Origin of the sequence: Pseudomonas sp. UBA5666, assembly GCF_002420785.1 — a bacterium.
GTDB lineage: Bacteria > Pseudomonadota > Gammaproteobacteria > Pseudomonadales > Pseudomonadaceae > Aquipseudomonas > Aquipseudomonas fulva.
The window spans coordinates 56718-113812 of record NZ_DIIQ01000041.1; the positions used below are offsets into that span (position 1 = coordinate 56718).

53 protein-coding genes and 2 tRNA genes (2 of these 55 cut by a window edge) are annotated in these 57095 nt (G+C 60.9%); 40 read left to right on the forward strand and 15 right to left on the reverse strand.

The genetic code is table 11. From position 1 onward, the window contains the following. The 6 genes from ybgF to B2Y33_RS17275 all read left to right on the forward strand — a co-directional run. Window positions 1-637 carry the 3' portion of a tol-pal system protein YbgF gene (ybgF, locus tag B2Y33_RS17250; protein ID WP_028687384.1) on the forward strand. 170 nt of this gene lie to the left of the window's left edge, so only the last 637 of its 807 coding nucleotides appear in the window; the start codon falls outside the window, past its left edge; it ends in the stop codon at window positions 635-637. A 174-nt stretch (window positions 638-811) separates the two neighbouring features. Further along, window positions 812-1459 carry a 7-carboxy-7-deazaguanine synthase QueE gene (gene queE / locus B2Y33_RS17255; RefSeq protein ID WP_206405711.1) on the forward strand — a complete coding sequence of 216 codons (648 nt, stop codon included), beginning with the start codon at window positions 812-814 and terminating at the stop codon, window positions 1457-1459. Between the two features lie 15 nt (window positions 1460-1474). Further along, window positions 1475-2149 carry a 7-cyano-7-deazaguanine synthase QueC gene (gene queC, locus B2Y33_RS17260; protein ID WP_181073803.1) on the forward strand — a complete coding sequence of 225 codons (675 nt, stop codon included), beginning with the start codon at window positions 1475-1477 and terminating at the stop codon, window positions 2147-2149. A 61-nt stretch (window positions 2150-2210) separates the two neighbouring features. Further along, window positions 2211-2286: transfer RNA gene (locus B2Y33_RS17265), tRNA-Lys, on the forward strand. A gap of 345 nt (window positions 2287-2631) precedes the next feature. Then, window positions 2632-3183 carry a hypothetical protein gene (locus tag B2Y33_RS17270; protein WP_225806674.1) on the forward strand — a complete coding sequence of 184 codons (552 nt, stop codon included), beginning with the start codon at window positions 2632-2634 and terminating at the stop codon, window positions 3181-3183. 22 nt (window positions 3184-3205) lie between these two features. Further along, window positions 3206-3583, forward strand: a complete 378-nt coding sequence (locus B2Y33_RS17275) for a hypothetical protein (RefSeq protein ID WP_027914223.1) — start codon at window positions 3206-3208, stop codon at window positions 3581-3583. 44 nt (window positions 3584-3627) lie between these two features. Here B2Y33_RS17275 and B2Y33_RS17280 read toward each other — a convergent pair whose 3' ends face one another. Then, window positions 3628-4422: an alpha/beta fold hydrolase gene (locus tag B2Y33_RS17280; protein WP_241194936.1), complete on the reverse strand. Its 795-nt coding sequence runs from the start codon at window positions 4420-4422 to the stop codon at window positions 3628-3630. Window positions 4423-4648: 226 nt separating this feature from the next. Between B2Y33_RS17280 and B2Y33_RS17285 the strand changes: the two genes are divergently transcribed. After that, on the forward strand, window positions 4649-5434 hold the full coding sequence (locus B2Y33_RS17285) for an EAL domain-containing protein (protein ID WP_049696433.1): 786 nt from the start codon (window positions 4649-4651) through the stop codon (window positions 5432-5434). Window positions 5435-5444: 10 nt separating this feature from the next. On the opposite strand, the gene B2Y33_RS17290 is transcribed toward B2Y33_RS17285, so the two are convergent. Together B2Y33_RS17290 and B2Y33_RS17295 are read right to left on the reverse strand one after the other, a co-directional pair. Beyond that, the gene (locus B2Y33_RS17290) at window positions 5445-6404 is read right to left on the reverse strand and encodes a cation diffusion facilitator family transporter (protein WP_027914226.1); all 960 of its coding nucleotides are present in this window, start codon (window positions 6402-6404) and stop codon (window positions 5445-5447) included. A 12-nt stretch (window positions 6405-6416) separates the two neighbouring features. Further along, the gene (locus B2Y33_RS17295) at window positions 6417-7772 is read right to left on the reverse strand and encodes an APC family permease (protein ID WP_027914227.1); all 1356 of its coding nucleotides are present in this window, start codon (window positions 7770-7772) and stop codon (window positions 6417-6419) included. 431 nt (window positions 7773-8203) lie between these two features. Here B2Y33_RS17295 and B2Y33_RS17300 point away from each other — a divergent pair, with 431 nt between their 5' ends. Beyond that, window positions 8204-9715 carry a YdgA family protein gene (locus tag B2Y33_RS17300; protein ID WP_028687392.1) on the forward strand — a complete coding sequence of 504 codons (1512 nt, stop codon included), beginning with the start codon at window positions 8204-8206 and terminating at the stop codon, window positions 9713-9715. 225 nt (window positions 9716-9940) lie between these two features. Next, window positions 9941-10999, forward strand: coding sequence for a quinolinate synthase NadA (gene nadA, locus B2Y33_RS17305; RefSeq protein ID WP_206405709.1), 1059 nt, complete (start codon window positions 9941-9943; stop codon window positions 10997-10999). A 146-nt stretch (window positions 11000-11145) separates the two neighbouring features. Here nadA and B2Y33_RS17310 read toward each other — a convergent pair whose 3' ends face one another. After that, window positions 11146-12582: a M48 family metalloprotease gene (locus B2Y33_RS17310; protein WP_027914231.1), complete on the reverse strand. Its 1437-nt coding sequence runs from the start codon at window positions 12580-12582 to the stop codon at window positions 11146-11148. 121 nt (window positions 12583-12703) lie between these two features. On the opposite strand from B2Y33_RS17310, the gene B2Y33_RS17315 reads away from it, so the two are divergent. Beyond that, a complete protein-coding gene (locus B2Y33_RS17315; RefSeq protein WP_023536286.1) occupies window positions 12704-12943 on the forward strand; it encodes a sulfurtransferase TusA family protein in 240 nt (79 codons plus the stop codon). A gap of 18 nt (window positions 12944-12961) precedes the next feature. Beyond that, complete coding sequence (locus tag B2Y33_RS17320; protein ID WP_027914232.1) at window positions 12962-14032, forward strand: AI-2E family transporter; 1071 nt, start codon at window positions 12962-12964, stop codon at window positions 14030-14032. Between the two features lie 42 nt (window positions 14033-14074). Here B2Y33_RS17320 and B2Y33_RS17325 read toward each other — a convergent pair whose 3' ends face one another. Together B2Y33_RS17325 and B2Y33_RS17330 are read right to left on the reverse strand one after the other, a co-directional pair. Continuing rightward, the gene (locus tag B2Y33_RS17325; RefSeq protein ID WP_023536252.1) at window positions 14075-14548 is read right to left on the reverse strand and encodes a peroxiredoxin; all 474 of its coding nucleotides are present in this window, start codon (window positions 14546-14548) and stop codon (window positions 14075-14077) included. 10 nt (window positions 14549-14558) lie between these two features. Continuing rightward, window positions 14559-15119 carry a glycine cleavage system protein R gene (locus B2Y33_RS17330; protein WP_023536329.1) on the reverse strand — a complete coding sequence of 187 codons (561 nt, stop codon included), beginning with the start codon at window positions 15117-15119 and terminating at the stop codon, window positions 14559-14561. Window positions 15120-15377: 258 nt separating this feature from the next. On the opposite strand from B2Y33_RS17330, the gene dapA reads away from it, so the two are divergent. The 7 genes from dapA (at window position 15378) to darG (ending at window position 21088) form a co-directional block, all read left to right on the forward strand. After that, window positions 15378-16265, forward strand: coding sequence for a 4-hydroxy-tetrahydrodipicolinate synthase (gene dapA, locus B2Y33_RS17335; RefSeq protein WP_206405708.1), 888 nt, complete (start codon window positions 15378-15380; stop codon window positions 16263-16265). Window positions 16266-16280: 15 nt separating this feature from the next. Continuing rightward, window positions 16281-17402 (forward strand): outer membrane protein assembly factor BamC, encoded by a 1122-nt coding sequence (gene bamC / locus B2Y33_RS17340; RefSeq protein WP_058638490.1) that lies wholly within the window; start codon window positions 16281-16283, stop codon window positions 17400-17402. Continuing rightward, window positions 17403-18161 (forward strand): MBL fold metallo-hydrolase, encoded by a 759-nt coding sequence (locus B2Y33_RS17345; RefSeq protein ID WP_027914235.1) that lies wholly within the window; start codon window positions 17403-17405, stop codon window positions 18159-18161. Between the two features lie 29 nt (window positions 18162-18190). Beyond that, complete coding sequence (purC, locus tag B2Y33_RS17350) at window positions 18191-18901, forward strand: phosphoribosylaminoimidazolesuccinocarboxamide synthase (protein ID WP_023536328.1); 711 nt, start codon at window positions 18191-18193, stop codon at window positions 18899-18901. A 92-nt stretch (window positions 18902-18993) separates the two neighbouring features. Beyond that, window positions 18994-19083, forward strand: a tRNA-Ser gene (locus B2Y33_RS17355). Between the two features lie 312 nt (window positions 19084-19395). Next, the gene (darT, locus tag B2Y33_RS17360; RefSeq protein WP_206405707.1) at window positions 19396-20016 is read left to right on the forward strand and encodes a type II toxin-antitoxin system toxin DNA ADP-ribosyl transferase DarT; all 621 of its coding nucleotides are present in this window, start codon (window positions 19396-19398) and stop codon (window positions 20014-20016) included. Window position 20017: 1 nt separating this feature from the next. Further along, window positions 20018-21088 carry a type II toxin-antitoxin system antitoxin DNA ADP-ribosyl glycohydrolase DarG gene (gene darG / locus B2Y33_RS17365; protein ID WP_206405706.1) on the forward strand — a complete coding sequence of 357 codons (1071 nt, stop codon included), beginning with the start codon at window positions 20018-20020 and terminating at the stop codon, window positions 21086-21088. 405 nt (window positions 21089-21493) lie between these two features. Here the strand turns inward: darG and B2Y33_RS17370 are convergent, their stop codons facing one another. Further along, the gene (locus B2Y33_RS17370; protein ID WP_206405705.1) at window positions 21494-21772 is read right to left on the reverse strand and encodes a DUF3077 domain-containing protein; all 279 of its coding nucleotides are present in this window, start codon (window positions 21770-21772) and stop codon (window positions 21494-21496) included. Between the two features lie 960 nt (window positions 21773-22732). On the opposite strand from B2Y33_RS17370, the gene B2Y33_RS17375 reads away from it, so the two are divergent. The 3 genes from B2Y33_RS17375 to B2Y33_RS17385 are packed head-to-tail and all read left to right on the forward strand — an operon-like array spanning window position 22733 to window position 26683. Then, entirely contained in the window at window positions 22733-23593 is an 861-nt protein-coding gene (locus B2Y33_RS17375) for an SH3 domain-containing protein (RefSeq protein WP_206405704.1), read from the forward strand. Window positions 23594-23601: 8 nt separating this feature from the next. Then, window positions 23602-25458, forward strand: a complete 1857-nt coding sequence (locus B2Y33_RS17380) for a hypothetical protein (protein WP_206405703.1) — start codon at window positions 23602-23604, stop codon at window positions 25456-25458. Between the two features lie 10 nt (window positions 25459-25468). After that, on the forward strand, window positions 25469-26683 hold the full coding sequence (locus B2Y33_RS17385) for a hypothetical protein (protein WP_027914241.1): 1215 nt from the start codon (window positions 25469-25471) through the stop codon (window positions 26681-26683). A 162-nt stretch (window positions 26684-26845) separates the two neighbouring features. Here the strand turns inward: B2Y33_RS17385 and B2Y33_RS17390 are convergent, their stop codons facing one another. The 5 genes from B2Y33_RS17390 to B2Y33_RS17410 are packed head-to-tail and all read right to left on the reverse strand — an operon-like array spanning window position 26846 to window position 29545. Beyond that, on the reverse strand, window positions 26846-27280 hold the full coding sequence (locus B2Y33_RS17390; RefSeq protein ID WP_206405702.1) for a hypothetical protein: 435 nt from the start codon (window positions 27278-27280) through the stop codon (window positions 26846-26848). A 55-nt stretch (window positions 27281-27335) separates the two neighbouring features. Further along, the gene (locus B2Y33_RS17395) at window positions 27336-27656 is read right to left on the reverse strand and encodes an AzlD domain-containing protein (RefSeq protein WP_028687398.1); all 321 of its coding nucleotides are present in this window, start codon (window positions 27654-27656) and stop codon (window positions 27336-27338) included. Beyond that, a complete protein-coding gene (locus tag B2Y33_RS17400) occupies window positions 27635-28336 on the reverse strand; it encodes an AzlC family ABC transporter permease (RefSeq protein WP_088523124.1) in 702 nt (233 codons plus the stop codon). The genes B2Y33_RS17395 and B2Y33_RS17400 overlap by 22 nt, the downstream gene beginning before the upstream one ends. Then, window positions 28333-28815 carry a GNAT family N-acetyltransferase gene (locus B2Y33_RS17405; RefSeq protein ID WP_028687400.1) on the reverse strand — a complete coding sequence of 161 codons (483 nt, stop codon included), beginning with the start codon at window positions 28813-28815 and terminating at the stop codon, window positions 28333-28335. Before B2Y33_RS17405 ends, B2Y33_RS17400 begins: the two co-directional genes overlap by 4 nt. Further along, window positions 28799-29545, reverse strand: coding sequence for a 2OG-Fe dioxygenase family protein (locus B2Y33_RS17410; protein WP_206405701.1), 747 nt, complete (start codon window positions 29543-29545; stop codon window positions 28799-28801). The genes B2Y33_RS17405 and B2Y33_RS17410 overlap by 17 nt, the downstream gene beginning before the upstream one ends. A gap of 195 nt (window positions 29546-29740) precedes the next feature. On the opposite strand from B2Y33_RS17410, the gene B2Y33_RS17415 reads away from it, so the two are divergent. Continuing rightward, window positions 29741-30601 carry a LysR family transcriptional regulator gene (locus B2Y33_RS17415; RefSeq protein WP_042139635.1) on the forward strand — a complete coding sequence of 287 codons (861 nt, stop codon included), beginning with the start codon at window positions 29741-29743 and terminating at the stop codon, window positions 30599-30601. Between the two features lie 239 nt (window positions 30602-30840). Then, a complete protein-coding gene (gene mqo, locus B2Y33_RS17420) occupies window positions 30841-32481 on the forward strand; it encodes a malate dehydrogenase (quinone) (protein ID WP_027914246.1) in 1641 nt (546 codons plus the stop codon). Window positions 32482-32649: 168 nt separating this feature from the next. Here the strand turns inward: mqo and B2Y33_RS17425 are convergent, their stop codons facing one another. After that, window positions 32650-32985, reverse strand: a complete 336-nt coding sequence (locus B2Y33_RS17425; RefSeq protein ID WP_049696427.1) for an ArsR/SmtB family transcription factor — start codon at window positions 32983-32985, stop codon at window positions 32650-32652. A gap of 48 nt (window positions 32986-33033) precedes the next feature. Between B2Y33_RS17425 and xenA the strand changes: the two genes are divergently transcribed. Then, entirely contained in the window at window positions 33034-34125 is a 1092-nt protein-coding gene (xenA, locus tag B2Y33_RS17430; protein ID WP_027914248.1) for a xenobiotic reductase XenA, read from the forward strand. 9 nt (window positions 34126-34134) lie between these two features. On the opposite strand, the gene B2Y33_RS17435 is transcribed toward xenA, so the two are convergent. After that, window positions 34135-35022, reverse strand: coding sequence for a LysR family transcriptional regulator (locus B2Y33_RS17435; RefSeq protein WP_049696425.1), 888 nt, complete (start codon window positions 35020-35022; stop codon window positions 34135-34137). 141 nt (window positions 35023-35163) lie between these two features. On the opposite strand from B2Y33_RS17435, the gene moaB reads away from it, so the two are divergent. Next, the gene (gene moaB / locus B2Y33_RS17440; protein WP_181073808.1) at window positions 35164-35679 is read left to right on the forward strand and encodes a molybdenum cofactor biosynthesis protein B; all 516 of its coding nucleotides are present in this window, start codon (window positions 35164-35166) and stop codon (window positions 35677-35679) included. Between the two features lie 132 nt (window positions 35680-35811). On the opposite strand, the gene B2Y33_RS17445 is transcribed toward moaB, so the two are convergent. Next, the gene (locus B2Y33_RS17445; RefSeq protein ID WP_206405699.1) at window positions 35812-40497 is read right to left on the reverse strand and encodes a dermonecrotic toxin domain-containing protein; all 4686 of its coding nucleotides are present in this window, start codon (window positions 40495-40497) and stop codon (window positions 35812-35814) included. A 249-nt stretch (window positions 40498-40746) separates the two neighbouring features. On the opposite strand from B2Y33_RS17445, the gene ihfB reads away from it, so the two are divergent. The 15 genes from ihfB to B2Y33_RS17520 form a co-directional block, all read left to right on the forward strand. After that, the gene (ihfB, locus tag B2Y33_RS17450) at window positions 40747-41046 is read left to right on the forward strand and encodes an integration host factor subunit beta (RefSeq protein ID WP_023536263.1); all 300 of its coding nucleotides are present in this window, start codon (window positions 40747-40749) and stop codon (window positions 41044-41046) included. Window positions 41047-41064: 18 nt separating this feature from the next. Beyond that, window positions 41065-41328, forward strand: coding sequence for a lipopolysaccharide assembly protein LapA domain-containing protein (locus tag B2Y33_RS17455; RefSeq protein ID WP_023536255.1), 264 nt, complete (start codon window positions 41065-41067; stop codon window positions 41326-41328). A 102-nt stretch (window positions 41329-41430) separates the two neighbouring features. Continuing rightward, entirely contained in the window at window positions 41431-42864 is a 1434-nt protein-coding gene (locus tag B2Y33_RS17460) for an MBL fold metallo-hydrolase RNA specificity domain-containing protein (protein ID WP_206405698.1), read from the forward strand. A 314-nt stretch (window positions 42865-43178) separates the two neighbouring features. Then, window positions 43179-44621 (forward strand): mannose-1-phosphate guanylyltransferase/mannose-6-phosphate isomerase, encoded by a 1443-nt coding sequence (locus B2Y33_RS17465; protein WP_027914253.1) that lies wholly within the window; start codon window positions 43179-43181, stop codon window positions 44619-44621. Window positions 44622-44748: 127 nt separating this feature from the next. Next, a complete protein-coding gene (locus B2Y33_RS17470; protein WP_206405697.1) occupies window positions 44749-46110 on the forward strand; it encodes a phosphomannomutase in 1362 nt (453 codons plus the stop codon). Between the two features lie 2 nt (window positions 46111-46112). Then, complete coding sequence (locus B2Y33_RS17475) at window positions 46113-46907, forward strand: ABC transporter permease (protein WP_027914255.1); 795 nt, start codon at window positions 46113-46115, stop codon at window positions 46905-46907. Further along, window positions 46904-48124: an ABC transporter ATP-binding protein gene (locus B2Y33_RS17480; protein WP_023536279.1), complete on the forward strand. Its 1221-nt coding sequence runs from the start codon at window positions 46904-46906 to the stop codon at window positions 48122-48124. Before B2Y33_RS17475 ends, B2Y33_RS17480 begins: the two co-directional genes overlap by 4 nt. Further along, window positions 48117-49505, forward strand: a complete 1389-nt coding sequence (locus B2Y33_RS17485) for a methyltransferase domain-containing protein (RefSeq protein ID WP_027914256.1) — start codon at window positions 48117-48119, stop codon at window positions 49503-49505. The genes B2Y33_RS17480 and B2Y33_RS17485 overlap by 8 nt, the downstream gene beginning before the upstream one ends. Then, window positions 49505-52030: a glycosyltransferase family 4 protein gene (locus B2Y33_RS17490; protein ID WP_206405696.1), complete on the forward strand. Its 2526-nt coding sequence runs from the start codon at window positions 49505-49507 to the stop codon at window positions 52028-52030. The genes B2Y33_RS17485 and B2Y33_RS17490 overlap by 1 nt, the downstream gene beginning before the upstream one ends. An 81-nt stretch (window positions 52031-52111) precedes the next feature. After that, on the forward strand, window positions 52112-53701 hold the full coding sequence (locus tag B2Y33_RS17495) for a DUF6311 domain-containing protein (protein WP_241194935.1): 1590 nt from the start codon (window positions 52112-52114) through the stop codon (window positions 53699-53701). Next, complete coding sequence (locus B2Y33_RS17500; protein WP_033736971.1) at window positions 53701-54651, forward strand: glycosyltransferase family 2 protein; 951 nt, start codon at window positions 53701-53703, stop codon at window positions 54649-54651. Before B2Y33_RS17495 ends, B2Y33_RS17500 begins: the two co-directional genes overlap by 1 nt. Beyond that, a complete protein-coding gene (locus tag B2Y33_RS17505; RefSeq protein ID WP_023536239.1) occupies window positions 54648-55037 on the forward strand; it encodes a GtrA family protein in 390 nt (129 codons plus the stop codon). Before B2Y33_RS17500 ends, B2Y33_RS17505 begins: the two co-directional genes overlap by 4 nt. Before the next feature lie 67 nt (window positions 55038-55104). Then, window positions 55105-56148 carry a glycosyltransferase family 2 protein gene (locus B2Y33_RS17510; RefSeq protein ID WP_080992900.1) on the forward strand — a complete coding sequence of 348 codons (1044 nt, stop codon included), beginning with the start codon at window positions 55105-55107 and terminating at the stop codon, window positions 56146-56148. Next, window positions 56145-56483 (forward strand): EamA family transporter, encoded by a 339-nt coding sequence (locus tag B2Y33_RS17515; RefSeq protein WP_023536240.1) that lies wholly within the window; start codon window positions 56145-56147, stop codon window positions 56481-56483. Before B2Y33_RS17510 ends, B2Y33_RS17515 begins: the two co-directional genes overlap by 4 nt. A 57-nt stretch (window positions 56484-56540) precedes the next feature. After that, window positions 56541-57095: the 5' portion of an ArnT family glycosyltransferase gene (locus B2Y33_RS17520; RefSeq protein ID WP_206405694.1), read on the forward strand. 1512 nt of this gene lie beyond the right edge of the window; the window shows 555 of its 2067 coding nt (coding positions 1-555); its start codon is at window positions 56541-56543; its stop codon lies beyond the right edge, outside the window.

Consider the following 57095-nt stretch of genomic DNA (forward strand, 5'->3'; position numbering starts at 1 on the left):
CCAGCTGTTCATGCAGCTGCAACAGATGCAGGATCAGCTTTCCCGCCAGCAAGGCATCATCGAAGAGTTGCAAAACGATGTGTCTCGCATGAAGCAGGAAAACCTGGAGCGATACCAGGACCTGGACCGTCGCATCAACAGTGGCGCCGCGCCTGCCGCGACCCCTGACAATTCTTCCGCCGGTGGTGCCTCTGGCGCCGCCGCGGGGGCTGCAGCCGGTGCTGCTGCCCAACAACCGGCCGCCAGTAGCGAGCCCGGTGATCCGGCCAAGGAAAAGCTCTACTACGATGCCGCCTTCGACCTGATCAAGCAAAAAGACTTCGACAAGGCCAGCCAGGCGTTCAACGCCTTCCTGCGCAAGTACCCCAACAGCCAATATGCCGGTAATGCACAGTATTGGCTGGGCGAAGTGAACTTGGCCAAAGGTGACCTGCAGGGTGCAAGCCAGGCGTTCGCTCAGGTAAGCCAGAAGTACCCCAAGCACAGCAAGGTGCCAGACTCCTTGTACAAGCTGGCCGATGTCGAGCGTCGTCTCGGTCACACGGACAAGGTGAAGGGTATTCTCCAGCAGGTGGTGACCCAATATCCGGGCACATCGGCTGCGCAATTGGCGCAACGAGACCTGCAAAAGCTGTGAAGTGATGCGGCGCTTGCCTGCCGTTCGAAAGAAACCCGCGCCTGGCGCGGGTTTTTTCGTTAGAATCACCGCCCTTTTTTCGTAAACACGCTGTCACGGATAACGCTATGTCGAGTCCGTGCCAGTGCCTGACGGAGGCGGGCAGCCTGTTTTGCTGTCACGCCCGTGGCGATCATGCAAGATACATTACGCATCACCGAAGTCTTTTACTCATTGCAGGGTGAAACACGAACGGCTGGGCTGCCCACGGTATTCGTGCGGCTCACCGGTTGCCCCCTGCGCTGCCAATACTGCGACAGCGCCTATGCCTTCAGTGGCGGCACACTGCGCAGCCTCGATTCGATCCTTGAACAGGTGGCTGGCTTCAAGCCGCGCTATGTCTGCGTGACGGGCGGTGAGCCCCTTGCCCAGCCTAACGCCTTGCCCCTGTTGCAGCGCTTGTGCGATGCCGGTTACGAGGTTTCGCTGGAAACCAGCGGCGCGCTCGATATCGCCGGCACCGACACCCGTGTCAGCCGCGTCGTCGACCTGAAAACCCCGGGTTCGGAAGAATCGCACCGCAACCGCTATGAGAACATTGAGCAGCTGACGCCCAACGACCAGGTCAAGTTCGTCATCTGCTCTCGCGAAGATTACGACTGGGCGGTGTCCAAGCTGATCCAGTACAACCTGGCCGAGCGCGCCGGCGAAGTATTGTTCTCGCCGAGCCACCACCAGGTGAGCGCCACTGACCTGGCTGACTGGATCGTTGCCGACAACTTGCCTGTCCGTTTCCAACTTCAGCTGCACAAGCTGTTGTGGAACGACGAACCTGGGCGCTGAGCAAGAGAGTGAGACATGACTGATAAACGCGCAGTAATTCTTCTGTCCGGTGGCCTGGACTCGGCCACGGTAGTGGCCATGGCCAAGGCCCAGGGCTATGCCTGCTATACCATGAGCTTCGATTACGGCCAGCGTCACCGCGCCGAGCTTAACGCCGCTGCACGGGTCGCCCAGGACCTGGGCGTGGTAGAGCACAAGGTGATTGGGCTGAACCTGGATGGCATCGGTGGCTCGGCCCTGACTGACAGCAGCATCGATGTGCCGGAAACGCCGGGCGAGGGTATCCCGGTGACCTACGTGCCAGCGCGCAACACGGTGTTTCTGTCGCTGGCGCTGGGCTGGGCTGAAGTGCTGCAAGCCCGTGACATTTTCATCGGGGTCAACGCCGTGGATTATTCCGGCTACCCGGACTGCCGCCCCGAGTTCGTCGAAGCTTTCGAGCGCATGGCCAACCTGGCCACCAAGGCAGGCGTCGAAGGGCAGGGTTTCCGCATTCAGGCACCCTTGCAGAACATGAGCAAAGCCCAGATCGTCCAGGCCGGCGTGGCGCACGGGGTCGACTATGGCCTGACCGTATCGTGCTACCAGGCTGATGACGACGGGCGTGCTTGTGGCAAGTGCGACAGCTGCCGCCTGCGGGCTGAGGGCTTCAAGGCAGCCGCCGTGGCGGACCCGACGCGCTATTTTTAAGAAAGTTTACCGAGGGGTGTTGATTTCTCTATAGAAATCAGTATTATACGCGCCATCCAACGGGTCGTTAGCTCAGTTGGTAGAGCAGTTGGCTTTTAACCAATTGGTCGTAGGTTCGAATCCTACACGACCCACCATCTTCGCAGCGGTTGCGAATACTTCAGCTAGACCACAGGGTCAGCGCCAAGTCTAGCAACCGTATGAATCGAGCAGTCAGCTCGCTTCTGTGTGAAATCTGTACGAAAAGCCCGCCCTTATCGGCGGGCTTTTTCGTTTCTGGTCAAAGCGCTTGGCCTATGGCCTGCCTGGCAGAGACTCTGCCTTTTTCACAGGCAGTGTTCTACATGCAAGTGCCCTCTGATGAAGTCTCAACGGGCGACTCCCTAGTGCAGGTGTACTAGATAGCCCTTTGCCCAATACTGCGGATGGGAAAATTCTCTGTCTAAGTAATGGCAGAGAGATGGCCAGTCATGCGCTCCCCAGTGAAACACCTGCTGTCGCTTGCACTCCTGTTAGGCGCCTTACCCGTCCACGCGGACAATGCCCCGAAGGGCGACTACTGGGTCGTTCATCATCAAGCCAGCCTGGGCAAGAGCAAGGCATACCTTGTAGACGGCGACCCCGGAAACATCTACGAGCGCCCCGGCGGCGTCAAATCCGTCGGCGTCTATCTGTTTGACCAGCAGCCCGGCAAGCCCGATTTCACGGTCTACGACGTCGAAGTCGACTGCAAGAACAAGCGGGCTCGTGTCACAGGAGCGCTCGACTTCAGCAGCGTGGCCAATACCTTGCGCAAGGCCAAGTTCTCCAACCAATGGCAGGGCGATCAACAACCGTGGTTGGCGCAAAGCCGTGATTTCATCTGTAAGCCAGCTGAGCGCCAAGCCCTCAAGATGGAGCACTTGGGCGTAATGTCAGCTTCGGAGTTGAGCCGCTCTGGCCCGAAGCTATTCGAGATACTGACACGCGAGGCGCTCAGGGCCGAGATCATCAGGCAGATCGATGACGCCTTCACTCAGATGCCTGCCAAGTAACTGTCCACCAAGGAGAGAAGCCATGATCCGTCTGCTTGTGTTATGCCTGGGCGCTGTCCTGCTTGGCGGATGCTCGTCGCTGGAGGCAACCAGTGCATGGAAAGGCCGCCCGGTCGGCGAGCTGATCGATTACTTTGGCGTGCCCAGGGTCATCATGGTGGCGCCTGATCAGGACATGGTGGTGCTCAGGTACGTGCGCGACAGCACGTATATTTCCCGGGAGGCTGCGGGCACCTATACCGGCCCTGAAAATGGCCAATTGGTGCACCGCGAGTATTGGCAGGATGTCGAGCACTCAGGCAGTTGCGAGATCAACGTTTTTGTCGACAGGGCGCACGTGGTGCAGAAAGTCAGGGCCAATGGTCGCTGTGCGGTCATTGACATGGCGCCCAAGGCGTAGCCCGGCAGTGGGAGGCAGGCACCGGGCGAATGCTCGTTGAGCGATTACCGATTTCGCCCCCCTTCATCATTGATTAAAAAAGCTTCCATCACAGGCAATAGCCATTGCGGATGCGTTTCATGAGGTGAATGATCAGCCAGTGCCAAGTTCAACAGCTGCGCCCCAGGCACTTGCTCTACCAACTCCAGTGCATTGGCTCGTGAAACCAGGCGATCACGATCGCCACGCACCACCAGCAATGGCGCGGTAATGCCCCCGACGCTGGCTGCGGGATAGCCGTGCTCACTGTCATCTAGCCACAACCCTCGGACGGCCTCCAGCAACCTTGCAAAGTCCGGTTGCGGGTTGATCGCCTCATAGCGAGCCACATCGTCGGCAAACAGGCCGCGCCACTTCGCGGCGGTGATGCCTTCGTACAGGGCCCGCGCAGGGTCGTTCTCTCCCAGCGCCCAGTGAGCCCCAATGGTGACGAGTTGATCGACCGTGACGGCCTGCGAGGCGGCCATGCGCAGCGCGACGATTCCGCCATCGCTGTGCCCGATCAGGGTGACGCGTTCAAGCGCCAGGTGATCGATTACCCGCTCTACGTCGTGCTGCATGCGCGCATAGGTGAGTGGTGCGCCGCCTAGGGTAGACATGCCCTGGCCGCGGCTGTCGATGCCGATCACACGCCAACGGCGGGCCAAGTGCGGGGTGATGGCATTGAAGCTTTCAATATGGCCAAGGCCGCCATGTAGCAGGATCAACGCGGGTGCGTCGGCTGCACCCAGTTGTTCGTAGTAAAGGCGTGCATCATCGACGGTGAGGTACTCGCCGCCCCGGTGGGTGAAGACAGTCATGTCGAAGTTGTCCATGTCGTCAGATGTTAGATCGGGCGACAGTGTACCGAGTTGCCCACTTGAGCCCAATAAATCCAACCTATCGGGGCTTTTTGTCGGGTCATCAACCTTGCGCACCGCACCTCTCGCCAGCCATGCTGTCAAATTGCCAACAACGCTGTTTTGACGTTCTCACGATCGTGTTATCCCAGCGCTACTTTCTCTTCATCAAGCTGCCGGAGACACCATGGCCGATTTGATCTTTGCGCAGCCTTTCGAAGCTGTAGGTTGCAAGCAATGCCGTGAGATGGCGGACCTGGGGTTCGGCATCACAATGGCCTTTCAACCTATCGTTCACCAGCCTTCGGGTAAACCCTACGCCTACGAGGCGTTGGTCAGAGGTGTCGGGGGGGAGGGGGCTGCGCAGGTGCTGGCCAAGGTCACACCCGATAACCTGTATCGCTTCGACCAGGCTTGCCGGGTCAAGGCCATCGAAAAAGCCTCCGAGCTTGGGCTCAACCGTGTGCAGGATTGCAAGCTCAGCATCAACTTCCTGCCCAACGCCGTGTACCGCCCCGCCACCTGTATCCGCGCGACGCTCGAGGCCTCCAGGCAGTTCGATTTTCCGGCCGACAGGCTGATTTTCGAAGTGACCGAAGGCGAACGGGTCGAGGACACCGAACACCTGAAGTCCATTTTCCGCGAGTACGACCGGCAGGGCTTCACCACGGCCATTGACGATTTCGGCTCAGGCTATTCGGGCCTGAACCTGCTTGCCGAGTTTCAACCGGACCTCCTGAAGCTGGACATGGCGCTGACACGCAACCTTGGCGCCGACCCGGTGCGTCAGGCGATCGTGGCAGGCATCGTGCTGGTGGCGCGGCGGCTGGACATTCTGTTGGTCGCTGAGGGCGTGGAAACAGCAGCCGAGTGCCAGGCGTTGGCCGCGCTGGGTATCGAGCTGATGCAAGGTTACTATTTTGCCCGCCCTGAAATCGAAGCGCTGCCGCTGATCGAACGCCTGCGTGGCTGAGTCCTGATGCTCATTCGGCCCACTCGGGGTCGCCGGTAAATACGACCGTCAGCCAGCGATTGGGCCCTTCGCCGCCGATGGCCTCGCCGATCTCGTTGCGCCAGGCATCCCACTGCTCGATGGTCTTGGCCGCCATCTGCGGCGGCACGATGAAGTACAGCTCAATCTCCCGCGAGCGCCCCACCTTGGCCACATAGGCGCGGTAGGACTGCAGGCCATGGCGTTCGACGAAGGCCTGCGCAACCGCGTCTACGTGCTGCTTGAGATCGCCCGGCGTGACGAGAAAGATATCCGCCAACGCCTGGCGAACGACCGACATTGGCAAGGGTACGATCACCAGGCAGACCAGTGCCAGCACGGCCGGGTCGATGTAGGGCGATACCCATTCAAGCGATGTGCCCTGCACGGCATAGCCAAAGCAGAAGGCGATCAACAGCGCCGCCGTGATGCTGGCGGACATCACCCAGCCCTTCACGTCCATGGCGACGAAGTCCGACCGCAGCTTGCGGTTGGCCTTGCCCTCGATCACCGCGATGCTCACGCAGGCGGTGACGGTGAGCGCCGCATAGACCATGGCGATACCAAACTCCAGATGACGTCCACCTTCCAGCAGGCTGCTCACAGCGTTGATCAGGGCGTAGATGGCAACACCGCTGAGCAGGATGCCATTGAGTGCCAGCACCATCGGTTCCAGGTGCCAGAAGCCCATGGTGAAGCGCTCGCGCAGTTTGCGCGACATCTGCAGGCTGCTGGCATGGGAAGTGATCAGCCTGACCACCATCAACGACAGCCCGCTCATGCTGGCATCCACCAGCGAGTAGACGCCGTCGAACACGATGGAAAACGAGCCCGATGCCAAGCCAAAGGCAATGCCGATGCTGGCGATGAACAGGGTGACCGCGATCGAGGTGCGCAGCAGGCCCTGCTCACTGGTGATATCGAAGAAACCGGGTGGGTTTGAGCTGTGCATGGTCGGTACGCGTCATCCCTCGGCGATACAGTTGGGCGGCGCCGCTCTGAACGCCTTGGTCAACCAGGCCAGGTACACCAGGCCCAGCGTGGCCCAGACCCCGCCGAACAGCAGCGAGTGCATGTTCAGGTCCAGCCACAGCGAAACGATGATACAAAAGCCTGTGGTGGGCAGTACCAGGTACTTCAGCTGGTTGGCCAGCCCTCGGCGATTGCCCTCTCGCAGGTAGCAGTGATTGATTACCGACAAGTTGACGAAGCTGAACGCCACCAATGCACCGAAGTTGATGATGGAGGTGGCGGTGACCAGGTCGAAGAAGATGGCCGACAGCGAAATCACCCCCACCACGGCAATGTTCAGTACGGGTGTCTTGTAGCGTGAATGCAACCGCGCAAAAACGCTCGCGGGTATGACCTTGTCACGGCCCATTACATATAGCAGGCGCGACACGCTGGTCTGCGACGCCAGCCCCGAGGCGATGGTGTTGATCACCGTGCACGCGATGAAGACCGACTGGAACAGCTTGCCCCCGACATACAAGGCGATCTCAGGCAGCGCCGCTTCCTGATCGTGAAAGCGTGCCATGGTGGGGAAGTAGGCCTGAATGAAGTAGGAAACGGTGATGAATACAACGCCGCCGATCAATGCCGTGAGGAAGATGGCCCGCGGTATGGTTTTGGCTGGGTCGCGCGTTTCCTCGGACAGGCACGTGACCGCATCGAAACCCAGGAATGAGAAGCACAGAATGGTTGCACCAGCGGCCAGGGCGCTCAGGTGGGTCTGCTGGTCGGCGAAGGGCAACAGGCTCCATGCGGTGCCCAGGCCTTCGCCCTGGTCCAGCCCGCGTACACACAGGTAGATGAACACCGCGATGATCGCCACCTGCACGCCAACGAACAGCAGGTTGAAATGCGCAACCAGATTGATGCTGCGCATGTTGATCAGGCTGATCAGGGACACGAAGGCCACGACCCAGACCCACTGTGGCACCTCGGGGAACATGGCAGACAGGTACAGTTTGGCCAGCAAGGCGTTGACCATGGGCAGCAACAGGTAGTCCAGCAAGGAAGACCAGCCTACCAGGAAGCCCACGTGTGGATTGATGGCACGTTGGGTGTAGGTGTAGGCCGATCCCGACTGGGGAAAGCGCTTGACCAGGGTTCCGTAGCTGACTGCCGTGAACAGGATGCCGGCCAGGGCCAGTATATAGGCGCTCGGTACGTGCCCAGCGGTGATGCCTGACACGATGCCGAAGGTGTCGAACACGGTCATGGGCGTCAGGTACGCCAGGCCAATGATGATCACATGCCACAAACGCAAGGTCTTGCGCAGTTGGCCGGCTTCGGGTGCGTTGGGTTCAGGCTGCATGCTGACGGGGCTCCTGGGCGAGGGCTTGAAAGACAGGCACAGCGAAGGGCGCAGGCAGCAGCGGCGAGCGGGTGGGCTCCATATTGTTCACCTTTATGTTGGAGCAGCAGAGGCGTGACTGGATCACGCAAGTGATCAAAATAAAAAACGATAGGGTCTTGGGTGTCAAGTTAAACATGACAAGGTGTTTCGAATGCGCGATTTTTATCGATAAAACCGCAAACTCAAGCGTTTCTAACGTCGTTTTTGTGAATGCAAATGACATAAGCGTGTTCGTAAAAATTGACATCTTTGAAGTGGGACTGTCCAACGGGCCGCCCTGCCTTTCCAGTGGCGCGGCCGCCAATCATCCTGGCCTTCGGTGATATGCTGCATTTTCCTGGCTGCGCAGGCGATGTGCGAGCCTTTATGGACATCAATCGGTTTAATTCATGACGAAGACTTCAGTAGCAATCCTGTCCGGCGTAGCGGTGGCCGTTGTCGCAGTGGTCGTTGGCGGAGCCTGGTACACCGGCAAGCAACTGCCGGGTGAGCTGGACCATGCCTTGGCCCTGAGCAACGCGCAGCTGCAAAAGTCACTGGTGAACACAGGTGGTAGCGTACGCATCGAGTTGGTATCGCTGGACCAGCGTTGGTTCAGCAGCACGGCACACTACCGTGTGATCGCTCGCGATGTGCATGCCAACAGCCAACAGGTGGTAAATTTTGATGTAGGCGTGACCGATCAGATCGAGCACGGCCCGTTCCCATGGTCTCGCGTCAAGACCCTCAGGTTGTTGCCAGTGTTGGCGCTGAGCAATACCACGCTGGACAAGGACGAAGTCACGGCGCCTTGGTACGCAGCAGCCGGTGACCGCGTGCCGTTCAGCGCCCAGACCAGCATGGGGTACGGCGGCAGTGTCGACAGCCAGGTTCACCTGGCGCCGGTCAAGCTCGACGATGCCAACGGCACCAGCCTGGCGTTCTCGGGCATGGAACTTGGGGTCAGCGGGGATCGCGATGGCAAGGATTCGCGCTTCCATGGCGAGGCCGACCACTTCCTGATGAAACTGGTAAGTGAAGACCAGCCGCCCGTCATCTTTGAACTCAATGGGCTGAAGTTGGGTGGCAAGCTGGCGGCGACTGCGCATGACAACCTGTTCACGGGCAACGCTGACCTGTATCTGGCAGAGACCAAGGTCACTCTCGGGCCCAGGCAACAGGCGCTGGTCATCAAAGGGGGCGAGCTCAGTACCCTGCAAAGCCTCGAAGGCCCCGACACCTTTGGCGGGCGCGTTGAATACAAACTCGGGGACATCACTTGGGATGGGCGAGCGGTCGGTAAGGCCCAGATGATCGTCGGCTTCAAGTCCATCCATGCGCCCGCGCTGCAAGCGCTGAGCAACTGGTATGCAGCGCATTTGCCTGAGTTCGAGGCCGCGGCAACTGCCGGGCAGTCGGCGCCACAGATCAACATGACCGAAGCCGAAAAGGCCAAGTTCCAGGGCGACTTGCGCACGCTGCTGGCGGCAAAACCCAAGGTGGCGCTCGAAGACTTGAGCCTCAAGACCGCCAATGGCGAGAGTCACTTCAATGTGGCAATGGACTTCGATGCGCCGTCTTCCTTCGACTTGCCACAAGATCAGGCGCTAAAGCAGATGGTGACGCAGGTCACCGGCAAGCTGTCCTTGTCCAAGCCGATGCTAGGGGACCTGGCCACCTTGCAAGCGCTGCTCGACGGTCAGACCGATGCCCAGGCCATCGCTACGCAGTCTGGCCAGGCAGGGGAAATGGTCGGTTTGATGGCCGTGCAAAGCGGCCTGGCCACGGTGGAGGGCGATAAAGTGATCAGCGCGTTGCACTACGCCGATGGCATGGTTGATTTCAACGGCCAAAAAATGACGCTCGAAGCCTTTGCCGCGTTCGTTAACACGCAGCTGGCAATGCTCTCGCCGCAGCGCTGACAGCCCGGCGCTACCTGCCCTTGGGCCGCTGGCGCGAGGGCAGGTATGGGTTGGATAAAAACCGCTTTAGAAATCTCGGGTTTCTCTGTAGCCTTCGGCCTCCATAATAATCCGCGCCCGCAGAGGGCCGTGGCGGCCTGCGCCGTCCGGCGCCCTTAGCCGATCTGTCAGGGCCGGGTGATACACTCGATTTGATGCGCGCACGCGCCTGCAGGTCCAGCGATCATGACCCAGATTTCCGAACGCTTGTTGGTTCAGGCTCACCTTGACGCCAAGCAGCCCAATCCGCTGACAGACGAGCAGCAGGCCGAATACCGTGCGGCCATCGCTGCCGAGCTCAAGGCGCAAAATGCCGTGCTGGTTGCTCATTACTACTGCGACCCGGTCATCCAGGCCCTGGCGGAGGAAGCCGGCGGCTGTGTGTCCGACTCGCTGGAAATGGCTCGTTTTGGCAAGCAGCACCCTGCCGAGACCGTGATCGTGGCAGGCGTGCGCTTCATGGGCGAAACCGCCAAGATTCTTACGCCCCACAAGCGCGTGCTGATGCCCACCCTCGAAGCGACCTGCTCGCTCGACCTGGGTTGCCCCATCGAAGAATTCTCTGCCTTCTGTGACCAGCACCCCGAGCGTACCGTGGTGGTTTACGCCAACACGTCCGCTGCCGTGAAGGCACGGGCCGATTGGGTGGTCACCTCCAGTTGCGCGCTGGAGATCGTCGAAAGCCTGATGGACAATGGCGAGACCATCATCTGGGGCCCCGATCAGCATTTGGGTCGCTACATCCAGAAGCAGACGGGTGCCGACATGCTGCTGTGGGACGGTGCCTGCATCGTTCATGAGGAGTTCAAGTCGCGTCAGCTCGCCGACATGAAAGCCCTGTACCCGGACGCTGCGGTGCTGGTCCATCCCGAGTCGCCGGAGTCGGTGATCGACCTGGCGGATGCCGTGGGCTCCACCAGCCAACTGATCAAGGCTGCCCAGACGCTACCGAACAAAACCTTCATCGTCGCCACCGACCGCGGCATCTTCTACAAGATGCAGCAGCTGTGCCCGGACAAGGTATTTGTGGAAGCCCCCACCGCCGGTAACGGCGCGGCCTGCCGCAGCTGCGCCCACTGCCCGTGGATGGCGATGAATACGCTGGAGCGCGTGCTCGATTGTCTGCGCAATGGCGGCGACGAGATCTTCGTCGACCCAGCCTTGGTGCCCAAAGCCATCAAGCCGCTGAACCGGATGCTGGATTTCACCCAGGCGGCCAGGTTGAAGCTTTCCGGGAACGCGTGAGGCAAGCGCTGGCTTAAACGCTCATGTTGGCGCAATTACCCTCGTAGAAAAACCTCTATAGGAGCGGTCCGGCGCCCCGGCGAGACCGCTCCCACAGGCGGGCTGCTAAGCCTTGTGAGCGGTTCCGCTCCAGCTCCTAGAACGCCTCAGCGTCCCATCATCTCCCGCACCATGCGCTGCTGCTCCAGGACCTCTCGCTGGCGCTGGTCGATCTGCGAAGCCAGCGGGAAATTCCCCCCAGCGCGGCGCTTGGCATAGTCGAGCTGCTGAATGGCCTGATCGAAGTCCCCCACCAAGGTGAAGTATTCCGCACGCGCCCGGTGCAGGCCGATGGTATTGCCTGATAAGCCTCGCACCTCGGCCATGTCGTACCACACATCCGGATCATCCGGGCGGCTCTTGATGAGGTCGTTCAATACCTGCTCCGCCTCGGCCGGCTTGTTCTGCTTGACCAACAGGTCGGCGCGCACCTGCTTGAGCGGGTAATTACCCGGGTACAGCCCCTGCATACGCTCGGCCCGCTGCTGTGCATCGGCCAGGCGATTGTTGGTGATATCCAGGTCGATCTGCGCCAGGTTGTAGGTAATGTCATTGGGCGCCTTGGCCAGCAGCGGCTTGAGCATCTCCCGAGCCTCGTTGAGCTGACCACCCTTGATCTGTGCCAGCGCCAGCCCATAGCGCGCCGCATCGAGCTTGGGGTCTTCGTCGAGCTGGGCACGAAAACGCTTGGCCGCAAGCCCCGGCGTACCCTCATACGTCAGCGCTACCCGGGCACGGATCAGCTGATAGCGCAGGCTGTCTTCCACACCGCCTTTCGGCGCCTGCTCGGCTCGGTTACGGGTGTCGGCGATACGCGACTCGGTTACCGGGTGCGTCAGCAGAAATTCCGGCGGCTTGGCGTCGTAACGGTACTGACGCGCCAGGCGTTCGAACATGGTCGGCATGTTGCGCGGGTCGTAGCCAGCCTTTTCCAGGTTCTGGATGCCGATGCGGTCAGCTTCCTGCTCGTTTTGCCGGGAGAACCTGCGCTGTTCCTGAATCGCTGCCGCCTGGGTGCCGGCAATCATGCCGATGCCGGCATCCCCCGCGCCACCGGCCGCCAGCACGATACCAGTAAGCAACGCCGCCATCATCGGCAATTGCATGCGCTGCTGTGCCTCGATGCCCCGGGCGAAGTGACGCTGGGACAAGTGCGCCAGTTCGTGCGCCAGTACCGAGGCGTACTCGCCCTCGGTCTGCGCATTGAGGAACAACCCGCCGTTGACACCCACGATGCCGCCTGGCGCTGCAAACGCGTTGAGTTCGCGGCTGTCGATCAGGATGAATTCCAGGCGACGGTCCTGCAACTGGCTGGTTTCGGCCAGGCGGTACACGCTGGTCTCCACGTAGTCCTTGAGCTGCGGGTCGTTGAGCTGGTTGACCTGGCCGCGCAACAGGCTCAGCCAGGCGCGGCCAAGCTGGTGCTCCTGCTGGGGCGAGACGATCGCCGAACTGGCGTCACCCAGCGACGGCAGGTCGTCAGCATGGCCAGGCAGGGCCATCAGGCAGGCCAGCGTCAGCAGGGTAGGGCGCAGTAGATTCATGCACGAAGCTCGCGTCGGTCAAAGATTGCTACTGTAGCGGGCTCACACGTTGGCGACCAGTGGCGCTATCCTAGGCGGCCGATCAGGCCGTAGGCCGGCATTGCCCTGGAGAGCCCCATTGATGAGCACCCCCCTGACCTGTGACGCCGAGCTCGATGCCAGCGGGCTGAACTGCCCGTTACCACTGCTCAAGGCCAAGATGGCGCTCAATGGGCTGGCCAGTGGTGCCGTACTCAAGGTCATCGCCACCGACGCAGGTTCCCAACGCGACCTGCGCACCTTTGCCAAACTGGCCGGTCATAGCCTGTTGCACGAAACGGCCGAGGCCGGTACCTACACCTACTGGCTGCGCAAGGCCTGAGTCCCACAAGGATCGTTCATGTTCAAAGTGCTACGCGACTGGGTCCAACGCTACTTCTCCGATGAAGAAGCGGTGGTGCTGGCGGTCTTGCTGTTTCTGGCGTTCACGGCGGTGCTCACGCTGGGCGGGATGCTGGCGCCGGTGTTGGCCGGCATGGTGCTGGCGTTTCTCATGCAAGGGTTGGTCAACGCCCTGGAGCGCCTGCGAGTGCCTACAAAACTGGCGGTCCTGCTGGTATTTGCCCTGTTCATGGGCGCACTGGCGGTGTTCATGCTGGTATTGGTGCCGCTGCTGTGGCACCAGCTGATCACCCTGTTCAACGAGCTGCCAGGCATGCTTGGTAAATGGCAGTCATTGCTGCTCCTGCTGCCAGAGCGCTATCCGCACCTGGTGTCGGACGAGCAGGTGCTGCATGCCATCGAGTCGGTCCGCGGCGAGATCGGCAAGTTCGGGCAATGGGCGCTTACCTTCTCCCTGTCCAGCCTGCCGCTGCTGGTCAACGCCATGATCTACCTGGTGCTGGTGCCGATCCTGGTGTTCTTCTTCCTCAAGGACCGTGAACTGATTGGCCGCTGGGTCAGTGGCTACCTGCCGCGTCAGCGCACCTTGCTCAACCGCGTGGGCAGCGAGATGAACCGGCAGATCGCCAATTACATTCGGGGCAAGGGCATCGAAATTCTGATCTGCGGCATTGCGACCTACATAGCGTTCATCACCCTGGGCCTGAACTATGCTGCGTTGCTGGCCCTCTTGGTCGGGCTGTCAGTGGTGGTGCCCTATGTCGGGGCGGTGGTGGTCACCGTGCCGGTGACGCTGATTGCCCTGTTCCAGTGGGGCTGGGGAGACCAGTTCATCTACCTGATGACGGTCTACGCGATCATCCAGGCGCTCGATGGCAACGTGCTGGTACCGCTGCTGTTCTCCGAGGCGGTGAGCCTGCACCCGGTGGCGATCATCTGCGCGGTCTTGCTGTTCGGTGGGTTGTGGGGGTTCTGGGGGATTTTCTTCGCCATCCCGCTGGCGACCCTGATCAAGGCCGTGCTGGACGCCTGGCCTCGCCAGGAGCCCAGCGTGTCGCCCTTGCTCTGACAGGCTTGGGCTGCACCGAGGTTGGCGCAGCCCCTGCTTCGATCAGGCCTGGTTCAGCGTCTGGGCCGCGGCCAGTACCGCATCCACATGGCCGGGTACCTTCACTCCACGCCATTGCTGACGCAGCACACCGTCTTTGTCGATCAGGAAGGTGCTGCGGTCCACGCCCATGTATTCCTTGCCGTACAGCTTTTTCAGCTTGATCACGTCGAACAGCTGGCACAGGGCTTCGTCCTTGTCGCTGATCAACTCGAACGGAAAGCCCTGCTTGGCCTTGAAGTTCTCGTGGGACTTCATGCCGTCGCGCGAGACGCCGAGCACCACGGTATTGGCGGCTTCGAAGGCGCCATGCTGGTCGCGAAAGCCCTGGCCCTGGGTGGTACAGCCTGGAGTACTGTCCTTCGGATAGAAATACACCACCACCTGGCGGCCCTTGAGCGCCGACAGGCTGACCGTCTGCCCGCTGGTGGCCTGGGCAGTGAAGTCGGGGACAGGTTGGTCGAGTGCAACGGCCATGGGAACCTCCTCAGACAGGGTTTTGTGGGCGCCAGGGTTCGATCAGGGCGTCCAGGTTCAGCGCGTCGGCAAAGTCCAGGAACTGGTCGCGCAGCCAACTGATCTGGGTGCCGGCCGGCAGGATCACTGTGAACTGAGCGTTGAGCATGCTGCTGCCGGTCTGCGGTGCCAGGTAGGTGTCGCAGGTCATGGCTTCAAGCTCGACACGGTGATCGAGGAAGAACTGGCACAGCTCGTTGATGATGTCAGGGCGGTAGGCGGCGCTGACATAGGCCACGTAGGGCAGGGCCTGCGGGCGCACTTCCTGGTCGGCGCTGCGCACCACGTCCAGGGTCAGGCCATGCTTCTTGCCAAGGCCAGGCAGCATGGCCTCAAGGCGCGCCAGGGCATCCCAGCTGCCGCCGACCTGCAAGACCAGTGCGCTGGTCTCGCCATGGCGGCTCAAGCGAGAGGTAACCACCGCGCAGCGGTTTTCGAAGGCTGCGCGGCTCAGTACATTGGCCAGCTCCATGGGGTTGGGCCCCAAGGCGCTGATGACGAGGAATTGTTCGCGGACAGTGGGGGTGGACATGCAGCATTCCTAAAGCGATGAGCGGTCGGTGCAGGACGGGCGAAAGCCTCCTGTAGGCAGCGCTCGGCACTCGCAGGCGAGGACGGGGCGCTGGCGGGGAGCAGGGTCTACGGCCCGGCGGGCCGTGCTGCACCGATCAAAGCATCAAGGGTAGCGAAATAAGGCGCCGAGGGGAATGCTCCGCCCGCCTGCTTCGCTTGTGCAAGGCCGATGCCCCCAGTACCATTACCGCTCTCTTTTTCCGGCAGGAGCAGATACATGATTGCGGGCAGTATGGTGGCACTGGTCACTCCCATGGATGCACAAGGGCGTGTTGACTGGGGCAGCCTCGACAAACTTGTAGACTTCCACCTGGAAAACGGCACCCACGCCATCGTCGCCGTCGGCACCACCGGTGAGTCCGCCACGCTGGATGTCGAAGAGCACATCCTGGTCATCAAGCACGTGGTCGAGCGCGTCAAGCGCAGCAAGACCCCGATCCCGGTCATCGCCGGCACCGGTGCCAACTCCACTGCCGAAGCCGTGCACCTGACCCAGAACGCCAAGAATGCCGGCGCCGATGCCTGCCTGCTGGTCGTGCCGTACTACAACAAGCCGACCCAGGAAGGCCTGTACCAGCACTTCAAGCACGTTGCCGAATCGGTCGACATCCCGCAGATCCTGTACAACGTGCCAGGCCGCACCTCCTGCGACATGCAGGCCGAAACCGTAATCCGCCTCTCGACGGTGCCCAGCATCATCGGCATCAAGGAAGCCACCGGTGACATGGCCCGCGCCAAGGCCATCATCGAGGGCGTTTCCAGCGACTTCATCGTGCTGTCCGGTGACGATCCAACCGCCGTCGAGCTGATCCTGATGGGCGGCAAGGGCAACATTTCGGTCACGGCCAACGTCGCCCCGCGGCAAATGGCCGACCTGTGCGAGGCCGCCCTTGAGGGCAATGCCGAGAAGGCCCGCGCAATCAACGACACGCTCATGCCCCTGCACAAAGACCTGTTCTGCGAGTCCAACCCGATCCCCGTCAAATGGGCGCTGGTCGAGATGGGCCTGATGAAAAAAGGCATTCGCCTGCCACTGACCTGGCTCAGCGAAGGCTGCCACGACAAAGTCCGTACTGCCCTGCGCCAGTCCGGCGTACTGGTTTAAGAGGAAGTACCCTGCATGAAGCGACTGGCTGGCCTTTCTGCCCTTGCCCTGATCATCTCCAGCACCAGTGGGTGCGGCTGGCTGTGGGGCGAGGATGGTTATTTCCGCGACCGCGGCAGCGATTACCTGCAGGCGCACTCGACCGCGCCCATGCAGCTGCCCTCGGACGTCAGCGGCGTCAAGCGCCTCGACCCCCTGCTGCCCATCCCGCGCAACGTTGCCGACGACAATGTCAGCGGTGAGTACGAAGTGCCGCGTCCGCAGCCGCTGACCGGCGGTGCGGGCCAGGCCAACGACTACAGCTTGCAGCGCAGCGGCAGCAGCCGTTGGGTGCTGGCCCAGCACGCCCCGGCCGAAGTCTGGCCGGTGGCGCGTCAGTTCTTCGAGGACAACGGCTTCCGTATTGCTGAAGAGCGCCCGCAAACGGGCGAATTCAGCACCACCTGGCAGCGTTTCGACGAACTCTCGGCCTCCCTTGGTCAGCGCCTGGCCAGCACGGCCAGCAGCAACGACAGCGAAGTGCGCGTGCGTGTGCGCATGGAGCCCGGCGTGCAGCGCAACACCTCCGAGGTGTACGTGGTCACCGTCGAGCGCCCGGCTGGTAGCAGCGCCGAACCCGACTTCCCGTCCAGCTCCACCAACACCGGTGCCGACGCCCTGCTGGTCGACGAGTTGCTCGCCAGCATGAACCGCAGCGCCGAGAAGGGCGGTTCGGTGTCGCTGCTGGCCGAACGTGATTTCGATGTGCCCAACCGCGTCAGCCTGAGCGAAGACGGCAGTGGCAACCCGGTCCTGAACGTGGGCGCCGACCTGGATCGCGCCTGGTCCAGCGTGGGTCGTGCCCTGGAGCAGGGTGGCCAGTGGCGGGTAGAAGACATCAACCGCAGCCTGGGCCTGTACTACATCAACCTGTCCGAAAAACCCGAAGACAAGGAGAACAAGCCTGGCTTCTTCGGTCGTGTGTTCGGCAGCGAGCCCACCAAGGAAGAGCGCGAAGCCCGTGCCGAGCGCTATCAGGTACGCCTGAGCAAAGTGGGTGAGAACGTGCAGGTCACGGTCGAGAAGAACATCAACACCGTGGCTCCGGCCGATGTCGCTCGCCGTGTGCTGAGCGCCATTCAGGACCACCTGGGTTAAGTGCGCTTCGCCGTACTTGGAAGCGGTAGCCAGGGAAACGGCACGCTGATCGCCAGTGGTGATACCTACATCCTGGTCGATTGCGGCTTTTCTTTGCGCGAGACCGAGCGGCGCCTGGCGCTGCTCGGTGTGTCGGCCGCTCAGCTGAGCGCCGTGCTGGTCACCCACGAACATGCCGACCACGTGCATGGGGTTGGTCTGCTGTCGCGGCGCTACAATGTACCGGTCTACCTGAGCCAAGGCACCTTGCGCGGGCTGCGCAAGCCGGTGGAAGTGGCCGGTTTCCTGGCGTGCGGCCAGCGCCTGAGCGTCGGCAGCCTGGAGGTTACGGCATCGCGCGTTGAGCACGATGCCCACGAACCGTTGCAGTACGTGGTCAGCGACGGTACACGCCGTTTCGGCATGCTGACGGACCTGGGCTCGTACGACGCGCGGCTGCTGGACGGCTATCGCGACCTGGATGCGCTGTTGATCGAAGCCAACCATTGCCGCGACATGCTGGCGCGTGGTCACTACCCCTACTTTCTCAAGCAGCGGGTCGGCGGCATGCGCGGGCATTTGAACAACCACCAGGCCGCGAGCCTGGTACATGAGTTGGGCTGGAATACCCTGCAGCACCTGGTGCTGGCCCACCTCAGCAGCAAGAACAACCTGCCACACCTGGCCCGCCAGTGCTTCGTCGACACCCTTGGGTGCGACCCTGACTGGCTTGAGGTGGCAAATCAGGAACACGGGCTCGACTGGCGCGCCATCGCCTAGCCCACCCCTCACGCAAGCGGAGCCCAATCATGGAAAAACGCGACGAACTCTACCGCGGCAAGGCCAAATCGGTTTACAAGACCGATGACGCCGACCGCTTGATCCTGCTGTTTCGCAACGACACGTCGGCCTTCGACGGCAAGCGCATCGAGCAGCTGGACCGCAAGGGCACGGTGAACAACAAGTTCAACGCCTTCATCATGCAGAAGCTCGAAGAAGCTGGCGTGCCGACCCAGTTCGACAAACTGCTGGGCGATAACGAATGCCTGGTCAAGAAGCTGGATATGATTCCGGTCGAATGCGTCGTGCGTAACTACGCAGCCGGCAGCCTGGTCAAGCGCCTGGGCGTGGAGGAGGGCATCAAGCTGGAGCCTTCCACCTTCGAGCTGTTCCTGAAGAACGACGAGAAGGGCGACCCCTTCATCAACGAATCCCACGTTGTCGCCTTCGGCTGGGGCACCGCCGAGCAACTGGTCGAAATGAAGAAGCTGTCGCTCAAGGTCAATGACGTGCTGACCAAGCTGTTCGACGACGCCGGCCTGCTGCTGGTCGACTTCAAGCTGGAGTTCGGTGTCTTCCACGGCCAGATCGTGCTGGGCGACGAGTTCAGCCCCGACGGCTGCCGCCTGTGGGACAAGGAAACCCGCAAGAAGATGGACAAGGACCGCTTCCGTCAGGGCCTGGGCGATGTGATCGAAGCCTACGAAGAAGTTGCCAAGCGCCTGGGCGTGCCGCTGTAAGGCGCACGCACACGCAAGCGCCTGATACCACGCGGTTTTTTTGAAAATAAAGGTTTGCGTTTTCAGAATTCACTGGTATGATGCGCGGCATTGGAGAGATGCCGGAGTGGTCGAACGGGACGGATTCGAAATCCGTTGTACTGGCAACAGTACCTAGGGTTCAAATCCCTATCTCTCCGCCATACATTGAAAACCCTTGCAATCTAGTAAGTTGCAGGGGTTTTTTCTTTTCGTTTTGTATAATCTTGCCGACTGCGGTCAGTGGCAGGGTGCGTGTGGCCTAAGCACATCCTGATTGGGCAATGTCACGCTTAGCAATGACCTAGGCGGCTGCTGTGGCTACACTCCTTGTGGGCTGCCGAGAGCTCAGCAGAACGTGCAAAAAACACATAGCATTCGTGTCCCAACCCGGACAGCTCAGAACGTAGGCGTTAGTGACAATCGTCGCGGTCGCTGAGCGAGCTGGCCCCCAGATGTCAATGCAGGCGCGATCTATGAAATCTAGACCTGAAGACGTTTTGATCTACCACATCACAGATATTGCCAATCTGCCTGGAATTATTGCGTCTGGCCTTCAGTCAGATGCAGTGATGGTTCAATCGGGGCAGCACTCTGTCATCGGCTACGATCACATCAAGCTGCGCAGGCTCCAAGAGATATGTGTTGACTGCTGCGAATCTATGTATGTTGGGGAGTTCGTGCCTTTTTATTTTTGTCCGCGCACGCCAATGCTATACACCGTCAACATGGGTAACACGGGGAAACCTGCTGGGTGTCAATGTGACATCGTCCATCTTGTGAGTTCAGTCGGTACCGGTATCGAGCTTCAACAGCAGTGGGCCTTCAGCGACGGCAATGCCGGCGCTAAGCACACAGACTTTTATAACGATATTAGTAAGCTCGCTGACTTGGATTGGTTCACAATCAATGCCAAGTATTGGGGAGAGAAACGGCACCAAAAGCAATCAGAGTTTTTGGTTGCAGGCCAATTCCCTTGGCAGGGAATCCATTTTATTGGCTGTCATAATCAAGCGGCGGTTGAAAGAGTGCGAGAGGTTATGCGCAACTCGACACACCAGCCTGAGGTGAGCGTAAGAAATGCCTGGTACTTCTAATATGATCAAGCTTAGCAAAGGAAACCTTCTTACAGCCCCTGTTGAGGCGCTGGTGAACACCGTGAACACTGAAGGTGTCATGGGCAAAGGTATTGCGCTGCAATTCAAGCAAGCGTTTCCTGATATGTTCAAAAGCTATCAGGATGCTTGCAAGAATGACGCCGTCAAGCTGGGTAAGGTTCACGTGTTCGATCTTGGCGGTTTAATCGGCGGTCCGCGTTGGATCATAAACTTTCCAACTAAAGGGCACTGGAAATCAAAGAGCAAGCTGGAGAATATCCAGCGCGGCCTCGACGATCTAGTGCGTAAAGTGAATGAATTGGACATCAAGTCCATTGCAATTCCTCCGCTCGGTTGTGGGTTGGGCGGCCTTAAGTGGGAGGATGTACAGCCGGCAATTGTGGAGGCGTTCTCGGATTTACCAGAGGTCGAGGTTTTTTTATACCCACCTTCTGGCGCGCCGGCAGCAAAGGAAATGCCGAACAGAACAGAGCGCCCAAAAATGACCGATGGTCGTGCTGCGCTGATTCTGTTGATGGATCGATATCTAAAAGGTCTCCTTGATCCATTTGTCAGCTTGCTAGAAGTACATAAGCTAGTATATTTTTTGCAAGAAAGTGGCAAGCCACTTCGGCTTCAATTTGAGGCTAAACAGTATGGCCCATATGCCAAAAATCTTAGGCAAGTACTGATCAAGTTGGATGGACACTTTATCCATGGCTATGGAGACGGTCAGGATGATCCAACTAAGCCGTTAGAGCTAAAGACAGGGACTGTAGAGGAGGCCGAGCAATTTCTATGTGATGATGTTGAAACTATGCATCGTATGGAGAGAGTAGCAGAGTTAATTGACGGGTTTGAAGATCCGTATGGGATGGAACTGTTAAGTACCGTTCATTGGGTTATGTGCAACACCACGGGGGCGAAAGACCATCCTGAACTGGCCGTCAAGGCTGTACATGACTGGAGTGAGCGGAAGAAGGCTTATCTAAAGCCCTCTCACTTGGAGAGAGCCTGGCACCGTCTCAAGGATCTGAATTGGGATTCGGAGTCTCAGAGCAGCCTTCGCTAGTCCTGCCAAAGGGTTGAGCGTCTGTTCGGCCCGTTAATCCGCACGAAGCTTAAAGGTAAGGCTAAGTAATGATCTTAACTGATGCCTCATTTGCGGAGCGATCCATACATGCGTTTGAGCTAAGTAGATGTTTTTTGTATGGGTGTTCGTTGTGGGTTGAGCGGCCATAAGAAATAAGTCTTTCAAAAAGACGCCTGTAATTCTTTCTTCAAAATACATAACGTCTTTTGCTGTCTGCAAGCTGGCGGGTAGCAGCGTCTCTTGCGCTTCAGATGGCTTGTCGCGGTGGTGGAAATAACGAAGCAAAGTGATAAGCATAATGGTAGGAATAGAGGCCAGTGCCAGAATGATAGCTAGATCGGTGACAGGGCGGCCGACTATTCGGGCAAGCTGACAAGGAAAACCCTACGACCCTTCGTTCATCAACCCGAGCTCCGCATCATCGAGCAGCGCCTTGGCCATCGCGCCCAGATAATGCGAAGCCCACAGCAATTGCTGGTCGCCTTCCATCAGCCCTTTGATCACCATGTGGCATACATACCCCATCAATTCGGACGCCTGCTCCCTGGCATCCTGGCAGGGTATGCCAGGCTCGATGCGAAACAGCGGGTGTGTGTTGTCATCGCCTTGGTGAAAACAGGTCTTGCCGACGGTGGTAGGTTCTTTTTTGTCTTCGGTTGGCATCGGTCTACTCCCCATTCGCCTAGGTAGGCAAAGAAAGCCTGCTTTGCGAGACATCCGCGCGCAGGCTCAATTTCTAACTTCATAAGCAGGATGCCGTCGGAATCTGCGCCCTGGGTGTGAAGGGCTCCAGTGCCACAACAACCTGCCTTGCATCAGCGCCATTCCGAGAGCGATAGCCTATGGCACCCTCAACCGGGGCGCGCTGATCCGTAGTAAACGGATACGACGCAGGCGGGCGACAAGGCATGGCTAGAGACAGATGCATCTTCTGACCGGAATCTAGGGAGTAGGGTGGATCGGGCACAATCTTGCGCATGTGAGCTCCTCGGGCGAGTGGAGCTGCCTGGCAACGCTGTCAAACGAGTGGAGGCAGCTATGCATGGGTTGACAGACCGGTCACCCGAGACCCCGGCGCACACAAAGGTGCCCCATGCACAGCCGCCATAAAGCGCTGTAACGGAAACTCGGATGGTCGGCCTGTCAAAGCCGGTCGTTGATCTGCAACGACCCGCCGAGACTAGAACGCGACCTGCCCCGTCGCAACCGTTTGAGCAGCAGGGCAGTATGTTTCGGAAACGGCCTACAAGGAAGGGGATTAATCTGAGTTCCGAGAGCAAAAGTACCGATCCAAAGCGATCACATGCCGCTCAGCCATCCGCAACATTTTGTCTTGATCTGCCATTCGCCACCTGCGCTACAATGCCGCCTCTGTTCGCCTCTCATGCCTGGACAACACGCCGTAATGACTACGTGCGCCGGGCGATGAGCGCTTCCTGACATGGATTCGTTGGATGCTTTGCGCTTCGCTACACATACCCCTCACTGTTCGCTCACCCGTGGCGTCGCCTTCTGCGGCTTCCACTGGCTCCCCCCTGCAAGCCCATCACACCCACGCCCACGCTGCTGCCCGAGAGGCTGCGGTTTACGGCTGTGCGTCCACTGGAAAATGGAGTGATCCACGTGCATAAGAAATTCATCGCCTCCCTCTTGGCTGTCGCCATCGCCTCGACCACCGCCTGCGCCCAGCTTGGCATCAGCAAAGAACAAGCCGGCACCGTGATCGGCGGCCTGGCGGGCGTTGCCATCGGTTCGACCATGGGCAGCGGCAACGGCAAGCTGGCGGCCGCTTTGATCGCAGGCGGCATCGGTGCCTACGTGGGCAACCGCATCGGCAATATGCTCGATGAAAAAGACCAGCAGGCCTTGGCCTTGCGCACTCAGGAAGTGCTGAGCCAGCAACAGGCCACGGCCAGTGCACAGCCGGTGACCTGGAAGTCCGACCACTCCGGCGCCAGCGCGCAGATCGTGACAGGCAAGGAGTACACCAAGACCAAGCAGGTCGAGGTCAAGCGCGCGCCGAAGATCCAGGCCGTTCCGTCGATGAAGCTGATCAACGAACCCTACGTGACCACCAGCGACAACCTCAATGTGCGCGCGGCGCCCAACGCCAAGGGCGAGAAAGTCGGCAGCCTGAAGAACCACACCGAATTTACGGCCGTCGGTTCAACCGGCGACTGGGTGCTGGTAGGGCGCAAAGGCGTGACCGTCGGTTACGTCCACAAGGACTACGTCGAGCCCAAGGCCCAGGCCGTGGCCAAGCGCGTTACCCCGGCGGTGAACCTGGGTGAGCTGGACGTGGCGGCCAGTAGCGAAACCCAAGGCTTCGACCTGGATACGCTGCAAAGCCTGCCTACCCAGACCGTCGCTGCCGAAGCGGCTTGCCGCCCCGTGACGGTCAGCCTGAAGTCCAAGGAAGGCAAGACCGAACAGGAACAGAACACCTTCTGCAAACAGGCCAATGGCACCTGGGAACTGATTTGAGAACTTCCATGAAAAAGCACGCCCTTGCGCTCGCCGTGATCGGTGCTTGCGGTTTGGTACCGCAGGCTTTCGCCCACGAGCTGGCGTTTTCCAAGAAGGACAATATCAAGGTCGAAGTGCCCGGTGAGGCCGCGACCTGGTGCAAGCCCGAGGTCGAGCTGACCATCACCCGGCCTGCCTGGGACAACCCGGACATGCTCTCGGGCCTGCTGAACAAGTTGCCGTTCGTGTTCGCCAAGGACTGCTCCACGGCCAAGGTCAGCTGGAAGGCGGTCGATGGCAAGGGCGCGCTGTATGCCAGCGGCGCTGGCAATGCCAGCAACCTGGGCTTGATGAACCTGGCTGCTGCACCTGCTGCCTCCACGGCCCCAGCCCCTCAGCAGACTGAAACACCAGCGCCATCCTCTGCGCCAGCACCAGCCGAGGCACCTGCCCCTGCTGCTACACCTGCGCCTGCCGAGGCGCCAGCACCGGCCGTGGCGGCTGCCCCTACGCCGGCCGCCAAGCCAGAACCGGCCGCTGTCCCCACCCCAGCGCCCGCACCTGAACCGGCGCCCGCGCCTGCCGTCGCGCCCAAGGCAGCCGGCGCCGCTGTCACGGCCGCCCCCACCTCGGACTATGGCCGCTCAGTGGTGCTGAAAAACAGCAAGCTGATGCAGATCACCGATGCTGCGGGCTGCAAGTGGGTGCTCAATAGCACCATCATCAGTGAAGGCGACAGCCTCACGTTCGGCACCACGCCAGCCATGCCCTGTCCGGCTTCCGGCTTTGGTGCGGGCAATTTCGAGAAGATCAGCTGGAAAGCCGAAGGCACCTACCGCGGCAACGACTGGAATCGCATCTACGTCCACCCCAGCGCCTTGATGTTCAGCAAGCGTTACGAGGCGGCGGTCAAGGACAAGTCGGTCAGCTACCTCACGGCCGAAGCGGACCAAGTGGCGTTGCTGGTGGGTGAAATTCCCGATCGGAACATGAAGGTGTACCTGGCGTTCGCCCGTCCTACCTACGGCGCTGTAGGGCCGTTCCTCGCCGACCCGTACTACGTCGGCGTAACCCCGGACGACGCCTTCGCCCTGGACCCGGCGAAATACAAGGAAACTGCGCTGCAGGCCTTCGACCTGATCAAGAACGCATCGCCGAGCACCACCGATGTGGCCGACCTGCTCATCGTCAAGGACCTGTCGGCCATTTCCAATAGAATCTGGGGCAACGACGACCAGAAGATCGTGCGCAACCGCATCGGCATGGGCCGCCAGGGTCTGTACTTCGATGTGCGCAACGGCACCAACTGGGCGCAGCAGCGCGAGAAGCAGCGCGTGCGTGAAGCCCGCAATCGTCAGCAGCAGTTGGCCTGGGAGCACACCCGTGTGCTTGAGCGCTACCAGCAGTTGCAGGAGCGCATGGGTGAATTCAAGGGGCGTGAAACCGAGGCACTGGCGCAGATGGCCGGCATCAAGGTACGTTTCCCTTCGCCGCTGCAGCAGCAGGACCCTACGTCGTCGCAGAACGTGACGCCGATGATGGTGCATGTCACCGGCAAGAAGGGCGAGTTCTACACCGTCGACTACCCAGGCGAAGGGCGTCTGCTTGCCGAGCAGCAATACCCCGAAGGCTGGTACGTGGCCCAGGTTGCCAACGCCACCCCTTACTACCCGCTCGAAGACGGTCGCGCCATTCCTACCTACCGCGCCTACAGCGCGGGCGAGCCGAAGGCCTGCGAGCAGGAGCGCTGCGCCGATCGCGTGTCTTATGGCGCCGTGCTGGCCAAGGAATTCCCCAATGCAGGCATCGACTCCAACTGGACGCCCGAAGTCTCCCAACAGTTTGTGAACGACTGGAAAAACGCGTCGGCACAGGTCCAGTAAGGCATAACCCATGATCAAGCAGATGAACGCAAAGCAGAAGTTGATTGGCGGTGTGGCGGTCGTGGCGGTAGCGCTCGGCGTCACCTATGCCGTGGTGTCGAGCAGTGGCAAGAAGCAAGCCATGGCGTACTACGAAGACTTCAAAGAACGCTACTTCCTTGAAGACGTGCTGTCCGAAGGCGACATTTCGTATTCGGCGCTCTCCGGTAACCTGACAGTGGCCGACCCAGAGGTCCGTGTGGCCGCCGTGCAGACCAACGGCGCGCAACAGTTCATGCGCAGCATGGCCGGCGTGATGGCCTCGATGCGCGGCATGGACATGCACGAAGGCCTGGGCAACTGGGCCGAGTACCAGATGAACGCACTTGAATCACGCTACGTGACCGGCGTTTTCCTGAAGGCCGATGCGTTGAAACTGTCGCACAGCGGTGACAGCAAGGATGGCGAGATCCATGTCCAGTTGCTGGGCATGCAGATGGCCGACCCGTATATCGCGGCCCAGGGCCAGGACATCGTCCGGGTCGCTGATGTGAGCGACGAAATCCAACCGACCGCCGAGCTGACGGCCAACGGCCGCGCGAGCCAGGCGAAGATGCCTTGGGGGGTGAACCTGGCGGCGCGCCAACCTGTCACAGGCGCTTTCCTGGTCAACAGCACAGGGCAATTCGGGACCAGGATCGACCTGGACCTCACGTTGCAGCGCTCCAGCGATGGCGAGGGCGTGATGACGTTCGTGGTCACTCACCGCAACGACGGTTCGAAGGTGGGCGAAATCGTGCGCAAGGCCACCTTGCACTCGATGCCCGAACTCGATGATGTGCAGGCCCAGTTCAAGGCAGCCCTGGGCGGCCAGATCGTCGCCGCCTTCAGCCCGCCTTCTGGCCTGGCCATGTTCAGCGAGGCAGTGTCGGAACTGGCGCGCAAGGCCAAAGTGGAGCGCTATGAGCTCAGCTACAGCGGCTTCAAGCCCGTGCGTACGGCCTTCGAAGCCTTCCAGCACACCACGCCCAACGCCAAGTTTGCCGACTTCTGCCAAGCGGTAGGGTTTTCTAGCTGGAGCAGCGACTTTGGCACCAAGGCCAAGCAGCACAGCGATTCGGAATGCGCCATTGCGCAGAAGCTGGCGGCTGGGGACGACTTCGAGGAAACCTACACCTTCAAGGAAGGCAAGAGCCTTTACGCCGCGTTGTTCGTGAGCAAGGCGTATGAGCTGGAGACGAACTAGGAGGTTGTTGGGGCGGGCCGTGTGCTAACCGCCTGCATGCCCGGGCCGCGTTGCGGCCCATCGCGGCCGGTCCGGTGCCCCGGCAAGGCCGTTCCCACACGGACTGTGTGACGCCTGAGTTAGCGGCCTTGCCGTTACGCCCCCCCCCTGGGCGTCACCCACCTACCACACCCGCTCATCCCCCACATCTTCAAGCACCTGCCCCAAATCCAACTCAACGGACAGTGCAATCAAACTGGCATGTCCATCCTCGCCCTCAGGCCAAACCGTCACCTGGTTGTCCGCTGCCAGCACAAGCTGATCGCCGCTTTTCATCAGCTGCTGCGTGCCATCGGCCTTGATAACCCTCAAGCCACCGGCGGTGGCGAACAGAAGCAGGTCGTTGACCGGGTTCAGCCGGGCTGCAGCACGCAAGTGGCGGTACTCCACGATCCAGCCCTCGGCCAGGAACGTCTTGCTCAGCTGGTAGTTCAGCGAGCATTTGAGCGACAGGTCATCCAGTGCCGCGATTACCTGGTCCTGTGGCAAGCCCTTGGGCATGAGGCGGGCAAACTCGCTCAGATTTGCCAGTGTCACGTGTTTACGGGCAGGGCTCATGCCAGTGTCCTTGTAGATTCGATGCCGTTACGCACAGGTGCAATTGAGATCGACGTCACGCCACAAGCGTGATGGCGACGTGCGCGGCAATGCCTGCCGCCACGCTGAAAATCAAACTCCGGGTGAAGTAGGCCACGATCACCACCGGCACGGCGGCCAGCATGTCGGCGTTCATGGCCATCAGCGAGCCGTCCTTGGCCATCAGCAGCGCGGGCACGGTGATGCTGGCGATGATCGCCACGGGCAGGTACTCGATGACGTCGTTGAACACCTTGGGCGTGCCCTGCATTCGGAACAGCAGGGGCGTGGCCCGGGTGAAGTAGGTGATGGCCATCATCAAGGCCACCGCGCCGATCAGGTATTTTTCTTCAGGCATAGGCCTACTCCGCAGCCCATGGCCGTAGCCACGAACACATTCAAAGGGGAGGGGTACAGCGCGTTGAGCAGGCAGGTCGCGGCAATCACCACCAGGGCGACGATCAGCTTGGGCCGGCTGTTGCACAGCGACACCAGCACGAAGATCATCATGGCGGTCAGCGCGTAGTCCAGCTTGAATGCAGAGAAGCGACTCAGCGCATCGGAGGCCACGGCGCCGAGCAGGGCGCCGGCAATCCAGCTGGCATGGCACCAGGTGTTGAACTGCAGCAGGTAGCCAGGCGGGGTGTACTTGCCGGCTTGCAGGCGTTGGCTGTGCAAGGCGAACGATTCGTCGGTCAGGCCAAAGGCATACATCAGCTTTTGCGACCTGGAGATGCCCAGCCCATCGCTCTGCTTGGCCATGTACATGGCCATGAGCATGTGCCGCGAATTGATCAGCAGCGTTGACAACGCGATGGTCAGCAACGGCGCACCCGAGGTGATCAGCGCCAGCGCCGCGAACTGCGCGGCGCCTGCGTAGACGAACACGCACATCGCCACCGGGAGCCACAAGGGCAGCCCGGCGTTGATGCACATCACGCCAAACACGAAGCTCACGACGAAGTAGCCGGTGATCACCGGCAAGGCATCGACGAAGCTTTCCCTGCGCGAGACCGGGTGCAAGGCGAGGTCGGTCATAGATCGACCTCGCAGGTGATCTCGCCGCGCGTCTGGCTGAAGCCCTGTCGGTTCCAGAACCGCACCGCCGACGCATTGTCCTGGTCGATGAACAGGAACACCCGGCGGATGCCATGCTGACGGAAGTCGTTGAGGATCGAGTTGGTCAGGGACGTGCCGATGCGGCTGTGGCGATAGTCCGGCGACACTGCCAGGTGGTTGATGGTACCGCGTGTACCCATCGTCCCCCCGGCCACGGCACCGATGATCGCCCCGCTGTGGTTTTCCGCCAGGTAGCAGAACGTGTTGTCATGGCTCAACAAGCCCTTGAGCAGGTCCTCGCTCTGCCAGTCACAAAACGCAATCTCGTCGAACCGCTTGAGGAAATTGACCAGGCGCGTGGCATGAAACGGCGTGGCCTTCTTGATGGTCAGGCCGTTCATGCGGTCGGGCACGGCAACGCTGCGCGTTGCCTGCTCAAGGCTATTTGACAATGTCATGTTCGGTCCCCGGCCGGGAGAAGGAGATGGCGATGATCTGCCGATAGCCCATTTCCGATTCGCTGGGGTTGGTGGCCGGGGTAACGTAGTGCTGCAGCTCGCGGTCGAGGAAATACGTGGTGTCGAGAATTTCCTGGTAGGTGCCGGAGTCGATCACGTTCGACTGTTTGTCATAGACCTTGCTGGTGGCGCCTTCGATGTTATGGCGGCCCCAGAAGTGCACGCCGCTGAAAGGGTAGCCATCGCAATGGATGCCTTCTGGCGTGATTTCGATCTGCTCGCCGGGTTTGACCTCGATGCGGATCTGGTGAACCTGGCATTGCCAAGGCACGTTGTGCAGCTCTTCGGGCAGCACGGCCTTGTACACATCGAAGTCCAGCTTGATCAGGGCGCGCAGCACCGGTGAGTTGAAGACATCGCTGGACACATCGTCAAAGTGGCGCCGCATGCCACCCACATACTGGTTATGGGCCTCGGACTGTTCATAGGCACGGTGTTCGAGCTCCTGCAGCTCGCCGGTCGCCGGGTTGAAGTCGAAATCGCTGTAGCGGCGATAGCGGGTACCCTTGTCGGCCTGGCCGTAGTACTTGTCCACGCCCATGGTTTCCCAGCTCTTGGAGAACGCCACGAAATGGCCAAAACCGCCATTCAATGCGAAGTCCTTGCCCAGCACGTTGACTGTCTTGTTCAGGCGCAGTGCGTCATCAATATTCCGTTTGAGTGTAAGCATTGGCATCTCTTCCCGTTGAAATCTGGGCGCCAATCTAGCAGGCGAAATGATGGCAGAAACTTCACTTTTTTTTGAGGTGCCTCAACCGCCGCTTGTTGCCAGCCGACGTACCGAGCAGACAGCGGCGGCGGTTGTGCGTTATCCTTCCAGGCCTTGTTGCATGCGGGCTTGAGCACGTCTTGGGAGGGGTGTCGAATGGATATCAAGGTGCTGCGAAACATCGCCAACGTCGCGAGAACGGGGTCGATCACCGATGCCGCCGAGCAGGTCCACGTGACGGTGCAGGCGCTGGCGGCGCAGTTGAAAAAACTGGAGGATCACTGCGGCTTCAAGCTCTTTGACCGCACCAACAAAGGCGTGTCGCTGACGCAGGAAGGGGTCGGGATCCTGCCCCATGTGCTGGAGATCGTGCGCTGCTCCGAACGCATGCAACTGAAGATCAAGCAACTGCGCGAACGCCAAAGCCAGCCATTGCGGGTCGCCCTGAACAGCACCCTGTCGATGGAGATCAACCAGCAGATCATGGCGGGTGTGGCCAGCAACCTGTCCGGGTGCAGCCCCATCTTCAGCTGTTCCGAATCCCCCGACAACCTCACCAAGCTGGCCAAGGGCGAAGCCGACATGGTGGTGATCCTGGGCGACAGCATGCCCGAGGGGTTCTATTCGGTTTCGCTCAAGGGCTTGCGCATCGAGGTAGTGGCCTGCTCGGTCAGTGGCGACACCGCCCCGTCGGTGGTCATCAAGCCGTTGCCCGAATGCCCGTACGCCTCCATCTTCTCGCGCTTCGCCAACCACCAGGGCGGCGGGCTCGAGGCAGCGACCGTGTTCCATTCCGGCAGCGAGATCGTCAGCGTGTCGATGATCAAGAGCTTCGGCGGCATGGGCGTGCTGTCGCGGGCTGTGGCCGAGGCGAACGACTTGCACGTCTGGGAGGGGTATTCCGAATACCTCGATGTGTACCTGGTGATGAAGGAGCCCTGGATCGTGGAGGAGGAGTTTCCTCAGTTCTACCCCAAGACGGCGCCGATGCACGCCTTCGAGTCGATCAATGCCTGAAGGGCCGTCAGCCTGAGACAACCTGTCGTCTTGCGCTTGGCCGCCCAATTTGTTTGTGCTGGCATTTCGGTTACAATCGGAAAAACGATTCAGTGATGTAGGTCAATGCGACAAAAGCCTGATTCGTTTTCCGGTTCTCTGGCTGCCGAACAATGATCAATAACAAGCCTGCGCTGAAGAACACGCGTTACCTGGGTCAGCCACAGGCCCACCTCCGTTCTCCTGACTGGAATTGATCAATGTTCAAGAAAGCTGGCAAGACCTTGCTGGGTCTAGCTGTCGCTGCAACTGTCATGCACGCACACGCCGCAGAAACCAAGAAAGTCGACGTACTGTTGGTCGGCGGCGGCATCATGAGCTCCACCCTGGCCGTCTGGCTGCACGAGCTGGAGCCGAGCTGGTCGATGGAGATGGTCGAGCGCCTGGACGGCGTGGCCGAAGAAAGCTCCAACGGCTGGAACAATGCCGGTACCGGTCACTCCGCGCTGGCTGAGCTGAACTACACCCCCGAAGACAAAGACGGCAACATCAACATCTCCAAGGCCATCGAGATCAACGAAGCCTTCCAGATTTCCCGTCAGTTCTGGTCTTGGCAGGTACGCCAGGGCGTGTTGAAGAACCCACGCGCGTTCATCAACACCACGCCGCACATGAGCTTCGTGTGGGGCGACGACAACATCAAGTTCCTGAAGAAGCGCTATGAAGCGCTGCAGGCAAGCCCGCTGTTCCGCCCGATGCAGTACTCCGAAGATCACGCGCAGATCGCCAAGTGGGTCCCGCTGATGATGGAAGGCCGTGATCCGGCCCAGAAGCTGGCCGTCACCTGGACGCCAATCGGCACCGACGTGAACTTCGGCGAAATTACCCGCCAGTTCGTCGGTCACCTGCAGACCCAGCAAGGCTTCGACCTGAAGCTGTCCAGCGAAGTGCAGGACATCAGCCGCAACAAGGACGGCTCCTGGCACGTCGAGTACAAGAACCTGAAGGACGGTAGCAAGTCGGCTACCGATGCCAAGTTCCTGTTCATCGGGGCCGGTGGCGGCGCGTTGAAGCTGCTGCAGAAGTCCGGTATTCCGGAAGCCAAGGAATATGCAGGCTTCCCGGTGGGCGGCTCGTTCCTGGTGACCGAGAACCCAACCGTTGCCATGCAGCACATGGCCAAGGCCTACGGCATCGCGTCCACCGGTGCGCCGCCCATGTCGGTACCCCACCTGGACACCCGCGTGCTCGACGGCAAGCGTGTGATTCTGTTTGGCCCGTTCGCGACCTTCTCGACCAAGTTCCTGAAGAATGGCTCGTACCTGGACCTGCTCAGCAGCACCACCACCCACAACCTGTGGCCAATGACCCGCGTGGGCATCGACCAGTACCCGCTGGTGGAATACCTCGCAGGCCAGCTGATGCTGTCTGACGACGACCGTTTCGACGCGCTGCGCACCTACTTCCCGAATGCCAAGAAGGAAGACTGGAAACTGTGGCAGGCCGGTCAGCGCGTGCAGATCATCAAGCGTGACGAAGAGAAGGGCGGCGTGCTGAAGCTGGGCACCGAAGTGGTGGCCTCTCAGGACCGCACCATTGCAGGTCTGTTGGGCGCTTCGCCAGGTGCATCGACTGCTGCGCCGATCATGCTGAACGTGCTGGAAACCGTGTTCAAGGAGAAGGTCGCTACTCCAGAGTGGCAGGCCAAGATCAAGGAAATCGTCCCAAGCTACGGCACCAAGCTGAACGACTCGGCCGCTGCTACTCAGAAAGAGTGGAACTACACCGCCGAAGTGCTGCAATTGGCCAAGCCGCCGGTCATCGACGAAAGCGTCGGTACCAGCGCAGTCGCGCCAAGTCAGCCGGTTGAAAGCAAGCCCGAGAACGACATGGCCCTGTAATTCACGGTCCTGATGTAATCGAAAAGCCACGGGGGTCACCCCGTGGCTTTTTTTTTGCGCGGTTTACGGCAGGCAGGGCGCAGGCGAGGTCGCGCCTTCGCAGGCATTCGGCAGCCTTGAGGGTGCAGGAGGCGATCGCTTAAGAGAATCCGGGCAAGCGCAGGTCGCTCAGACCTGGCGCAAAATGCAGTCCAGCAACCCCGGAAAACGCTCCCCGAGCATGTCGCTGCGCAGCGAGTTCATGTGCGTGGTGCCCACATTGCGAGTGTGTACCAGCCCTGCGTCCCTCAACACACGAAAATGGTGGGACATGCTCGACTTGGGCCTCCCTCCGTCCAGCTCGCCGCAACTGGCCTCGGTCACCCCAGCAAGATGGCGGACGATGCCCAGGCGCACCGGGTCGCTCAAGGCGTACAGCACGCGTTCGAGAATAAGGTCATCAGGAGTGGGATGTTTGTAGGCTCGCATGGTCTGCATGATACCGGGGCTTTTCATTATTGCCATAGTTCGATTATGATCGAACTACAGTATTCAATGATCCTGGAGTGTTCCATGGCAGCCCTGTTCGAACCCTATACCCTCAAAGACGTCACCCTGCGTAACCGCATCGCCATCCCGCCGATGTGCCAATACCGCGCTGAAGACGGCATGATCAACGACTGGCACCACGTGCACCTGGCTGGCATGGCCCGAGGCGGCGCCGGTCTGTTGGTGGTCGAGGCCACGGCGGTATCGCCCGAAGGCCGCATCACCCCAGGCTGCGCCGGTATCTGGAGCGATGCCCATGCCCAGGCGTTCGTGCCCGTGGTGCAGGCGATCAAGGCGGCCGGCTCCGTGCCCGGCATCCAGATCGCCCACGCCGGTCGCAAAGCCAGCGCCAACCGCCCATGGGAAGGCGATGATCACATCGCAGTCGATGATCCACGTGGCTGGGAAACCATCGCCCCGTCGGCCATCGCCTTCGGTGCCAACCTGCCCAAGGTGCCGCGCGCCATGACCCTGGACGACATCGCCCGGGTCAAGCAGGACTTCGTCGATGCAGCGCGCCGTGCACGCGACGCCGGCTTTGAGTGGATCGAGCTGCACTTTGCCCACGGTTACCTGGGCCAGAGCTTCTTCTCCGAGCACTCCAACCAGCGCACCGATGCCTACGGTGGCAGCTTCGAGAACCGCAGCCGGTTCCTGCTCGAAACCCTGGCAGCGGTACGCGAAGTGTGGCCTGAGCACCTGCCGCTGACAGCTCGCTTCGGGGTGCTGGAATACGATGGGCGTGACGAGCAAACCCTGGAGGAGTCCATCGAGCTGGCGCGCCGCTTCAAGGCCGGCGGCCTGGACCTGCTGAGCGTAAGCGTGGGCTTCACCATTCCCGATACCAACATTCCATGGGGCCCTGCCTTCATGGGCCCGATTGCCGAGCGCGTGCGCCGCGAAGCCGGTATCCCCGTCACTTCGGCATGGGGCTTTGGCAAACCGGAGTTGGCCGAGGCGGCCGTACGCGCCGAGCAACTGGACCTGGTCTCGGTCGGTCGTGCTCATCTGGCTGACCCGCACTGGGCGTATTTCGCGGCCAAGGAGCTGGGCGTGGAAAAGGCTGCCTGGACCTTGCCAGCGCCCTATGCACATTGGCTTGAGCGGTATCGCTAACGGTCCCCGTCAGGGCGTTTTAAGTACCAACTGCGCCTCGGCGAAGCACTGCTCGGCAATTGCCGAGCGGGGCTCGCTGCGGCGCAGTAGCAGGCCTACCGGGCTGTGGATGGCGGCATCGGTGACCGGCACGATGCGCAGGTGCTCGCTGAGGCTTTCCAGGCCGCAGCCCAGCGGCATGATGGCGCAGCACAGGCCAGTGGTGATGGCCTGGATCAGCTGAAAGCTGGAGTCGCTTTCCAATACAGCATTCGGTTCCAGGCCGCGGCTACGGAAGCTCAAGTCCAGCGACTGCCGGTAATGCATCCCCTTGCTCAACAGGCCCAGTGGCGTATCGCCCAGCTGGTCCCAGCGCAGGCTTTGGGCGTCGAACTGAAAATGCCGGGTATCGTGCAGCAGGCCCATGGTCGTGGTACCCAGCTCGATGACGTCGAAAAACTGCGTGTTGACCTGGTCCAGATAGCAGATGCCCAAGTCCAGTTGGTTACGGCTCAGGCCGTCGATCACCTGTTCGGAGCTGAGCGAGCTGAGCTCGAAGTGCAGGCCCGGGTACTTGGCCCGCAACGGCAGCAGCAGTTGCATCGGGTTGAAACTGGCCAGCGGCACCGTGCCCAGGCGCAGGCTCCCCACCACTTGGCCACGGCAATGGGCCGCCTCGGCGTGCAAGCCGTCATGGGCGGCCAGCAGGGTCCGTGCCCAGGCCAGGATGCGTTCGCCGGCCTCGGTGAACCCTTCGAACCGCTGACCGCGCTTGACGAGCACCAGGTCCAGTTCGTCTTCCAGGTTGCGCAGGCGCATGGACAACGTGGGCTGGGTGATGTGGCACAACGCAGCCGCCTGGCCAAAATGGCGAGTCTGGTCGAGGGCGATGAGAAACTTCAGTTGCTTGATATCCATGCCTGCGCCTGCTAAAGGGTTGCGCCGACAGTAACGTACCGTGGCGATAGATGCCATTGATCGAGCCGTTTGCGCTATCGATTGGACGCTGGCAGCGCGTGTTACTAGCGTGACCATCACCTCATTGGAAGGAGCTGTGCTGTGCGTGTTCAACCTGATGCGGTGTTCGTGCCGCTCAACATCGCTGTCTTGACCGTCAGCGATAACCGCACTGTCGAGAGCGATACCTCAGGTGCGCTGCTGGCGGACCGCTCGGTGGACATGGGTCACCACCTGATCGCACGGGTTCTGCTCAAGGATGATCTTTACAAAATCCGCGCTCAGGTGGCGACCTGGATTGCCGACGAGCAGGTGCAGGTGGTGTTGATCACAGGTGGCACAGGCTTTACCGGCAGGGACAACACCCCGGAAGCGGTCGAATGCCTGCTGGAACGGCGCGTGGACGGGTTCGGCGAGCTGCTGCACGCCCTGTCCATTCTGGATGTCGGCTCCTCGGCCGTGCAGCGCCGCGCCTTGGCAGGGCTGAGCAATCATACGCTGGTCTGTTGCCTGCCAGGTTCTACCGGGGCCTGTCGTACTGCCTGGGAAGGCATCCTTGCCGAACAGCTCGACGCCCGACACCGGCCCTGCAATTTCGTCAAGCACGTGCGGCTTTAGCAGGAGCGGGTGCCTACCAAAGATCCCTGGCTCAGCAGCATTGATCGACCTTTGAGCGACCTTGTCAGGGCGCCAAACCGGCTGCGCAAGAGCCCCAATCGCTCGCAGCCGTCAAGGCACCCCGGCGTCTGGTCAGTGGAAAGGAATCACCCCACGTGCCTGAGCATAGGTCAGGTTGCCTCGGTGAATCCGCAACTCCTCGCCCACGGCAGCGCTTCTGACCTGTTCCCTGTAACCCAGCTTGCGCTGCCGCCACAGTTTCAGATGACCTTTGCCGAACGCCGTCGGTGCGGCGGCCGCGTCATTGAAATGAAAGTGAGCGGCCCACAGGGGCTTGCCGCGCTCGCTGCCTGGCGCTTCTAGCACATCGATGCGGTACTCATCCAGATAACCTTCGGCCAGCGCCTGCCGCGGCCCTTGATAGGTCACCCGCACCAGCCCTTGCTTGTGCAAGTAGTGCAAGCCTTCTGCACTGGGAAAGCGTGTGGTGCTGTGCAGCTTGACCAGCACCTCGCGTTTCCCGTCGCGCAAGGCCACCAAGGCATCGTCCAGGCGTTGCAGCAGTTCAGAGTCCGCTTCACTGTCGGCTAGCTGATCGCGCAGTGTCTGCACTTCCCCTATTTGTGCATCGAGCATCGACGTCAATGAATGGCTATCGATATCTTCTTCGACCAGCTTGCGCGCTTTGGCAAGTACGTTCTGATTCTGAGCAAGCATCCCTTCAGCCAGCGCTTGTTCCTGACGTTCGCTTTCCGGTGTGGGCGCCCTGGGGGGTGATACCTTGCCCACAGCAGGCAGTTGTTCGACCCATGTGCCACTTTCCCGGGTGAAGGTATGCAGTGCCGTCTGGCTGAAGGTCCCGCGAACTTGCAGCACAGGCTGCCCATCCACGATCGACTCCGAACCGATCACCGTCTGGCCGGCCGCTGTCTTGGCCACCTGCAACGCCTGCCGACGGTACACCGGACGGGTGGTGGAGTGTTGCTGGCCGACGGCCTGCTCGCGTAATGCGATGACCAGCGCGTCGCCGGCCATGGTCTTGAGCTCGACCATCTGTTGTCGATACGCCTCGAGGCGCTCGATATCCACGAGCTCGCTGCCCAGCTGGGCAATACGCTGACTGTTAAGAATGGCGGCCGAATATTCATCCCAGGCACTCTGCAGAATATCGATACGCTGAGCAGTCTGCAGGTCGGTGAACAGGGACAGATGGTGAGCATTAGCGGCCACCCGCAGGCGCTCCCCGGCAAGTGCAGCCCTGAATACCGCGTAGTGCGCATAGTCTTGCAAGGCCTCAAAACGCAGCGCCATCTCAACCAGGCCCATGGCCTGGAAGAACCGTATGTTTGGCGTGGTGGTGGTGCGCGCTTCGATGATCTGGGCGATGGTCCTGTCCGCTGCGTGAGTGCTCGGTACCGTCATGTCCAAATCGGTAACAGCAAGCAGCCGATCGAGCGCCGCCATGTATTCGATGATCAAAGGCTGGTCGATAATGATGCTTTCAAGCACTTCACGGTACTGGTCATACGCGGCTTGGCGCACCTCAGGTGGCGCGGCGTTGAGCGCCGTGGTCAGTCGGTCATACTCACTGAACCGACCGGTATGCAACTGCTCTTCGATGATGAACTGCCCATAGCCAATCAAGTTGCGCCTGACATCTGCCAACGCCTGCCGCTGTTCTGGCGCATAGCTGGTGCTGGCCATGTAGCTACGGTCATCGAACAGGGCAACCATGTTGCGCTCGGCCTCAAGGTAGCTCTGGAAAATCCCTACAGCGGATTCGATACGCTGGCGGCGCAAGTTCTTTATCTGCGCCAGCAACTCCGTATGCCGTTTGGCAAACAGCCCGGTTGCCCGCTCGAACTGGGCATGCTGTTCAGGATCTTGCGGCGGCGGTTGCTTGAGCCGCTCATCCACTTTCAGCCATTGAGCGCGAGCGGCCTCGATGCGTGGGCGCAGGCCTTCATATTCAACGGCGCCTCTTTCCGCGTCGTCGAGGCTTTTTTCGACCGCCTGCTGCGCGGTTCGGATCCGACGGACCAACCGCTCGCGCAAGCGCTGCTGAGTGCTTGAACCGGGTCGGTCCCCGCCGCCGCGCAGTCGCGTATCGATACGCCACCCTTGTGGGTCGCGTCTGATCAGTGGCCCCTGGCTGCCATCCGGCCCGACGATGCGGGTAAGCCCATCGGCCGAGTCGACCGCATAAGCCTTTCCTTGCAGCCGCACATAGCGCCCATGCTCAAGCTCGTACAAGCCTTCCAGAGGCCCTTGCTTGATCACCGACCCGCCGTCCAGGCTTACCGAGGCAGCCATGGCTTGCAATCGCGTGCGTTGAACCCCGGATAGCTCATTGAAACCCTGGGCGCCCCGCCATGCAAAATCGAGTTGTGTGGTCGCTTGCGCCTGCAGTGCCTCGACCGTGGACACACTGCCCGCCTCAGGCAATGGCAACGGATCGATATCGCTGCCCAGTCGCACCGATGCTGGATCGATACTCAGCCCAGTCTGCGCCCCGGCGTGGGGCGGCTCCGTTCTGGGAAGCTGCGCATGGATCAGCACCATCAGTGTGTTGTTCAGCAGATCCACCACAGCTTGGGTTCGATCCGTAGCGCTGCCTTCAAGCAGCAGTTTCAGGTCCTCGGCTACTGCAGTCATACCGATGTACAGCAAGGCAATCGAAGAGATCGGCCCCGGTAGAACGGGCGCGACCACGTTCAGCAACTGCCAGGCAAACGTCTTGATGGACTGCCAGCGTAACTCGCTGTTGCTCATGGCGCTGCGGTCGGCCAGTTCGAGCAGCATCGAGCGCTTGGCTTCGAACAGGTTCGAATCGATGTCATGGGTCCAGAACGTCAGCGCGAGTTCAACAGGGGCTGGCTTGTTCAGTGGCGCGTACGGATCGAACACCCAGTGGGGCAGATGGGGCTCTTTGAAGCCACCCTTGTCGTAAACGGCCCGGTGCGTTTGGTCGAGCCATGCCAGCACCTCTTCCTGCACGCGGCCGGGCTGGGCAATCTCCTGCATGAGGCCGTGCGGGTCCTTGAATTGTTTGAGCGCGCCCCTGTGCATCGGACAGTACAGCAACAGTGCGCCGCTATTGGCCACCTGGATGACGAAGAAACCGTGCGCCTTGTCGATCAACTGCGAGTCGGGCGAGCGCTTGAAGGCCAGGGGCGCGATGGCCAACGCCTTCTCATTGCTTGCGGGTAAACGGCAAAAGCTTGCCACCGCCGCATAGCTGCGTGAGTCGATATGCCCGGTACACAGCGCGAAGGCAGCATCGAGCATAAGGCCCAAGCGCCATTGCGCCGCAAAGGCGTTGAGGTGGCTGGCTTTGTACTGTTCATCCCCAAGCAAGCCATCGAGGTAGCGCGGATAGGTGCCGCCTATGTCTACAGTGGCAACCAACTGGCGCAGGTACTCGGGGTCAAGCCAGGAAGGGATCTGCCCATGGGTGCGATGGGCTACAGCGGCTACAGGGCTTGCGCCGGTTGCCTCAAGGCGACCGATGGCGTACTCGGTCAACGTCAGCGTCTTGGTTTCTATCAGCTGCGGGAAACCCAGCCCATGGCCGTCATTGGCGTAGGTATTGACGGTCAGTAACAGGTCGTCCGCGTCGAAGGCGCCGTCTGCAGGGTGATCGGCCAGCATCTGTTCGCGTAGCTTGCGCCGCGCATAGGGTTGCAGATCATCCGGTTCTGCAGGGGGCTGGGCATTTGCCTGGGAGGCCTGCAACACGCAAACATCTATCAGCGCCTGGAGATAGCGGCTCTGACTGTTGAAGTCGGCGTTCAACAATTTCTCAGGCAGATCGATGGCCAGCTTTTGAGTGGGCAGATCGGCCCTCTGGGCGAAGAACTGCGAGGGGTCGACCACGGCCTGGTAGGCAGACGCCAACTCATCCACCGTGTTCAGATCGCTCAACCGCACACGGTTCAACCGCGACAGCAGGATTTCAAGCAATACGCTGGACAACAAGGCAAACGCGTTACCGTCAGCTTCGTAGAGCGCCCACGAAAAACCGTCATCGGTCGCTGTCGGCCGGTACTGCGTCTGCAAGTAGGTGCCAAAGTCCTCTAGCGAGGTGAAACCTTTCACATCCCCTGCAGACGTGCACCAGAGTGTCACGTTGGCCACTTCGCTACTGGCGTTCACCAGCAGCCCAGGCAGCAGTTCACGGGTGCTGTCTTCGCCCAGGCGCCAATGCATGCGTACGGTGTGCACGGCAAAACCCTCGGTTCTTTCGAGCAGCAGATCCTGCAAGCATCGCTGCTCATCAGCGGTCAACGCCTGATCGGCCAACCCACTCAGAAGCCCGGCGCGAAGCACCTGTTGAACCCAGGTATCGTGATCGTTGCCGTTGCCTGCATTCCAGTAGTCGATCTGAGCCTGTGCAAAGCACGCATGAAGGGTCGGCAGAAACGCATTGAATGCATCGTTAAGCGTGCCGGGGTCGACAAGGTCATCATCGGCTGTTTCGAACGCATCGGGGATGGCAAAAAAGCGAAGCGGTGGCTTGAGGCTGAAGCGGTCCTGGCGGGAAAAATCCACCGGTGCGCCATCAAGAAAGCGTTGCAGCACAACCTCGACAAGCGGGGTAACTGTCCAGTAGCCGTCCACGTGCCAGCGAAGAAATTTCAGCGGTTCGGCCGTTTTCATGTCGGGGCGGTGAACGGCCACCTTGGGGTAATGCGCGATGATCAGGTTCATCAGTTGCTTGCCTACCACTTGGCGCAGGCTAGGGCGGTTGCCAAAGCGCATGGCGATGGCACGATTGAGGTCATGTGGTGCAGGTGGATGGGGGTGGGAAGAGGGCATGCTTGGAGCTCCTTGTGGGTTCTAATCACAATGTTCCAAGCGTGCCAAGGCACCCGGTGCTATCTATGTGCTGCACGGCGGTCAAGGCCTTTGGCTGCGCCCAGGCATGGCGCCGTGCTGTCTGCACTTGCCCGCCAGCCTGGACCAACATTCTTCGAATAAGTCAAGAACCGACCTGTTCAAATCCCTCGCACCGTGCTACAAACTGGTTAAGCAATGATCTAGCTGCTTGATAACGAAGGGAAAATCATGACGAAGTCGGAGCTGATCGAACGTATTGTCACCCATCAAGGGCTACTCTCGTCCAAGGACGTAGAGCTGGCCATCAAGACCATGCTTGAACAGATGTCACAATGCCTTGCTACCGGTGATCGCATCGAGATCCGCGGTTTTGGCAGCTTCTCGCTGCATTATCGGGCACCACGGGTAGGTCGTAACCCCAAGACCGGCCAGTCGGTCAGCCTCGAAGGCAAGTTCGTTCCGCACTTCAAACCCGGCAAGGAATTGCGTGATCGGGTCAATGAAGAAGAAGACGAGGCTCACACCTGATTTCCTAGGAGCAACCCAATGCGTAACCTCAAGCGTGCACTGGCAGCTGTCTTCGTTCTGCTGCTGGCGGCTGTAGTGCTGTTCTTCGTGCTGGAAAACCAGCAGACCGTAGCCTTGACCTTGTTTGGCTGGGTTGCGCCACAGGTGCCCGTGGCAGTGGTAGTGCTGGCAGCGCTGATCATTGGCCTGGCCGTTGGGCCTTTGCTGGGCGCCTATGGCGTGCAGCGCAGCAAGCGCAAAATCCGTGCTTCGGCCCGCGAAGCGGCGCTGAGCGGCAAATAAAGATTTTTCTTAGGTTGCTTTAGGAAATGCCTGCCTACTAAAGCAACGGTCACCATGGACTAATTGCTCACTTCGTTTTAGCCCCCGGCGAGAGTGCGCAGCATGGATTACCCCGGCCTAACCCATCATGGCGCTGTACGCGGCGTGACGGGTTCCTGCCATCAGCTTCATTTAGGCCCTGGCGTCAGCCTGCTGGTCGACTGCGGTGCCGAGCAGGGCGCCGATGCAACATCGGGCGCGCAGGGCAACGCGCTCGGGTTCGACATCACTGGCATCCAGGCCCTGATCGTCACGCACGTGCACCTGGACCACGTAGGCCGCATTCCGGCATTGCTGGCCCAGGGATACCGCGGCCCCATCCTCTGTAGCGAGCCCTCCGCCAGGTTATTGCCCCTGGTGCTCGAAGACGCCTTCAAGCTCGGCATCGACAGCACACCTGCCCAAGTGGCCCGCTACATCGCCCTGGTACACAACCTGATCGTGCCCCTGCCTTTCGGGCACTGGCATACCGTGGTTCAGCACCCGCAGGTGGCATGCGCCATCCGCTTGCAGCGTGCGGGTCACCTCTTGGGTTCAGCCTACGTCGAATGCGACATCCAGCACGGGCCAAACAGCACGCGCTATGTATTTTCAGGTGACCTGGGCCCGGGCAACGACCCCTTGCTGCGCCCCTTGCAGCCCCCGGAGCACGCCGATGTGCTGGTGCTGGAAAGCACCTATGGCGACCGCCTTCACCCACCCACCGGTGATCGCATCCACCGACTGGAAGCGGCCATCGAACGCGCGCTGGCCGATCACGGCACCTTGCTGATCCCGGCCTTCAGCCTGGGGCGCACCCAGGCACTGCTCCATGACCTAGAAGATGTCCTGCACCGCAAGGCCTTGTTGGGCAAGACGGGCCCCTCGCCACAAGGCGAGCCCGTGGACTGGTCGCAGCTGCCGATCATTCTCGATTCGCCCCTGGCCCAGCGCATTACCCAGGCCTACCGCGACCTGCACCCTTATTGGAACGAGCAGGCCAGGGCGCGCCTGGCAGATGGCCGCGACCCGCTCGCGTTCGGCCAACTGATCAGCGTAGACACCCACGCCCGTCACCAGCAGGTGGTCAACTACCTCAAAAGCACCGGCAGGCCCGCCATCGTCATTGCAGGCAACGGCATGTGCTCGGGCGGGCGCATCGTCAATTACCTCAAGGCCATGCTGGGCGACCCCAGGCATGAAGTGATGTTCGTAGGCCATCAGGCCAAGGGCACGCCCGGTGCGGTGATCCAGGCCAGCAAACGGGGGCAGGGCCTGGGCCAGGTGGACCTGGAGGGGCAGTACTACAGCATCTGGGCCAAAGTGCTGACCCTCGGTGGCTATTCAGGCCACGCTGACCAGGCCGGCCTGGTCGCCTTCGCCACCAGCAGCGAGCGTGCCCCGGCGCGCATTGTGCTGGTGCATGGCCGGGCCGGTGCGAAAACGGCGCTGGCACAGGCGCTGCAGCGGCGCACGCAGGCGCTTGGCTGGCCAACCCAGGTGGAAATCGCAAGATAATGCGAGCGATTCACGGAACGATGGGCGCCGACGTTGTCTGATACACACCACGGCTCACCACCCCCTCGCGCGACCTGCCCGAGGCGATCACCAGGTAGGGCATGTCGGCCACGCTGGCCGCAGCCTGCGCGCAAGCTACAAAGCGTATTCTCTGGTATTCTTCGCCGTGATGCTTGCGTCTCGAGCCTATGGATAGCCAGAGATTACTCACGCTAGGCGCGTAACTTAGCGGCGTTGCGCTGTGCGCGACGACGATCAGAAATAAGACTCATGCTGGCCAATTGAACCATCAACTGGCTGTTAAGGATCCGAATATGGAATTGATCCCGGTTATTCTTTCCGGTGGCGTTGGCAGCCGTTTGTGGCCTGTTTCTCGTGAGGCTCACCCCAAGCCGTTCATGACCCTGCCCGACGGGCAAAACCTGATTCAGAAGACGTTCCTGCGCGCCTCCAAACTGGACGGCGTTGCAGAAGTTCTGACCGTCACCAACCGTGAACTGCTGTTCAAGACCGAAGACGAATACCGCGCCATCAATACCCAGGGCCACCCCCAGGGCTATATTCTCGAACCGTTCGGTCGCAACACCGCCGCCGCCGTGGCCGCTGCCGCCCTGCAACTCCAGCAGGTGCATGGCCCGCAGGCCTACATGCTGGTGCTGGCTGCCGACCACCTGATCCAGGACGAAGCGGCGTTCTCCCAAGCCGTAAACCGAGCGGTGCACCTGGCCGAGCAAGGTTGGCTGGTCACCTTCGGCATCAAGCCCCAGTACCCCGAAACCGGCTTCGGCTACATCGAAGCGGCCGCCGATGGCGCGCTGGACGGTGGCCTCAAGGTCGCGCGCTTCGTCGAGAAGCCCGATGCCGCCACCGCCGAAGCCTATGTAGCCGCCGGCAACTATTTCTGGAACGCCGGCATGTTCTGCTTCCAGGTCGGCACCGTCATCGAGCAGTTCCAGGAACACGCCCCGGACGTGCTGCACGCCGTGGCCCAGACGCTGGAGGCCTCGCGCCACACCACCGCCAAGGGCTACAGCTGCATGGCGCTCGACCCCGACACATTCGCCAATGTGCCTGACATCTCCATCGATTACGCCCTGATGGAGCGCTCACGCAAGGTCGCGACCATTCCCTGCGACATCGGCTGGAGCGACATTGGGTCGTGGAACGCCGTCAGCGAACTGACCGCCCCGGACGAATCGGGAAACCGCTTCGAAGGCGAAGTGCTGGCCCACGCATCGAGCAACAACTACGTCACCACCGAAGACCGCCTGGCGGCCCTGGTCGGCGTGCAGGACTTGCTGGTGGTCGACACCCCCGACGCCCTGCTGATCGCCCACAAGGACCACGCCCAGGACGTCAAGCACATCGTCAAGCGCCTGAAAAGCGATGGCCACTCGGCGCACCTGCTGCACCGCACCGTGCATCGCCCCTGGGGCACCTACACCACCCTGGAAGACGGCGAGCGCTTCAAGATCAAGCGCATCGTGGTCAAGCCCAAGGCATCCCTGTCCCTGCAGATGCACCATCACCGCAGCGAGCACTGGATCGTGGTCAGCGGCATGGCCGTGGTGGTCAACGATGACAAGGAGCTGATGCTCAACACTAACGAATCCACGTTCATCCGCGCCGGTCACAAGCACCGCTTGCAGAACCCGGGCGTGATCGACCTGGTGCTTATCGAAGTTCAAAGCGGCGACTACCTCGGCGAAGACGACATCGTGCGTTTCGAGGACAATTACGGTCGTTGCGACGCCTGAGTCCAGGCTTTCCCGTCGGCCCGTCGTGCCTGGCCAGGCACCGGGCCGGTCTTCGGTCGCCCACCGTGGCCGGCTATCCCTGTTCAGACTGTCGGCGCCCCTGGCGCCACCGCATTGAGTGAGACGTATGTACCCACCCATCCAGACCCGTTGTTTCAAAGCCTACGATATCCGCGGCCAAGTGCCTGCCGACCTCAACGATGACGTGGCCTACCGCATTGGCCGCGCCCTGGTGGCCCAGCTGGGCGGGCGCACCTACGTGGTGGGCCGTGACATGCGCCTGGAAAGCCCCGGTTTGTCGCTGGCGCTGATCAAAGGCCTGACCGAAGGCGGCGCCGATGTGATCGACATCGGCCTGTGCGGTACTGAAGAAGTGTACTTTGCCACCAGCCATCACCAGGCCGACGGCGGCGTGATGATCACCGCCAGCCATAACCCCAAGGGTTACAACGGCATGAAGCTGGTGCGCGAGCAGTCCCGCCCGATCAGCGGCGACACGGGCCTGAACGACATCCGCCAGCGCGTCGAAGCCGGTAGCCTGGGTGAGCCTGCCGCCAAGCCCGGCCAGGTGCGCGAGGTGTTCGACAAGACCGCCTACATCGACCACCTGCTCACCTACGTCAACCTCGACACCCTCAAGCCGCTCAAGGTGCTGGCCGACCCCGGTAACGGCGCTGTGGGCCCGGTGATCGAGCTGCTCAAGGCACGCCTGCCCCTGGACATCACCCTGATCAACGGCGAGCCGGACGGCAACTTCCCCAACGGCATTCCCAACCCGCTGCTGCCGGAAAACCGCGACCTGACCCGCCAAGCCGTGCTCGACACCGGCGCCGACATGGGCATCGCCTTCGACGGCGACTTCGACCGCTGCTTTTTCTTCGACAACCAGGGCCGCTTCATCGAAGGCTACTACGTGGTCGGCCTGCTGGCCGAGATGCTGCTGGCCAAGCACCCTGGCAGCAAGATCATCCACGACCCACGCCTGACCTGGAACACCATCGAACAGGTGGAAGCAGCCGGCGGCGTGGCCATCCAGAGCAAGACCGGCCATGCCTTCATCAAGGAGCGCATGCGCGCCGAAGACGCCGTATACGGCGGCGAAATGAGCGCCCACCACTACTTCCGCGACTTTGCCTACTGCGACAGCGGCAACATCCCGTGGCTGCTGGTGGCCGAGCTGATGAGCGTGACCGGCAAGACCCTGGCCCAGCTGGTGGACGAGCGTATCGCCAAGTTCCCGTGCAGCGGCGAGATCAACTACGAGGTGGCCGATGTGAAAGGCACCATCGACAAGATCCTGAACCACTACCTGCCGCAAAACCCCAGCGTCGACCGCACCGACGGCATCAGCGTGGCCTTCGCCGACTGGCGTTTCAGCCTGCGCGGCTCCAACACCGAGCCCCTGCTGCGCCTGAACGTGGAAAGCCGCGGTGATGAAGCGCTGGTGGCGCAGCACGTCGCGCAAATCGCCCGTTTGATTCAAGGATAACTATGTTAGGCATGTTTCGGGGCGTCTGGGATTACCGGGGCTTCATCCTCACCTCCATCAAGAACGAGTTCATCTCGCGCTTTGCCCGCAGCAAGCTAGGCGGCCTGTGGATGATCATCCACCCCCTGGCCCAGGTGGCCATCTACGCGTTGATCCTGTCCAACGTGCTGGGCGCGCGCCTGCCCGGCATCGACAACAAGTACGCCTACGCGCTGTACCTGATTGCCGGCATCCTGGCCTGGAACCTGTTCGCGGAAATCGTCGGGCGCTGCCTCACGGTGTTCATCGAACAGGGCAACCTGATGAAGAAGATGCGCTTTCCGCGCATTGCGCTGCCGGTGATCGTGGTAGGGTCGTGCCTGCTCAACAACCTGTTGCTGTTCATCGCCGCCATGATCATTTTCGCCTTGCTGGGCCATGCGCCCAACGCGCAGATGCTGTGGCTGCTGCCCCTGACCCTGGTGGTGGTGGCCTTCGCCGTCGGCCTGGGCCTGGTGCTGGGTGTGCTGAACGTGTTCTTGCGTGACATTGGTCAGGTGGTGCCGATCATCATGCAGGTATGGTTCTGGTTCACGCCGATCGTGTACTCGGTCAACATCGTGCCCGACTACCTCAAGGGCACCCTGGACATCAACCCGATGTATGCCATCGTCACCGGCTATCACAACGCGCTGGTCTACAAGCTTGCGCCGAACATCGCCGAACTGGGCGTCACGGTCGCCATTGCCCTGGGCCTGATGGTACTGGGGCTGTTCCTGTTCCGCAGGGCTTCTGCCGAAATGGTGGACTCGCTATGACACTTCTGTCCGTCAGCAACGTAGGCAAGGCCTACCGCAGCTACCGCTCCGAATGGCAGCGCATCGCGCGCTGGTGCTACTTGCCGGTCAAGGCCAGCAGCGAGCATTGGGTGCTCAAGCACATCAGCTTCAACATCGAGGCCGGTGAAGCCATCGGCCTGGTGGGGCAGAACGGCGCGGGCAAGTCCACGCTGCTGAAAATGATCACCGGCACCCTGCAACCCAGCGAAGGCACCGTGCGCGTCAACGGCCGCATCGCCGCCATCCTCGAGCTGGGCATGGGCTTCAACGCCGAGTTGAGCGGGCGTCAGAATGCCTACCACGCCGCCGGCCTGATGGGCTTTACCACCGACCAGATCGACGGCGTGATCGACGACATCGAGGCGTTCGCCGAAATTGGCGAGTACTTCGACCAGACCGTGCGCACCTATTCCAGCGGTATGCAGATGCGTGTGGCCTTTGCCGTCGCCACGGCATTCCGCCCCGAAATCCTGATCATCGACGAAGCCTTGTCGGTGGGTGACAGCTACTTCCAGCACAAGAGCTTTGGCCGCATCAAGGAATTCCAGCAGGCTGGCACCACGCTGCTGATCGTGTCCCACGACCGCGCCGCCATTCAGGCCCTGTGCAACCGGGCGATCCTGCTGGACGGCGGCACGGTCATCAAGGACGGGCCACCTGAAGAGGTGATGGATTACTACAACGCCCTGATCGCCCAGAAAGAAAACGCCACCGTCGAAGTGCAAACCCTCGAGAACGGCGCAGTGCAAACCCGCTCGGGCAGTGGCAAGGCCAGCATCGCAGGTGTCTCGCTGCTCAACGCCCAGGGCGCTGCCGCCGAATACGTGACCGTGGGCGAGGACGTCTGCCTGACCGTGGACGTGGCCATCAACGCCCCGTTGCCCGAACTGGTGGTGGGCTATGTGATCAAGGACCGCCTGGGCCAGGACGTATACGGCACCAACACCCATCACCTGGGGTGTGCCCGCAAGGACCTCGCCCAGGGCACGCAGCTGTCGTACCGTTTCCGCTTCCCCGCCAACTTGGGCGTGGGTTCTTATTCTGTCGCCGTCGCGCTGCATGCGGCCGATGCCCACGTGGTGGACAACTACGAGTGGCGCGACCTGGCCTTGGTGTTCAACGTCGTCAACGTTTCGGAAAGTACGTTCGTAGGCCTTGCCTGGATACCTCCGACCGTGGAGTGCAGTAATGGATAGTCGATTCTACCGGGCGTTCGAAGACCGCCATCGCGGCTCCCGGGCGCTGATCGCCAGCCGCCTCGAAGTCTACCTGCCGTTTCTGGCGCCGCTCAAAGACCTGTACCCCCAGGCGGGCGTGCTGGACGTAGGCTGCGGCCGTGGCGAGTGGCTGGAAATGCTGATTCGTGAAGGCTATGACGCCAGCGGTGTGGACCTGGACGAAGGCATGCTCGAAGCCTGCCGCGAACTGGGCCTGCCGGTGCGCACCGACGATGCGCTCAACGCGCTGCGCCAGTTGCCCGATGCCAGCCTGATCGCCGTCAGCGGCTTTCACATCGCCGAGCACATTCCCTTTACCGTGCTGGAAGAAATGGTTGGCGAAGCCATGCGTGTGCTGCAGCCCGGCGGCTTGCTGATCCTGGAAACGCCCAACGCTGAAAACGTGGTGGTCGGCACCAACAATTTCTTCGTCGACCCCACCCATGACCGCCCGATCCCCAGCCTGCTGCTGTCGTTCTTGACCGAGTTCAAGGGCTTTGCCCGCTCCAAGGTCCTGCGCCTGCAAGAAGCGCCGGACCTTCGCGAGCCGGAGCGCAAGCTGGGCGTGATGGACGTGTTGGCCGGCACCAGCCCGGATTACGCCGTGGTGGCGCAGAAGCAGGCACCGGCCGAAATACTGGCCGCGTTCGACGCACCGTTCGAGCAGGTGTATGGCGTAGCGCTAGACGAATTGGCCTCACGTTATGACCAGGCCCTGGAGGGCCGGTTGAATACCCTAGAGAATCAGATGGCAACCGAAGTACATGACCTGCTCGGCTCCCTGAAAGCCGAACAAGCCGAGCGCGTGCAATTGCTCGAGGCAGGGTTTGCGCAAGAGCGCGAGCGCTTGCAAGCCCAACTGGACAACGAGCGCGAGCATGCCCAGCACGCACTGGCCCAGGCACGCGAGCAGGCCGAACGGCTGCAACTCGAGATGAACACCTCGCTGAGCAACGCCCACCACTGGTACCTGCGCGCCACCGCGCTCGAACAGCAGTTGACCACATTCCAGAGCAGCACCGTGTGGCGCGCGACCACGCCCGTGCGCAAGCTGGGCCACCTGGTCAAGCACCCTCGCAGCGCCGCAACAACCGCCAAGCACACCCTGCGCCGCGTCGCGCCCCACGCACGGCTGTGGCTGGCGCGTCGCCCTGCCGTCGAGCGCAAGGTCAGGGCCCTGGTTCAACGCAGCCCCTGGCTTACTGGCGTGTTGCGTGACCTGTTGAAGGTGCCAGCGCCTGCAGTGCCTGTAGAGGCCAACGACCCACAGCACGGTTTGATCGACCATGCTCCATTGACCCCACGGGGGCGCCAGATCGAAAGCGCGCTCCGTGCTGCCGTGACGAAGGGCCAGAAGTAATGCGTATCGTAATTGACATGCAGGGCGCGCAGACCGAAAGCCGTTTCAGAGGGATTGGTCGGTACAGCATGGCGTTTGCCCAGAGCATCGTGCGCAACCGCGGCGAACACGAAGTCTATCTTGTGCTCAACGGCATGCTGCACGAGAGCATCGAGCCCATCCGCACCGCGTTCATCGGTTTGTTGCCGCAGAGCCATATTCGCGTGTGGTACGCCGAAGGCCCCGTCGCCGACAGCCACCCGAACAACCTGGCGCGTCGCCAGACGGCCGAACACATGCGCCAAGCCTGCATCGACGCGCTCGAGCCGGACGTGATCCACGTGACCAGCTCGGTGGAAGGCTACATCGATGACGCGGTGATCGGCAGTGCCACGCTTCACCATGATGCGCTGGTCAGCGCCACGCTCTATGACCTGATCCCGCTGGTAAGCCCCAAGCAGTATCTCGACGGCAACCCGGCCTACAAAAGCCACTACCTGGCCAAGGTCGGCGCACTCCAGCAGTACGATCTGCTGCTGTCGATCTCGGACTTCGCGCGTCAGGAAGCACTCTCCCTGCTGCCGCTGGATGAGGCGAAAGTCGTCAACGTATCCACCGCTGCCGATGACGTGTTCTACCCGGTCACGCTCGCCCACGAAGAGCGTCTGGCGCTGCTTGAGAAATTCGGCCTGCGCGAACCGTTCGTGCTGTACACCGGTGGCGCCGACGAGCGCAAGAACCTGCCTCGCCTGATCGAGGCCTTCGCAGCCGTCAAACCCAAGCTGGGTGAGACCCAACTGGTATTCGCCGGCAAGATGCCGCAATACCACGTGGACCTGTACCGTCAGCATGCCCGTGACCAGGGGCTGGCCCCGGACGACCTGGCATTCACCGGTTTCGTCAGCGATGCCGAGCTGCGCAGCCTGTACAGCATCTGCGAGCTCTACGTATTCCCGTCCTGGCACGAAGGCTTCGGGCTGCCGCCGCTGGAGGCCATGAAATGTGGCGCGCCCGTGATCGGTGCCAACGCCTCAAGCGTACCGGAGGTCATTGGCTGGGATGAGGCAACCTTCGACCCACACGATCCAGCGGCGATTGCCAGCAAGCTCGAGCAAGCCCTGCTGGACGACGCCTTCCGCAAGGCCCTGGCCGTTCACGGGGCAGACCGCGCCGAGCATTTCTCGTGGGACCGTACAGGGCAGGCCGCCCTCGAGGCCTTCGAACACGCCTTGGCCCAGCGCCAGGCCGACCAAGCGCACATCGAGCAGCCGCGTGACCACCTGCAGCAGTTGATCAAAACCCTCAGTGCCAGTGCGCCGCTGCAAAGCGGTGAGGTCAGCGTCGAGCGCCTGGCCAAGGCCGTTGATTACTCCGTGCAACCGCCTACGGATGTACCAAGCCTGTTCGTCGACATTTCGGAGCTGTGCAAGCACGACGGCAAGAGCGGCATCCAGCGCGTGGTGCGCAGCATTCTGCTGGAATGGCTGGTCAATCCGCCTTCGACCTACAAGGTCGTACCGGTGTACACCACGCCTGCAGAGCCGTACTACCGTGAAGCGTCGGCGTTCACCGCCAAGTTCCTGGGCCAGGAGCCGAACGAAGCCTTGCAGGACGAAGTCATCAGCTACCGTGCTGGCGACGTGTACCTGGGCCTGGACCTGTTGATGGATGTGCTGCCGCACAAGAAGGCCTACTTCAACGCCATGCGTGACCACGGCGTCAGCATCCTGTTCGTGGTCTACGACTTGCTGATTCTGCAACTGCCGCACTGTTTCGTCGAAAGCCTGCACGAACACTATGCGAAATGGATACGGACGGTGGCTGAATACGACGGCGCCATCTGCATTTCCCAAGCCGTGGCTGATGAGCTCAATGACTGGTACCTGGAGCACATGCCTGCACGCAAGCGCCCGTTCCACATTGGCGCCTTCCACCTGGGCGCCGACCTTGACCAGTCCGTGCCATCGCTGGGCTTCCCGGAAGACCCGGCCATGCGCCTGGAAGCGCTGGAAGACAACCCTACCTTCCTGATGGTAGGTACGCTGGAACCCCGTAAAGGGCATGCACAAACGCTAGAGGCGTTTGAACAGCTATGGGCCGATGGGGTACAAGCCAATCTCGTGATCGTGGGCAAGCATGGCTGGCTGGTCGATGAACTGGCGCGCAAGCTCGAGAACCACGCCGAGCGCGGCAAGCGGCTGTTGTGGCTCTCCGGTGCCAGCGACGAATACCTGGAGCACCTGTACCAGGAGTCCGACTGCCTGGTGGCCGGCTCCTACGGTGAAGGCTTCGGCTTGCCGCTGATCGAGGCCGCGCAGCACAAACTGCCAATCATCGCCCGCGACCTTGCGGTATTCAGGGAAGTGGCCGGTGATCACGCCTGGTACTTCGAAGGCACGCACACAGAAGAAATTGCCGAGAAGATCAAGCAATGGCTGGGGTTGTTCGAAAAGGGCGAACACCCTCAATCCACCGAAATGCCATGGTTGACATGGAAAGCCAGCGCACAACAGCTGGTGGCTGCAATCGATAAGTGCGCGTTCTAACGCGCCTATAAAACACACACTGGGGCGTTTGCAATGAGTTCAAGGTTGGGTTCCACGGGGAGGACGGGCCTGGCGTTAGCGTTGGCTATCGCCGTCTGGTTCGTGTGGCATCATTTTCCTTCGGGGTTCATCGCCGGTACATCGTCGTACTGGCAGTCGGAAGTCGACGACGTTACGCAATACATCTCTGGCTTCCACGCGTTCTTCAGTGCGCCTTTCGGGTATCCGCTGCTGGCATTCGACAGCATCAATTACCCGCAGGGCACGCGCGCGACGTTCATGGACACCATTCCGCTGTATGCGCTTATCCTGAAACTGGTGGTGCCCGCGTCATACGCACCGTTCAACCCCTACGGCGTGTGGGTGGGCCTAGCATTCCTGGGCCAGGCCGTGTGTGGCTGGTGGATACTGCGCGAGCTTGAGGTCAAGTCCTGGCTGGCACTGGTGGCGCTGGTGGTGTGCCTGCTGATCTTCCCGGCCTTTACAGCGCGTGTGACCCATATCTCGCTGATGACGCACTGGATCCTGCTGGCAGCCATCGCGCTCTACTTGCGTGGGCAGCGCCTGGGGCAGGTGCCCGTGGCAGGCTGGACAGCATTGTTGGTGGCCGGCTTCTACATCAACATTTACCTGTGCGTGATGGCGAGCGCCATTTATGTCGCCAACTGGCTGGCCAAGCCACGGCACTACCGCTGGGTGGACGTGCCTCGGGCGTTGTTGCCGTTCCTGATCATCGTCGCAAGCTTGTGGGTGACCGTGTTCCCCATGGACTCCACGAACGTGGCCAAGGAAACCGGTTTCGGCACGTTTTCCATGAACCTGCTGGCACCGTTTTCAGGGGGTACGTTCTTCCCCATCGAAAACGCCGAAATGCCGGGGCAATACGAAGGCTTCAATTACCTGGGCCTAGGTATCTTGCTGGGGTTGCTGGCCGGCCTGGTACTGGGCGGGCGCAGGGCAGTGAGGTGGGCGGCGGACAACTGGCCGCTGGTGCTGGTGATGCTTGGGCTCACCCTGTATGCACTTTCCGACAGCATCTACTGGGGCACCCACCAGGTGCTGGTGCTGCATTACCCCGCGTTCATGGAGGCCATCACTACGCAGTTCCGGGCCTCTGGCCGGTTCTTCTGGCCTGTAGGGTATGCGCTGACCATCGCGGCCATCGTACTGCTGTACCGCAGGCTGCCCAAACGCGTTTTCGCGCTGGCGATGTTGGTGTTGATCGTGGTGCAGGTGGCGGACATGTCCATCCAGCGCCACCGCTTGATCGATGGCGCCAAGCGCCCGGCAACACCAATCCTGACCCAGGCTGCGTGGGACGCCCAGATAGCCGATGGCATTCAGTATCTGTATTTCTTCCCCAAGTTCCGCTGCGGGCGCTCGGACATGATCCTCAGTACGCTGATGCCGACCATGCGGTATGCCGTCGAGCACGGGCTCAAGATCAACACCGGCTACGTGGCACGCGCCAACTCCAACTGTGCAGTGGAAAGCACCCAGGCCGAAATTGCAGGCTCCGATGCGCGCCACTCCCTGTATGTATTCGTCAAGGGCGATTTCCCTGAAGTGGGCCAGGCGCTGGCGCTGTTCCCAGCCGACCATCAGCCCCAGTGCACCGAACTCGATTACGCCCATGTGTGCAAGTTTGACGTGGACAAGGAGCGCCACTGATGAGCCAGCCCAGGCGCTTGTTGTCGCTGATCTCACCGTTCTACAACGAAGAGCGCGGTGTTTGCGCGTTCTTCGAGCGTGTGGACGCCCTGTCAAAGGCGTTGGCCGATCGCTACGACTTCGAGGTCATCGCGATCAATGACGGCAGCAGGGACCAGACCTACGAAGAACTGCTCAAGGCCCAGGCGGCTTACCCATACGTAACGGTCGTTGACCTGTCACGAAACTTTGGGAAAGAAGCCGCGCTTTCAGCTGGCCTGGACTTTGCGACCGGCGATGCAGTCGTGCCCATCGACTCCGACCTTCAGCATCCTCCCGAAGTGGTGCTGGAACTCGTTGCCAAATGGGAGGAGGGCGCCGAAGTGGTGCTGGCCAAGCGCGTGGATCGGCGCACCGACCACGCGGTGCAGAAGTTCACCGCCAACGGGTTCTACAAACTGCACAACTCCATCTCGGACATCCACATACCCGCGGACGTGGGCGATTTTCGCTTGATGGACCGCAAGGTCGTCGAGGCGCTAAAAAGGCTTCCTGAAAACCGCCGCTTCATGAAGGGGCTGTTTGCCTGGGTAGGCTTTCGCACCGCCACCATCGAATACCAAGTGGCGCCACGCAGCACCGGCAAGACCAGCTTCAACACCTGGAAACTCTGGAATTTTGCCATCGAAGGCATCACCAGCTACAGCTCGGCCCCCTTGCGCATATGGACTTACCTGGGCTGTGCGGTATCGGCCATGGCCTTTGTGTATGCGGTTTACCTGCTGATCAAGACCCTGTGCTTTGGCGCCGATACGCCCGGCTATGCCTCGTTGATGATCACCATCCTGTTCGCCAGCGGCGTGCAACTGATCGGCATAGGGGTGCTTGGGGAGTATGTCGGGCGGATCTTCGTGGAATCCAAGCGCCGGCCCGTGTACATCGTGCGCGAAGTGGTCAAGACCGACCGATGATCATTCCGGGCAAGTACTACCAGTTCCTGCGTTTTGCCTTGGTCGGCGTGGCCAACACGGCGGTGCATGCCGGCGTGGTGATTTTGCTGATGGAAACCCTGGCGCCGCCGGCAGCCGTGGCCAACGCGTGTGCATTCATCGTGGCCAACCTGATGTCCTACTGCATCAACAGCCGGTTCACCTTCCGTGTGCCGATGAGTTGGCTGGGATACCGGCGCTTCTTGCTGGTCTCACTGGTGTCGCTGGGCCTGACGCTGCTCATCACCTCGTGGGTCGAATACATGGGTTGGCACTATGGCGTGGGCCTGGTGATGGTGGTCTTCATCGTGCCAGTGCTCAACTTCATGGTGATGAAGCTCTGGGCATTCGCCCCGGCCAAGTCATGAAAACGCCACCCTGCCGCCACGCCCACCGCAATGACTATTTTTTGGAATACGTAACAGGACTCAAACTATGACAATTGGCCAGCAAGAACACCTTTCGCCTGGCAGCGTACAACCTTGCGAAGATCGCGCGACCAGCATTGCGGTCGTGATCCCTTCCTACAAAGTGACCGCGCACATCCTGGGCGTCATTGCCGATATTGGCCCGGAAGTCGAGCGCATCTACGTAGTCGATGATTGCTGCCCGGAAGGCTCCGGCCGTTATGTCGAGGAACACGCCACCGACCCGCGTGTAGTGGTGCTGCGCAACCCGGAAAACCAGGGCGTGGGCGGTGCGGTCATGACCGGCTACCAGGCGGCTATCCAGGACGGCATGGACATCATCGTCAAGATCGACGGGGATGGCCAGATGGACCCAGGCCTGCTGATGAACTTCGTCACGCCCATTCTTGAGGGCACGGCCGACTACACCAAGGGCAACCGGTTCTACGATCTGGAAGAAATCCGGGCAATGCCCAAGATTCGCCTGTTCGGCAACGCTGTCCTGTCCTTCATGACCAAGTTCTCGTCCGGTTACTGGGACCTGTTCGACCCCACCAATGGCTACACGGCCATCCACCGTGACGTCGCCCGCCACCTGCCGTTCGCCAAGATCAGCCGTCGCTACTTCTTCGAGACCGACATCCTGTTCCGGCTCAATACCCTGCGCGCGGTGGTGGTGGATGTACCCATGGACGCCAAGTACGGCGATGAAGTCAGCAACCTGAAGATTTCCAAGATCGTGGGCGAGTTTCTGGCCAAGCACGTGCGCAACTTCGGCAAGCGGATCTTCTACAACTACTACCTGCGCGACATGTCGCTGGCGTCCCTGGAACTGCCGGCTGGCCTGCTGTTGCTGATATGGGGTCTGGTCTTCGGCCTGTCTCACTGGGCTTCGTCCATCTATACCGGCGTCGCCAACTCTGCCGGCACCGTGATGCTGTCTGCCTTGCCGATATTCCTGGGTATCCAACTGATCCTGGCGTTCTTGGGGCAGGACATCGCCTCGGTCCCCAGAAGGCCGTTCCACCTATCGCGGTTGAAGTCCAAGTTCAAGGCAGGTAAGCGCCCATGATGTATGCCATTGCAATTCTATGCGTCGTGGGTATCGCGACCGGCCAGATCATGTTCAAGCTCAGCGCCAGTGCGCTGCAGCGCGCCGGCACCATCTTCGACCTCAAGACCTTGATGATTCTGGGCTCTGCGTTCGCACTGTACGGTGTGACCACCATCGCCTGGGTGTGGGTGCTGCAAAAGATCGAACTGGGCAAAGCCTACCCGCTGATGGCGTTGGCCTTCGTGCTGGTGCCCATCGGCAGCCACTTCATCTTGGGTGAGCGGTTCCAGGTCCAGTACTTCATCGGCGTCGCATTCATCATGTTCGGCATCGTACTGGCCGTTAAGTCCTGATCGGGCGCACATGCAGCAGGTTGTGGAAATGAAGAGCAGTAGAAGGGATAGGGCAGTATGAAGTTGATAGAAAGGTCGCAGCTGAACGCGACCGTGGCAGTCGCGGCAATCATGGCACTGGCCTTCGTGCTGCTGATGATGCGTTCAAGCGGTATCTACCCAACCGTCTTCGGGGATGAATACACCTACAGCTCGATGGCACGCGTGCTGCCGCTGTCGAGCGCATCGATACCCAACTACCTGTACCTGAGCATCTACAAGTCCACGTTGATGTGTGGCGACGGGTTCGTGGGTTGTACCAAGCTGCTCAATGCCCTGTTCTTCGTGCTGGCCTCGCCGTTCATCTTCATGGTGGCACGCCGGTATTGCAGTGCGCGGGTGTCGGTGTTGATCGTGGCCCTGAGCATGCTCGGGCCGATCAACGGCTACACCACGTACTTCATGCCTGAAGCGCTGTTCTACCTGACGTTCTGGATCAGCGCCTGGTACTTTCTGACCCTGGCCTCGAACGCGCCTTGGCAACGCTGGGCGCTGCTCGGCGTGCTGATGGGGTGTTCGTCCCTGGTCAAGCCGCATGCGCTGTTCGTCATCCCAGCCTTCTGCCTGTGCATT

Coding starts and splice junctions, on each gene's coding strand:
- queE (WP_206405711.1), top strand. CDS start 812: ATGCAAGATACATTACGCATCACCGAAGTCTTTTACTCATTGCAGGGT.
- queC (WP_181073803.1), top strand. CDS start 1,475: ATGACTGATAAACGCGCAGTAATTCTTCTGTCCGGTGGCCTGGACTCG.
- B2Y33_RS17275 (WP_027914223.1), top strand. CDS start 3,206: ATGATCCGTCTGCTTGTGTTATGCCTGGGCGCTGTCCTGCTTGGCGGA.
- B2Y33_RS17280 (WP_241194936.1), bottom strand. CDS start 4,422: ATGACTGTCTTCACCCACCGGGGCGGCGAGTACCTCACCGTCGATGAT.
- B2Y33_RS17285 (WP_049696433.1), top strand. CDS start 4,649: ATGGCCGATTTGATCTTTGCGCAGCCTTTCGAAGCTGTAGGTTGCAAG.
- B2Y33_RS17290 (WP_027914226.1), bottom strand. CDS start 6,404: ATGCACAGCTCAAACCCACCCGGTTTCTTCGATATCACCAGTGAGCAG.
- B2Y33_RS17295 (WP_027914227.1), bottom strand. CDS start 7,772: ATGCAGCCTGAACCCAACGCACCCGAAGCCGGCCAACTGCGCAAGACC.
- B2Y33_RS17300 (WP_028687392.1), top strand. CDS start 8,204: ATGACGAAGACTTCAGTAGCAATCCTGTCCGGCGTAGCGGTGGCCGTT.
- nadA (WP_206405709.1), top strand. CDS start 9,941: ATGACCCAGATTTCCGAACGCTTGTTGGTTCAGGCTCACCTTGACGCC.
- B2Y33_RS17310 (WP_027914231.1), bottom strand. CDS start 12,582: ATGAATCTACTGCGCCCTACCCTGCTGACGCTGGCCTGCCTGATGGCC.
- B2Y33_RS17315 (WP_023536286.1), top strand. CDS start 12,704: ATGAGCACCCCCCTGACCTGTGACGCCGAGCTCGATGCCAGCGGGCTG.
- B2Y33_RS17320 (WP_027914232.1), top strand. CDS start 12,962: ATGTTCAAAGTGCTACGCGACTGGGTCCAACGCTACTTCTCCGATGAA.
- B2Y33_RS17325 (WP_023536252.1), bottom strand. CDS start 14,548: ATGGCCGTTGCACTCGACCAACCTGTCCCCGACTTCACTGCCCAGGCC.
- B2Y33_RS17330 (WP_023536329.1), bottom strand. CDS start 15,119: ATGTCCACCCCCACTGTCCGCGAACAATTCCTCGTCATCAGCGCCTTG.
- dapA (WP_206405708.1), top strand. CDS start 15,378: ATGATTGCGGGCAGTATGGTGGCACTGGTCACTCCCATGGATGCACAA.
- bamC (WP_058638490.1), top strand. CDS start 16,281: ATGAAGCGACTGGCTGGCCTTTCTGCCCTTGCCCTGATCATCTCCAGC.
- purC (WP_023536328.1), top strand. CDS start 18,191: ATGGAAAAACGCGACGAACTCTACCGCGGCAAGGCCAAATCGGTTTAC.
- darT (WP_206405707.1), top strand. CDS start 19,396: ATGAAATCTAGACCTGAAGACGTTTTGATCTACCACATCACAGATATT.
- darG (WP_206405706.1), top strand. CDS start 20,018: ATGATCAAGCTTAGCAAAGGAAACCTTCTTACAGCCCCTGTTGAGGCG.
- B2Y33_RS17370 (WP_206405705.1), bottom strand. CDS start 21,772: ATGCCAACCGAAGACAAAAAAGAACCTACCACCGTCGGCAAGACCTGT.
- B2Y33_RS17380 (WP_206405703.1), top strand. CDS start 23,602: ATGAAAAAGCACGCCCTTGCGCTCGCCGTGATCGGTGCTTGCGGTTTG.
- B2Y33_RS17385 (WP_027914241.1), top strand. CDS start 25,469: ATGATCAAGCAGATGAACGCAAAGCAGAAGTTGATTGGCGGTGTGGCG.
- B2Y33_RS17390 (WP_206405702.1), bottom strand. CDS start 27,280: ATGAGCCCTGCCCGTAAACACGTGACACTGGCAAATCTGAGCGAGTTT.
- B2Y33_RS17395 (WP_028687398.1), bottom strand. CDS start 27,656: ATGCCTGAAGAAAAATACCTGATCGGCGCGGTGGCCTTGATGATGGCC.
- B2Y33_RS17400 (WP_088523124.1), bottom strand. CDS start 28,336: ATGACCGACCTCGCCTTGCACCCGGTCTCGCGCAGGGAAAGCTTCGTC.
- B2Y33_RS17405 (WP_028687400.1), bottom strand. CDS start 28,815: ATGACATTGTCAAATAGCCTTGAGCAGGCAACGCGCAGCGTTGCCGTG.
- B2Y33_RS17410 (WP_206405701.1), bottom strand. CDS start 29,545: ATGCTTACACTCAAACGGAATATTGATGACGCACTGCGCCTGAACAAG.
- B2Y33_RS17415 (WP_042139635.1), top strand. CDS start 29,741: ATGGATATCAAGGTGCTGCGAAACATCGCCAACGTCGCGAGAACGGGG.
- mqo (WP_027914246.1), top strand. CDS start 30,841: ATGTTCAAGAAAGCTGGCAAGACCTTGCTGGGTCTAGCTGTCGCTGCA.
- B2Y33_RS17425 (WP_049696427.1), bottom strand. CDS start 32,985: ATGGCAATAATGAAAAGCCCCGGTATCATGCAGACCATGCGAGCCTAC.
- xenA (WP_027914248.1), top strand. CDS start 33,034: ATGGCAGCCCTGTTCGAACCCTATACCCTCAAAGACGTCACCCTGCGT.
- B2Y33_RS17435 (WP_049696425.1), bottom strand. CDS start 35,022: ATGGATATCAAGCAACTGAAGTTTCTCATCGCCCTCGACCAGACTCGC.
- B2Y33_RS17445 (WP_206405699.1), bottom strand. CDS start 40,497: ATGCCCTCTTCCCACCCCCATCCACCTGCACCACATGACCTCAATCGT.
- ihfB (WP_023536263.1), top strand. CDS start 40,747: ATGACGAAGTCGGAGCTGATCGAACGTATTGTCACCCATCAAGGGCTA.
- B2Y33_RS17455 (WP_023536255.1), top strand. CDS start 41,065: ATGCGTAACCTCAAGCGTGCACTGGCAGCTGTCTTCGTTCTGCTGCTG.
- B2Y33_RS17460 (WP_206405698.1), top strand. CDS start 41,431: ATGGATTACCCCGGCCTAACCCATCATGGCGCTGTACGCGGCGTGACG.
- B2Y33_RS17465 (WP_027914253.1), top strand. CDS start 43,179: ATGGAATTGATCCCGGTTATTCTTTCCGGTGGCGTTGGCAGCCGTTTG.
- B2Y33_RS17470 (WP_206405697.1), top strand. CDS start 44,749: ATGTACCCACCCATCCAGACCCGTTGTTTCAAAGCCTACGATATCCGC.
- B2Y33_RS17475 (WP_027914255.1), top strand. CDS start 46,113: ATGTTAGGCATGTTTCGGGGCGTCTGGGATTACCGGGGCTTCATCCTC.
- B2Y33_RS17480 (WP_023536279.1), top strand. CDS start 46,904: ATGACACTTCTGTCCGTCAGCAACGTAGGCAAGGCCTACCGCAGCTAC.
- B2Y33_RS17485 (WP_027914256.1), top strand. CDS start 48,117: ATGGATAGTCGATTCTACCGGGCGTTCGAAGACCGCCATCGCGGCTCC.
- B2Y33_RS17490 (WP_206405696.1), top strand. CDS start 49,505: ATGCGTATCGTAATTGACATGCAGGGCGCGCAGACCGAAAGCCGTTTC.
- B2Y33_RS17500 (WP_033736971.1), top strand. CDS start 53,701: ATGAGCCAGCCCAGGCGCTTGTTGTCGCTGATCTCACCGTTCTACAAC.
- B2Y33_RS17505 (WP_023536239.1), top strand. CDS start 54,648: ATGATCATTCCGGGCAAGTACTACCAGTTCCTGCGTTTTGCCTTGGTC.
- B2Y33_RS17510 (WP_080992900.1), top strand. CDS start 55,105: ATGACAATTGGCCAGCAAGAACACCTTTCGCCTGGCAGCGTACAACCT.
- B2Y33_RS17515 (WP_023536240.1), top strand. CDS start 56,145: ATGATGTATGCCATTGCAATTCTATGCGTCGTGGGTATCGCGACCGGC.